Consider the following 57671-nt stretch of genomic DNA (forward strand, 5'->3'; position numbering starts at 1 on the left):
GTTGTCGTGGATTCTGGCCGGCCTCGCCGGAGTGCTGGGGGCAGCGGCGTTCACCCATTCCGCGGGATACTTCGTCACCTTCATGACCGGCAACACCGAGCGGGCATTTCTCGGGCTGTTCCAAGGCGAAGAATGGCTGGCGATCGGTGCGGCATTGCTGATAACTGCCTTTGTGGGCGGAGTGGTGATCGCTTCCTTGTGTCGCCGCCATCTGTGGGTCAACCATCCCCATGGCGCGACGGTGCTGACCACGCTTGCGCTGGTGGTGTCCACCGTGGTCGACCTCATCGAGCGCGGCTGGACGGCCCGCGATGTTCCTTACGTCCCAATCCTGTTCGTGGCCTTCGGTATCGGCGCCCTCAACACGTCGTTCGTCAAAAACGGCGAGGTGTCGATCCCGCTGAGCTACGTGACCGGGACGCTCGTCAAGATGGGGCAAGGTATCGAACGCCACATCAGCGGAGGCCAACTGAGCGATTGGCTCGGATATTTCCTGCTGTGGGCCGGGTTCGCCGGTGGCGCCATCGTCGGGGGCTTCATCAGCGTGGTGGTCAGCGGATCTCAGATGCTGTTGGTGGCCACCTTGGTCTGCGCGATCACCGCGGGCTACACGTACTTCTACTTTGATCGCCACGCGCTGTTGAAGTAGCGGGTACTTTCGCGACGTGTTCACGTTCGTAACGTGGTGGCGGAGAAACGCGCTCGCGACCGCCGCCGGGTTACGAACACGAGTCCCGCTAGAACCCATACGGTCAGATGTGCCGATGCGCCCAACGCACCGGGTGCCCTAGTGCGGCGCCCACCAACTCCAACTGCTCGTCGGTCATGTTGTACACAGGGTTTCGCACGCTGACCGACCAGGAAGCGAACCCTTGGGGCCAGTCGTATACCAAATCGTTGAGTGACGTCTCCGCGCCACAACACGGCGTCGTCACATCCAGTGGCCAAAACCCAGCGCTCTCGGTCCAAACGCGGTCAAGTTGCGCGACCCACCACTCCATGTTGCCCGGATTTTCGCCGATCAGGTCTCCGCACGCGGGGCAGTTGATCGTCTGAACCCCTGCGCCGGCATCTTCCAACACCACCCGCCCGGGCCGGTTCGCCTTGACCTCGTCGCTATCGCCCATGAGCACCTCGAACACGGCACGTGCCGCGTCCTCGCGTTCAGCATTGGGCGTCCATCGCGGGTCGGTCGGAAACACGACATACCATTCATCGCTCACGAAACGATCATCCAGCACACCAGAGGCGCCCCAGAGCACGAATTCTCACAACGCGAACAACAGGAACTGCGTCACCTGGGTAGGCGAGAAATTGTCGTCGCTGACGGCGATCACGGACTGCCGTCCATCAGGCAGCTTGGGGCCCAACGTGATTCCCTCGATATTGTCCAGCGGCACCAGACCGGGCGTGCTGGTCAGATCCGCGAGCAGGGTCTTGGTCATCTCGGTGGAGCCCTCGACGACGGAAGCCAGATAGATCCGCACTGCCACGTGGGTGCCGAAGCCACGCTCGACCACCAGAAAGCTGCTGTTGTCGAGGGCGACCAGATCTGACAACCCGTTGTCGCCGCCCGGCCCGGCACCGACCGGGTCCAGCGGGTAGGCGTACTGGCCGTCGACCGCCCCGGACTCCGCATCGATGCGGATCACGCGAGTCCATGCACCGTGCTGTTCATCGGGTGGCGGGCCGTCGTCGTATCCAGGTCCCTCCATGGCCGCCCACAGATACCGTCCATCCGGTGTCAGCGTGAGCCCCTCCAACGCGCTGTTGCGGCGCGGGCCGTGTTCGCCGGCAGACATCCGCAGGGCCTCGGGCAGCGCGAACTCGCCGAGGAAGCTGCCGTCGAGCCCGGCGGTTCGCACCCACGGGTCCAGCAGGACCGGAACGCCGGGTCCCTCGACCCGCCGCTCCCCCTCGCTGGTCCAGTACAACCGCTGTCGACGCGCATCGAAGGCGATCGCCTCGGGGTCCGGGGGGACCACCGGCGGGACCGCATCGATATCCAGCGGCCGGAACGCTTGCGCGTCACGGTTCAGCCACGGATGGGTGCCGACGAACTCGATGCCGCCGATACCGTTGTCCGACAACGTGATCCGCGCTGCGTAGAACCGCGCCGGACTCTTGGCGGAGCGGTCGTCGCTGACGATGTAGTACAGATCGGCGGCCGGGTCGTAACTGATCCCCGACAATCCGCCGATCACCGTGCCGTCCAGCAGCGCGGCAGAGGCAATCTGGCGTTGGCCGAGGAACTCGAAGCCCGACGCGGCACGCGCGGGGGTGCAACCGGCCAGAACCAGGAGCCCGGCCGCCAGGATTCGGTACAACATCAGGTGATGACGGCGCCGACCAGGATGCCGACGGCGTAGGTGGCCGCGATCGCGATGGCTCCGAACACCAACTGCCGCACTCCGGCGATGGCCACCGGCTTACGGGTGAACCTGGCCGCCACCGCACCGGCGATCAACAGGCCCAGCCCACCGCAGGCCAGCCCGGCCCACAACGACTCGAAGCCCAGCAGATACGGGATGAGCGGAACGATCGCACCGATCGCGAACAGCACAAAGGACGAAGCTCCGGCCACCCACGGTGACGGCTTCTCCCGGGGGTCCACCCCCAGCTCCTGCACGAGGTGAAAGTTGACGGCCCGATTCTCGTCGCGGTGGATCTCCCCGCTGGCTTTCGCCGCCGTCTCGGGCGTCATCCCCATCTCCTGGAGCATGGCCACGAGTTCGGCCTGCTCGGCCTGCGGGTTCTTGTGGAACGACCGACGCTCGACGCTGACCTCGGAATCGACCTGCTCGTTGGCGGTGGTCACCGAGGTGTATTCGCCGAGAGCCATCGAGAAGGCACCGGCCAGCAGTCCTGCCACGCCGCTGAGCACCACTGTCTGGGCCGAGGCGCTGGCCCCGACACCGGCGATCAACGCGGTGTTGCTGACCAGACCGTCCATCGCGCCGAAGGTCGCCGCACGAAGCCAGCCTCCGGTCACATCGGCATGCCGGTGATAGCTCACATGCGGCAAGCCGGTGGGAGACAGCGACTTACCGACCGACTCCGGCATGGCGCCAGTCTTGCGCGGCAGGGTCTCGCTTGTCCAGGAAGGTTTGCCTTCGTTGCAACGCACCCACCCCGACGGCCGAACGCGTTACCGTCGGGTATGACCTCCACTGCCGAGCATCTGCGAAACACGCTGGACGGTCGCTGGCGCGACGTCAAGAACGCCATGCGGACCACGCTGTCGGACGAGATCTTCCGGCCGCATTACACCCCCAACACCGCCATCGCCCGGGCCAAGGTGACCGAGCAACTCAAGATCATGGCGGCGGCCGGGGCCGCCGAAGACGGCTTCCGGAAGGAGCACGGCGGCAACGGCAATGTCGGCGCGGCCATCACCCAGATCGAGATGCTGGCCATGAGCGACCTGTCGCTGATGGTGAAGGCCGGGGTGCAATGGGGCCTGTTCGGCGGTGCCATCGAGAATCTCGGGACCGAGCGCCACCACAAGGCCTACGTGCGTCGGCTCATCGACCTGGACCTGCTCGGCTGTTTCGCGATGACAGAGACCGGTCATGGCAGCGATGTGCAATCGCTGGAGACCACCGCCACCTACGATGCGGCGACCCAGGAATTCGTCATTCACTCCCCCACCCCCAACGCGCGCAAGGACTACATCGGCGGCGCCGCTGAGACCGCCAGGGTTGCAGCGGTTTTCGCACAACTCATCACGCCCGACGGCGAAGGGCACGGGGTGCACTGCCTGGTGGTGCCGATCCGTGACGACATGGGGAACGACATGCCCGGGGTGACGACGTCGGACTGCCATTACAAGGGCGGCCTGCCCGGCGTCGACAACGGCCGCATCGTGTTCGACCACGTGCGCGTTCCGCGGGAGAACCTGCTCAACCGCTATGCCGACGTCGCCCCCGACGGCACCTACAGCTCACCGATCGAGAACCCGGGCCGGCGGTTCTTCACGATGCTGGGCACGCTGATCCGCGGCCGGGTCACCGTCGCCGGCAGCGCAGCAGCCGCGGCCCGGGTCGCCCTCGACATCGCCACCCGGTATGCGTTGGAACGCAGGCAGTTCGAGGCGCCCAAGAGCACCGAGGAAGTTCTGATCATGGACTACCTCGTGCATCAGCGCCGGCTGCTACCGCTGATCGCCAAGTCCTACGCCCTGCAGTTCGCCCAGAACGAACTGGTGGCCAAATGCCATGAGTTGCAGACCTCCGACGATCCCGATGCCGAGGAGCAACGGGAACTGGAGGCCCGCGCGGCAGGCCTGAAAGCCGCCAACACCTGGCATGCCAGCCACTCCATCCAGGAGGCTCGCGAAGCCTGTGGCGGCGCAGGCTATCTCGCCGAGAACCGGCTGATCGCCCTGCGCGCGGATACCGATGTGTTCACCACCTTCGAGGGCGACAACCATGTGCTGACCCAACTGGTGGCCAAGGAACTGCTCACCGCCTACGCCGACGACATCAAGGGCATGAGCCCCGTCGAATGGGTCCGGTTCGCGGCCAACTACGCCGGTGAGCGGGTCCTCAAACGCACTGCCGCGGAGACCATCATCCAGACCGTCCTGGACACCCGCCAGGACAACGAGGAGGAAGGCAGCCTGTTCAACCGCGGCACCCAGGTCAAGATGTTCGAGGACCGCGAGGAGTACATGCTGGCCTCGGTGGCGCGGCGGCTGCAGGGCAAGGCCAAGGAGATGTCGGCCTTCGACGCGTTCAACTCCGTACAGGACCACGTGCTGCATGCCGCCCAGGCACACATCGACCGGGTGATCCTGGAGGCGTTCGTCGCGGGTATCGACGCCTGCGAGGACGACACGGCCCGCGAGCTCCTCGACGACGTCTGCGATCTGTACGCGCTGTCGGTGATCGAGGGCGACAAGGCCTGGTTCATCGAGCACCGCTACCTGTCCACCGAACGTGCAAAGGCCGTGACACGTGGGATCAACGAGCGCTGTCGCGCACTGCGTCCGCACGTCGAGACCCTCGTCGACGGGTTCGGCATCCCCGAGCAGTTGCGCTACGCGGCGATGCTCGACCCCGCCGAGCTGATCAACGGCTGAGGCGCCTCAGGGCTTCGGAATCGGGTCGACGGCAACGAGTTTGCCGTCGTCCCCGATCCGGAACCGCACGGTGGCGATACCGGTTGGCGATGTGGGCGAGTCATGGCCCTGCTGCCACTGGTAGTTCACCACCACGGTGTCATCGGCGTTGGTCACCACGTTGATGTAGGGCCGGGGCTCCGGGGTGGCCGGGCCGAGCGGGGTCTGCCGGTCGAAGAAAAGCAGCTGCCCGGCGCTGTTCGGCTCGGGGTTGGTCTGGCCCACCTGCACCCAGTACAAGCGGCAGTTCGTGGTGTGTCCGGTGCCGATCTGAGTCCACTGCCGACCCGCTGCCGGGGCCGGCAGCTTGGCGATCTGATCGGCGACCGTGTCGGCGTTGGGGCCGTCGGTCGGTGCGCAGGTATCCGGCTTCGGAGGCGGCGCGGATGACGGTTTCCAGCCGCATCCAACCGCGAGTAGACCGACGAAGGCGACGATGGCGATCAGCCGTGGGTACACACCTCGAGGGTAGCGAATCAGACCGGCTTAGTGAGCGGGCTGACGACGGCGCGTCGATAGGCGACACTGTGTGCGATCCGACTCACGATCCGTCGGAGCGCACCGCTCGCACCACTTACCCCCAAGGAGACACTGATGGCTTGGTTCCTCGCGATGGAAGGCCCCGCCAACAAGGCCGTCCTGTACCAACTGCAGGAATCAGTCAACGTCCAACAGATCGCGGAGGAGATGGCCAGCGCGGCCACCCTCGATCGCGCGGTACCCGTCCCGGCCGTGCTGGCGAACAACAGGCAACAGGTGACGGTGTACGTGCGGCCGGCGGCCTGGGGTGTGTGGACGTTCTATCAACTGACCGACGAGGAACGAAATGCCCTCGCGTCGGCATCCAATCCACTGGTGGAGGCGCTTACCCAGGCGGCGCGTCAGGCGCAGGCCCGGCCCCAGTCCTGAGGCCGAGGTTCAAGAGAACTTGCTCCCCCGATTGGACTCGAACCAATAACCGCCCGATTAACAGTCGGGAGCTCTGCCAATTGAGCTACAGGGGACTACCTTCCGCGGAAGCTCCGCGGCCGAGCGTTGACTCTAGCGCACGGACCGCCGCTGCCGCCAATGCGCTCCCGGACGGGCGCGTCGGGGCGAAGGTGAGGCAGGATGGAGGGCACTCATCTGTGCCTGGGAGGCACGTAGTTTTGGGGGGCACGTAGTTTTGGGAGGCACGTCGCTTTGGGAGGAACACTGTGATCCGCTATGCCGCCGTGATCGCCGTCGGCTACGTGCTTGGCGCCAAGGCCGGGCGACGCCGCTATGAGCAGATCGCCAGTACCTACCGCGCGGTGACCGCCAACCCGGCCACCAAAGCGGTGATCGACGCTGGACGGCGCAAGATCGCCAAGCAGGTCTCGCCGGATCCGCAGTTCCTCACGTTGACCCCCATAGACGCAGAAACGTCGGTGCTCGCCACGAAGGAGAGCACCGACGGTTCGGCAAAACGTACCTGGTAGGGCCTAGCCGATACCCTGATTGATCGACGTTCCCGGCAGCAGCGGACCGGTGACGAATCCGCCATTGCCGCCCGCGCCCACCCACGGTGTTCCCACGTTGGCCGGCATGCCGTTGGAGTAGGACAGGCACTTGCCGTCCTCTTTGTTGCCGAACCAGGCCAAGCAGGCCGGCTGTGCCGTGACCTGCGGGCCGCCCGTGGACCCTGTGTTGGACGCTGCGACGAACGCCGGGGCAGCCGCTGCGACCCCCGTGGCCAGCGCAAATGCGCCCACTGCGATGAACCGCCGCGTCCGCGTGCTGAACAATGTCACCAGGTCTGCCTCTCTTGCCTGACGGTGCCCGACTGCGCCTCACCCTATCGCGATGTGGGTGATCACGCAGTCAGGTCGTCGCCGCTGGCCTGTTCGAGCAGGCTGCGCCGGTAGGACTCCATGGCCACCAGGTCACCGAACAGGGCGTGATATTCGTCTCCCTGCTCCACCGGTGACATGCGTTGCAGCTTGGACTTCACCTCGGCGATCTGGCGACCCACCCAGACTTCCTGCAGGCGGGCCAGCACGCTGCTGATGTAGCGCGGCAACCGGTCGTCGTCCTCGACGTTGATGGCCTCCACGCCCAACTCGTTGATCAGGCCCGCCGCCGCCGGCGACGACGAAGACTGCTCGCGTACCGCCTCGATCCACTGGGCACCGGATTTGCCCGACGTCATGCCACCGGCCGCCTCGATCGCCGAACGCACCGCGGCGTACCCCGGATGAGTGAAGCTCTCCACGGTCAGCGAGTCGAAGACGGGCCCGGCGATCGCCGGATACTGCAGACCGGCCTTGAGCGCTTCGCGCTGCGGCCAGAGCGTCGGATCGGTCGGATCGGGGCGGCCGATGGGTGCGGCTACCGGGGTCTGTCTGGGTCTCGCCTGCTGCCCCGCGGGCTGACGCCGCGCGCCCTTGCGGCCACCACCGGCTTCCTCCCGCACCCGGCCGATCACCTGGGCGACGTTGTCCCAGCCGACCCAGCCGGCCAGCTGCCTGGCGTACTCGTCGCGCAGCGTCTGATCCTTGATCCGGGCCGCCACCGGCACGCAGTGCCGCAGCGCGGCCACCCGCCCCTCGGCGCTGTCCAGATCATATTCCGCCAGTGCACTGCGAATCACGAACTCGAACAACGGGGTTCGCCGCGCCACCAGATCCCGCAGGGCACCGTCACCGGAGCGCAGCCGCAGATCGCAGGGGTCCATTCCGTCGGCCGCCACCGCCACGAACGACTGTCCCGACAGGTTCTGCTCGCCTTCGAACGCCTTGACCGCGGCGGCCCGACCCGCGGCGTCGCCGTCGAACACGTAGATCAGCTCGCCGCGGAAGAAGTTGTCGTCCATCATCAGCCGGCGCAACATCGACAGGTGCTGCTCACCGAACGCGGTGCCGCACGAGGCCACCGCGGTGGTCACCCCGGCCTGGTGCATGGCCATCACGTCGGTGTAGCCCTCGACGACGACGGCCTGATGTCCCTTGGCGATGTCCCTCTTGGCGCGGTCCAGTCCGAACAGCACCTGCGACTTCTTGTAGAGCACCGTCTCGGGGGTGTTGACGTACTTGGCCTGGTTCTGATCGTCGTCGAACAACCGACGCGCGCCGAAGCCGATGGTCTCTCCCGAGGACACCCGGATCGGCCACAGCAGCCGCCGATGGAACCGGTCCATCGGCCCGCGTTTGCCCTCCCGGCTCAGCCCGGCCGCTTCCAATTCCTTGAACTCGAAACCCGAACGCAGCAAGTGCTTTGTCAGCTTGTCCCACCCCGACGGCGCGAACCCGCACCCGAACTGGGCGGCCGCAGCGGCATCGAAGTTGCGCTCGGTCAGGTACTTGCGCGCCTCGGTGGCCTCCTCCGAGGCCAGCGCCTCGGCGTAGAACTCCTGGGCGGCGGCATTCGCGGCGAGCAACCGGCTGCGACTGCCCCGGTCCCGCTGCACATTGGTGGTCGACGAGCCCGTGTAGGTGACGGTGTAGCCGACCCGGTCGGCCAACAACTCGACGGCCTCGACGAAGCTGACGTGCTCGATCTTCTGGATGAAGGCGTAGACGTCCCCGCCCTCGCCGCAGCCGAAGCAGTGGAAGTGACCGTGATTCGGCCGCACATGGAACGACGGCGACTTCTCGTCGTGGAACGGGCAGAGCCCCTTCATCGAGTCGGCCCCGGCCCTCCGCAACTGGACGTAGTCACCGACGACATCCTCGATGCGGACCTTTTCACGGATGGCCGCGATATCGCGATCTGAAATCCGGCCGGCCACCGACATAGTCTATGCGTGCGCGGAGGTCGCGTTACGCGGGTTGCTTGAGGGGGGTATCGGTGAGCTTTGGTGGATATGGCGGACCGCCGTCGGACCCGTTCGGCGGCGCGCCCTTCGGCGCTCCCGCCGGGCCGCCACCGGTCATCTCAGCGTCCGCGCCGCCTCCGCCGCAAGCCGAAACCAACAAACTGGCCACACTCTCGATCGTCTTCGCCTTCCTGTTCGCCCCCGCCGGTGCGGTGTTGAGTCATCTGGCGCTTTCACAGATCAAGAAGCGTCCGCAGAATGGCCGAAGTCGGGCCATCGTCGGGCTCACGCTGTCGTACGTCGTCATCCTCGTCGCCGTGGTGGCACTCGTTGCGTGGCTGACCGTTTCCTCGTCGGGCTCGCCGTCACGGACCACGCTGCCCGCCGGACCGACCGACCAGCAGTCCGTTCAGCAGTACCTGCTGACCGAACCCGAGGTCGACCGGGCGATGCAATCGGACTATCAGCTGATGAGCGATCTGACTGACAGCAACGGCGGTCTACGCCGAGCGAAGGTCACCTCGGATGCGCCGAATTGCGTCGGCGTGCCCTTCGCCGCGCAGAAGTCCAGCTACGAATCCGCACAGGAGGAGGCCTTCGCCGGCACGGTATGGCGGTGGGGCCCTTCGCTCGGGCCCGCGATGTTCGTAATTCAGAACGTCATCGCCCTGCCCGATGTCGCGTCGGCTCAGACGCTGTTCGACGAGTTTTCCGAGATTTGGAAGAGCTGCGAAGGCAAGACGGTGGCGGAGACCGTATCCGACGCGAAGCTGAACTCGACCCGCACCATCAACGAGGTACGGGCCACACCGGAGACGCTCTTCGCGTTCATCGACAACAAAAACAATCTCGATCACAGCGTCGACAGCTACAAGCGGGTGACGCGTGCCATTGCGCTGCAGCGCAACTACATCGTCGACCTCGAAATCCGCGGCTGGCGCGACCGGGAAACCAAGCAGACGCTGGACGGCCGGACCAACGATGTGCTCAAGGCGATCGTCGAGAAGATCGGCTGAGAGCTCAACCCAACGGCCGGGGCGAACGTGCCTCGTGCACCCGTTCCAGCCGACTCTCGGTGTAGGACGCGATCTGGTCGACCACCACGCGCAACCGGGCGCCGTCGTCGGCGGCCAGGTCGAACTCGGGCGCGAACTGCGGGTCCAGGCTGCTCGGGGCCTGTGCCCACAGCGCCAGGGCGACTTCGTGGACGAGCGTGCGCTGATCAGCCTGGATCTGCAGGTGACGGTGGTCGGACATGATGAACTGCAATGCGAGCATCTTGAGCAGCACCACCTCGGCGCGCACCAGCGGCGGGACGGTCAGGTCGGCATCAAAACGACGTAGCGGTCTCGGCCCGGCAACTGCCCGGGTCTGCGTGATCGCCGCATTGGCAAACCGCCCGACGAGTTCACTGGTCAACGTCTTCAGTGCGACCGAGGACGCCAGAGTTCCGTCGTACTTTCCCACCGCGGCCACCACCGGCACGTGCGACAGCCGCTCGGCGGCCGCCAGCAGATCGTCGTGCGTGACGCTGGAAAAGTTCTTGGCACCCAGGTCCGCCAGCGAGGAAGCCGCATCGGGATCGCCGAGCACCCGCAGATCGATGCGCCCGGAGATGACCCCGTCCTCGACGTCGTGCACGGAATAGGCGACGTCGTCGGCCCAGTCCATCACCTGGGCCTCCAGGCACGGTCGCTCGGCGGGCGCGCCGGCGCGCACCCATTCGGCGGCCTCGGCGTCATCGTCGTAGAAGCCGTATTTTCTACGGGTGCCGAAGCTGGGCCACGGATACTTCGCCACCGCGTCCAGCGCGGCCCTCGTGAGGTTGAGCCCGGCCGAACGACCCTCGGCATCAAGCACTTTGGGCTCCAGCCGAGTGAGTATCCGAAAGTTCTGGGCGTTGCCCTCGAACCCGCCGAAAGGTTTCGCGATCTCGTCGAGCGCGCGCTCGCCGTTGTGTCCGTAGGGTGGGTGCCCGATGTCGTGGGCCAAGCCGGCCAGGTCCACCAGGTCGGGATCGCAGCCCAACCCGATCGCCATGCCGCGCCCGATCTGGGCCACCTCCAGCGAGTGGGTCAGCCGGGTGCGCGGGGTGTCGCCGTGCCGTGGTCCGACGACCTGCGTCTTGTCTGCCAGCCGCCGCAGCGCCGCACTGTGCAACACGCGGGCCCGATCACGGGCGAAGTCAGTGCGGTGCTCGGTGTCGGTGCCGGGCAGCGCAGCACCCTTGGCCGACTCGACCACCAGACGTTGCCGGTCGAAGTCGTCATACCAGGCCTGCGTATCCCCGTTCACCGACGCACAGTCTGCCAGGAACCGACGCGACGACCTCGCGGCGCACTAGATTGACGGTCATGCGTATCGCCCGTCTGCTGTCCATGCTGCTCGCGATCCTGATGACCGGACTGCTGGCGGCCCCCGGCGCCGCCGCCGAGCCGCCGTTGCGGTTGGCCACCCAACTCACCGACAACGCCGGGGCCTTGTCGGCATCTCAGCGCGCCAATGTGGAACGTGCCATCGACAGGCTCTACGACGACCGCCACATCAAGTTGTGGGTGGTCTTCACAGAGGATTTCTCGGGCCAGGGCCGGGACGACTGGGCCCGGAACACCATGCGGCTGAGCGATTTCGGTGACGACGACGCGCTGCTCGCGGTCGCGACGGTGGACCGGGCGTTCGCATTCCAGGTGCCCTCGACGGTAAGCGGCGCGGCACGCGCCGACGAAATCCGGACCGACAGCATCACCCCGGCCCTGCGTCGCGAGGACTGGGCCGGCGCGGCCATCGCCGCCGCGAACGGCTTGAACGCCAATCCTCCTGCCACATCGGCAGGAGACGGGATCTCGTGGCCGTCCATGCTGATCGCCCTGGGCGTGGTGCTGGTGCTGGCCGGGTTGCTGTGGTGGTGGTCTCGCCGGCGCCGGGCCAAGCGCCGCCACGCCGAGTTCGAGGCCGCCAAGCGGGTCGATCCCACCGACGCCAACGCGTTGGCGTCGGTGCCACTGGAGGCGCTCGATGAGCTGTCCCGCTCGATCGTGGTCGATGTCGACAATGCCGTCCGCACCAGTGACGCTGAGCTGGAACTGGCCATCGAGGAGTTCGGCGCCAAACGAACCGAACCGTTCAGCGCGGCCCTGGAGAATGCGAAGAAGGCGCTGGCCCAGGCCTTCACCGTGCGCCAGACGCTCGATGACGACGCCCCCGAGACACCGCTGCAACAGCGGGAACTGCTGACCAAGGTGGTGGTGTCGGCCGCCAGAGCCGACCGCGAACTGGACGCCCAGAGCCAGGCCTTCGAGCAGCTGCGCGATCTGGTGATCAACGCCCCAACCCGGCTCGACGGCATGACCCAGCAGATGGTCGACCTGACCGCCCGCATCGAACCGTCCAGCCAGACACTGGGCAACCTGCACTCCCAATTCGACTCCACCGCACTGAGTTCGGTGTCGACCAATGTGGATACCGCCAAGGAACGGCTGGCGTTCGCCGACCGCAGCATCACCACCGCGCGCAGCCTGGTATCCCGGCCGGCCACCGATCAGACCGCACTGGTGGATGCGGTGCGCTCGGCGGAGTCCGCCCTCGATCAGACCCGGACCCTCCTCGACGCGGTCGACAGCGCGGCGACCGACATCAACCGGGCCCTGGCCGGTCTGCCCGCGGCGATCACCGATATTCAGGCCGGTATCGACCAGGCGAATTCGCTTCTGGGGCAATCCGGTACACCGCAGGCCGACAATCTGAGTGCGGCGCGTGACGCGGCGACGAAGGCTGCCGACGAAGCTACGGCCAATGGCAAGGCCGACCCACTGGGAACCTTCACGCGACTGACCAAGGCCGACGCCGAACTCGACCAGCTGCTTGCCGGCGTCCACGAACAACAGGAAGCCGCCGAGCGGCTGGCCCGCGCCCTGGAGCAGGCGCTGTTCACCGCCCAGTCACGGATCAAGGCGGTGTCGGACTTCATCGAGACCCGGCGCGGCAGCATCGGACCGGAGGCCCGCACCCGGCTGGCCGAGGCACAGCGCCAACTTCAGGCCGCCGAGGCCAAGCGCGCCTCGAATCCGAATGAGTCCGTTGCACACGCGAATGGAGCGTCGACGCTGGCCGCGCAAGCGCAGGGCCTGGCCAACGATGACGTCCGCTCCGCGCAACGTTCCTACACCTCGCAGTACGGCGGCGGTGGCGGGTCCGACATGGGCGCGGTGCTCGGGGGCATCCTGATCGGCAACATCCTGCGCGGCGGGGGTGGCGGTTTCGGCGGTGGCTTCGGCGGAGGGTACGGGGGCGGCTTCGGCGGTGGCCGCGGCATGGGCCGCCCGACGTCGTACGGCGGGTCGTCACATTCGTCGGGCCGCAGCTACAGCGGCGGTGGCGGCCGGTTCTGATTGGTCACTTTCTCAGCGCGAGCAGACACAAAACTGCCCCATTTCAAGCGAAATGGGGCAGTTTTGTGTCTGCTCGGCGAGGGAAGTCAGGCGCCCTTGAGCCGCACCGCCAGGTAGTCGGACACCTTGTCCAGCGCGATGCGTTCCTGGGTCATGGCGTCGCGCTCGCGGATGGTCACCGCGTTGTCCTCCAGGGTGTCGAAATCGACTGTCACGCAATACGGCGTGCCGATCTCGTCCTGGCGACGGTAACGCCGGCCGATCGCACCGGCGTCGTCGAATTCGACGTTCCAGTTCTTGCGTAGTTCGGCGGCCAGGTCGCGGGCCTTGGGTGACAGATCGGCATTCCGCGACAGCGGCAACACCGCGGCCTTGACCGGGGCCAGACGCGGGTCGAGCTTGAGCACGGTGCGCTTGTCCACCCCGCCCTTGGCGTTGGGGGCCTCGTCCTCGGTGTAGGAATCGACCAGGAATGCCATCAGCGAGCGCGTCAGGCCGGCTGCCGGCTCGATCACATACGGCACGTAGCGGGTGTCGGCGCCCTGGTCGTAGAACGACAGGTCAACACCGGAATGCTTTGCGTGCGTGGACAAGTCGAAGTTGGTGCGGTTGGCGATACCTTCCAGCTCACCCCAGGGGTTGCCGGCGAAACCGAACTTGTACTCGATGTCGACCGTGCCGTCGGAGTAGTGCGACAGCTTCTCCTTCGGGTGGTCGTAAAGGCGCAGGTTGTCCCGGTTGATGCCGAGGTCGACGTACCACTGCAGCCGCGTCTCGATCCAGTACTTGTGCCATTCCGGCGCGGTCTCCGGCTCGACGAAGAACTCCATCTCCATCTGCTCGAACTCGCGGGTGCGGAAGATGAAGTTGCCCGGGGTGATCTCGTTGCGGAAGCTCTTGCCGATCTGGCCGATGCCGAACGGCGGCTTCTTGCGCGCCGTGGTGACGACGTTGGCGAAGTTCACGAAGATGCCCTGAGCGGTCTCCGGGCGCAGGTAGTGCAGACCCTCCTCCGACTCGATCGGTCCGAGGTAGGTCTTGAGCATCATGTTGAAGTCGCGCGGCTCGGTCCACTGGCCCTTGGTGCCACAGTCCGGGCAGACGATCTCGTCCATCGACACGGTGTCTGGATCTACGGCGGTGTCGCGCGTGCTCTTCTTCGCGGCGTAGGCCTCCTGCATGTGGTCCTGCCGATGCCGCTTGTGGCAGTTCAGGCACTCAACCAGCGGGTCGTTGAAGACCTCGACGTGGCCCGAGGCGACCCACACCTGCCGCGGCAGGATGATCGCGCTGTCCAGCCCGACGACGTCGTCGCGACCGGTGATCATGGACTTCCACCACTGGCGCTTGATGTTCTCCTTGAGCTCGACACCTAGCGGGCCGTAATCCCACGCGGACTTGGTGCCGCCGTAGATCTCTCCGGACTGGAAGACCAGGCCACGGCGTTTCGCCAGGTTCGCAACGGTGTCGATGATGGATGCCACGGTGCATCAGAGTAGCGACCAGCTTGCCGCCGGCGATAATCCGGCGCGACCGCCGGCGCGGTTGACATGCAATACCGCGCATGTATTCTGACCCGTAATGGAAACGATTTCCAATTTCACGACGAATCAACACGACGACGCACGCGAGCACGTGGCCGTCCCGGCGCCCGAGCTGCCGCCGCGCGAGGTCCTCGACACCGCTGGCGAGCTGCTGCGTGCGCTGGCCGCTCCCCTGCGGATTGCGATCGTGCTGCAACTGCAGCAGTCGGGGCGCTGTGTGCACGAGTTGGTCGACGCCCTCGCCGTGCCGCAGCCGCTGGTGAGCCAGCATCTCCGGATTCTCAAGCAGGCCGGAGTCGTGGCCAGCGAGCGGGCCGGCCGCGAGGTGCTCTACCGCCTGGTCGATCACCACCTGGCCCACATCGTCGCCGACGCCGTCGCCCACGCCAGTGAGGAGCACGAGTGACGGGCGCGGTCCGGTCCACCCGGCAGCGTGCGGCGATCGCCGACCTGCTCAATGAGACCGACGGCTTCCGCTCGGCCCAGGAACTGCACGACGAGCTGCGCCGCCGCGGCCAGGGCATCGGCCTGACCACGGTGTACCGCACCCTCCAGACCATGGCCACCACCGGAAGCGTCGACACGCTGCGCACCGACACCGGCGAGTCGGTCTACCGACGCTGCTCCGAAGACCATCACCACCATCTGGTGTGCCGGGCCTGCGGCGCCACCGTCGAGATCTCAGGCGGCCACGTCGAGGCCTGGGCCGCCGACGTGGCCCGCGAGCACGGTTTCTCCGACGTCAGCCACACGATCGAGATCTTCGGGACGTGCGGCGAGTGCACCGATAGGGTGAATTAGACCGCTAGACCCGATCGCGCGCCAGTACGAGCACAGGGTCGCGAGTCAACGGCGCGAGCTCGATGTCACCGGGTGCACGCAGGTCGATCCAGGTCATCTCGGCGATCTCTGCCTGCGGCCGCGGCTCACCGTCGAGGCTGACCAGGTAGAGCCACGCATCGACGGTGTGGCCGGGTTCATTGGCGGCGGGTGCGGTGAAGTGGCCGAGTTCTTCGGCCCCCGAAACGTCAAAACCGACCCCGAGTTCCTCACGCACCTCGCGGGCCAGTGCCTCGATCGGCTGCTCCCCCGGCTCGATCTTGCCGCCCGGTTGCATGAACGCCGTCGTGCCGCGCTTGCGGACCAGGAGTAACCGGTCGTCCTCGCCGAGCACCACTGCCGCAACGATGCGAATGACCGTCACGACATCAGGTCCCGGCGCACATCGGCACCGGTGGCGAGCACCATGAGGATCAGCGTTCGCAGCGCGTCGTCGGTGAGTCCGGCGGCCGGGAAGTTGTAGCGCAGCATCACGTCGGCAACCTTCTTGGCCGGGCGCTTGCGGACCGCACCTTTAGTGCCGTTCGTGGCCGTCGCCGGGCCTTCACCAACCTTCTCAACCAAGACCACCGTGCCCAGCATGGTCTTGCTGGCATGGTCGGATACCCGTTCACGAATCTTGTTGTTCAGGGGCAGATCCCATGCCAACGGCTGGGTCAGCGACACCATCTCCAGGTCGTCGGCGATGGCCACCACCCGCACCGACGCCACCGAACCGTCGACCGTCACGGTCAGCGCGTCGTCGTCTTCGTCGACGACGGACATCACCTCGCCGAGTACCGAGGACAACCGCTGCAACAGACTGGGCATATCAGGCCTCCCCTCAGGCTCTCCCGAAGCGACGATTGCGGTTCACATACTCCTCGCACGCCGCCCACAGGTCGCGCCGATCGTAGTCGGGCCAGAGCTTGTCCTGGAACACGAACTCGGCATAGGCCGACTGCCACAGCAGGAAGTTGCTGGCCCGCTGCTCCCCCGATGTCCGGATGAAGAGGTCCACGTCGGGGATGTCGGGGCGGTGCAGATGCTTGGCGAACGACGCCTCGCTGATCCGGCTCGGGTTGATCTTGCCCTCGACGGCCTCGGCGGCCAGTGCCTGCGCAGCCTCGACGAGTTCGGTGCGGCCGCCGTAGTTCACGCAGTAGTTGACCGTGATGACGTCATTGCCGACGGTCATCTGCTCGGCGATGTCGAACTCCTTGATGACACTGCGCCACATCTTGGGCCGCGATCCGACCCAGCGCATGTTCACACCCATGGCGTTCAGGTTCTCCCGGCGGCGACGCACCACCTCCCGGTTGAACCCCATCAGGAACCGAACCTCCTCGGTGCTGCGCTTCCAGTTCTCGGTGGAGAAGGCGTAGACGCTGAGATGTTTGATGCCCAATTCGATGGCACCGCAGGTGATATCGATCAGCACCGCCTCGCCCATCTTGTGGCCTTCGGTGCGGCCCAGGCCGCGCTGGGTGGCCCACCGACCGTTGCCGTCCATCACCACGGCGACGTGATTGGGCACCTGCTCGGCAGGAATCCGGGGCGCGACGGCCTTGGACGTGTGTTGGGGCGGGCGGGCGAAGCTGCCGTTGGTGCCGGCCGGGATCTCGGGGAAGACGACGGGCCAGGTCGAGGTATCCGGGAAGACCGGATAGTCCTCAGGCGCCGGGGGCAGCTGTGGGTAGGTTGATTTGCCCCGCCTGTCCCGCTTCAAAGCCATGGGTCATATCCTGCCTGACCAGCGTCGCGCGCTGCTCGGCGACTGTCCGATCGATCCGGTACACCCGCTCGACCAGAGGTAATGTCCGCAGCTGACGCTCCAGGTGCCATTGCAGATGTGCCGCGATCAGTCCGCTGGCCTGGCTGCGATGCCCCGATGAGGATGCCTCGGCGTACTCCCAGTCACCTTCGTGCAGCGCCGACATCAGTTCCAGCACGGGCTGGGGTGGAGTGCTGGATCCGCTGGGCCGACAGTGCACGCACACACTGCCGCCGGCGGCGACGTGAAATGCCCGGTGCGGACCCGGAGCGGCGCAGCGGGCACATTCGGTCAGCGCCGGTGCCCACCCGGCGATCGTCATCGCCCGCAACAGGTAGGAATCCAGCACCAACTCGCGGGCCCGGCGGCCGTCGGCCACCGCACGCAACGCGGCCACTGTGAGCCGGTGCAGGTCGGGCATCGGTGCATGTTCCTCGCCGGCCAGCCGCTCGGCGGTCTCCAACATCGCGCACGCACTCGTGTACCGGCCGTAGTCGCTGACGATGTCGGCGGCGAACGCGTCGATGGCCTGCACCTGGGTGACAATGTCGAGGTTGCGCCCCGGATGCAGCTGCACATCGATATGGGCAAACGGCTCCAGCCGTGCACCGAACTTGCTGCGGGTACGCCGGACCCCCTTGGCCACCGCGCGTACCAAACCATGGTCGCGGGTGAGCAGGGTGACAATCCGGTCGGCTTCGCCGAGCTTGTGCTGGCGCAGCACCACCGCCCGGTCCCGGTACAGCCGCATCGTGACAGTGTCGCACCATGGCCGGACAGGTTCCGTTACGCACCGCCGATATTCTCGAAAGTGATGGCCAAATCTGCGACTTCCGACCCTGGTTCTGTCATACCGCCGATTCCCTTTCCGACCCTGACCAATCAGCTCTATCAACTTGCCAGCGGCGCAGTCACTTCTGAGGAACTGGTACAGCAGTCGCTGCATGCCATCACAGCGAGCCAGTCCACCCTCAACGCATTCCGCGTCGTATTGACCGAGCAGGCGCTGGCCGACGCCGCCAAGGCCGATACCGCTCGCGCAGCCGGCAAACAACTCCCGTTGCTGGGAATCCCCATCGCGGTCAAGGACGACGTCGACGTCGCCGGAGTGCCCACCCGGTTCGGCACCGACGGCTCCACCCGCGTCGCCACCGATGACGCCGAGGTGGTGCGCCGCCTGAAGGCCGCCGGCGCGGTGATCGTCGGGAAGACCAATACCTGCGAGCTCGGACAGTGGCCGTTCACCGGCGGGCCGGGGTTCGGCCACACCCGTAACCCGTGGTCACGCAAGCACAGCCCGGGTGGATCCTCGGGCGGCAGCGCCGCAGCCGTTGCCGCCGGTCTGGTGACCGCGGCCATCGGATCCGACGGTGCCGGCAGCGTCCGCATCCCCGCGGCATGGACGCACCTGGTCGGCATCAAGCCGCAGCGCGGTCGCATCTCCACGTGGCCGCTGCCCGAGGCGTTCAACGGCATCACGGTCAACGGGGTGCTGGCGCGCACCGTCACCGACGCGGCCCTGGTGCTCGACGCCGCATCCGGTAACGCCGACGGCGACCTGCACAAGCCCGCGCCGATACAGGCCGCCGAGCACGTCGGCCGCGCCCCCGGGCCGCTGCGGGTCGCCATGTCGACGAAGTTCCCGTTCACCGGTTTCCGGGCCACGCTGCACCCCGAGATCCGCGCCGCGCTGCAGAGCATCGCCGACCAACTCGGGCACCTGGGACACACCGTGGTGGAAAAGGACCCCAACTACAGCTTGCGGATGTCATGGGACTTTTTGGCCCGTTCCACCGCCGGCCTGCTGGATTGGACCGACCGCCTCGGCGATGTGGCCTACGACGAGCGCACGGTGGCCAACATGAGGATCGGCCGGTTGCTGTCACAGGACGTGCTGCGCAAGGCCCGGGCACACGAGGCCGCCGCGCAGCGCCGCATCTCCTGGATCTTCAACCTCGTCGACGTCATCATTGCGCCGACCACCGCCCAACCACCGCCGCTCACACACGAATTCGACCGCCGCGGGTGGTCTGCCACCGAACGCACCTCGATCGCCGCCTGCCCGGTGACCTGGCCGTGGAACCTATTGGGCTGGCCCTCGATCAATGTGCCCGCCGGCTTCACCTCCGATGGACTGCCGATCGGCATCCAGTTGATGGGGCCGGCCGACAGTGAGCCGCTGCTGATCTCGCTGGCCGCCGAGTTGGAGGCGATCACCGGCTGGGCCGCCAAGCAGCCCGACGTCTGGTGGACTGCCCCGTCACAGACGGACGCGTCACAGGCGGCCGCCGCGATCAATGCGCTTGACGGGTAGGCCGGAGGGACCGAGTCACACCTGGCAGACGGCTGTCGAATTGCTGTGAGAATTAGCGTAATTGGTGCCTCGCACCCGCTGCTACGCTCGAATCCACGGCGTGGGAGCGGTTCATCGTCTTACGGCCTTGGCAAAACTTCACGGGATCGCGTCAAGACAGCACTCATCATTTTTGGCACAACGTTTTTGGCGATCGCGATGGCGATCGCGATAGTCGTGATGACGAGCAAGTAGCCGCGATAGCTGAGCGGCTCAGAACCCCAGCCGCCCAAGCTGCTTCGGATCGCGCTGCCAGTTCTTGGCGATCTTGACCCGCAGGTCGAGATAAACCTTTGTGCCGAGCAGCTTTTCGATCTGGGTGCGGGCGGCTGTGCCGACCTCACGCAGGCGGGCGCCGCCCTTCCCGATCACGATGCCCTTCTGGCTGTCTCGCTCGACGTAGAGGATGGCGCGCACGTCGATGAGGTCGTCTCGGTCGGCTCTTTCCTCGACCTCCTCGATGACGACCGCCAGCGAGTGTGGCAGTTCATCGCGCACGCCTTCCAACGCTGCCTCACGAATGAGTTCGGCCATCAAGACTTCTTCGGGCTCGTCGGTCAGCTCGCCGTCGGGGTAATAGGCAGGCCCCGGCGGCAGTTTCGAGACGAGGACATCGGTGAGCACATCGAGTTGTTCACCCGCGGTGGCCGAGACCGGCACGATGTCGGCATCCGGTCCCAGAAGTTCACTGACGGCCATCAGCTGTTCGGCGACGCGATCCTTGGGCACCTTGTCGATCTTGGTGACGATGGCGATCAGCGTTGTCCTGGGTGCCACCGCCCGGATCTGCTGATAGATCCAGCGGTCACCGGGACCGATGCGCTCATCGGCCGGAAAGCACATACCGATCACGTCCACCTCGGAGTAGGTGTTCTTGACCAGCTCATTGAGCCGTTGTCCGAGCAGGGTGCGCGGGCGGTGCAGGCCGGGGGTGTCGACCAGGATGATCTGGAAGTCCTCGCGGTGCACGATGCCGCGGATCGTATGCCGGGTCGTCTGCGGCCGGTTCGAGGTGATCGCGACCTTCTGGCCCACCAGGGCGTTGGTCAGGGTCGACTTGCCTGTGTTGGGCCTGCCGACGAAACAGACGAAGCCGGAACGGAATTCACTCATCACAGCACCCCGATCGTGCACTCAGATCGCGAAATCCGCTGAATGGACGATCTCAGCGCACACTCGCCGCTCATACCGGGCTTCCCGCCCGGTCGGTGACGATCACCGCGGCATCAGCGGACAGTTCCCGCACCGCGGCGACGCCTGGGTCATCGGCGGAGCCCCCCACCAGCACCGCGGCCTCGAGTCCGGTGGCGCCGCTGGACACCGCTGCGGCCACCGCCGCCTGCAACGCGGTCAACTTCAGCGCCGCCAGGGCCACCGGGGCACCCGCGTAGGTGCGGCCGTCCTGGTCGCGCACCGCCGCGCCCGTGCCCGCCTCGGCGCGGCCCATCGCGCCGCGGGCCAACACCACGAGTTTGGTGTCCTCGGTATCGAGTTCAGTCATCGGTTACTTGTCCTCCTCAGGCTTTACCGGGCTGACCAGCACCGTGCCGATCCGCACCCGACCACGGTGGTCCGAACCGCCTTCGGCGCGCAGCCGCAGGCCATCCCAGATCACTTCGGCGCCGGGAAGCGGTACCCGTCCCAGTTCGAATGCGACCAGGCCACCGACGGTGTCCGGTTCCAGATCCTCGTCGGGCTCCAGTTCGTAAAGTTCGCAGAGGTCCTCGATCGGCAGCCGGGTGGAGACCCGGAACTGCCGCTCGCCCAGTTCCTCCACCGGGACGACCTCCCCGGCGTCGTACTCGTCGACGATCTCTCCCACGATCTCTTCGAGCACGTCCTCGATGGTGACCAGCCCGGCGATGGCGCCGTATTCATCGACGAGCAGCGCCATGTGGTTGCGGTCGAGCTGCATCTCTTTGAGCAGCTCGTCCAGCGGCTTGGAGTCCGGGACGAACACCGCCGGACGCATCACCTGTGCCACATTGGTGTCTCGGCCCCCGTTGGTCGAGTAATAGGTCTGCTGGACAAGGTCTTTCAGGTAGACCACGCCGACGATGTCGTCGACGTTCTCACCGATCACCGGGATGCGGGAATGCCCGCTGCGCACCGCCAATGACGTCGCTTGGCCCGCTGACTTATCACTTTCGATCCACACCATCTCGGTGCGCGGCACCATGACCTCACGGGCCGGGGTGTCGCCGAGCTCGAACACCGACTGAATCATCCGGCGTTCCTCATCGGCCACCACGCCGCGCTGCTGGGCCAGGTCGACGACCTCACGCAACTCGATTTCGGATGCGAACGGACCGTTGCGGAAACCGCGGCCGGGAGTCAGCGCGTTACCGATCAGCACCAGCAGGCGGCTGATCGGCGTGAGCAGCACCGAGATCGCCTGCAGCGGCAAGGCCGAGATCAGCGCGATGGAATAGGCGTTCTGCCTACCGACCGTGCGCGGGCCGACGCCGATGGCCACGAAGCTGGTCACCACCATGATCGCGGCGGAAGCCACCAGGCCCCACCCGACGCCGAGATGCCCGTCGAGGAAGGACGCCAGCAGCACGGTGGCGGTGATCTCGCAGGTAATCCGGAGAAGCACAACGAGATTGATGTACCGGGGCCGTTCGGCGACTACCCGGCTGAGCCGGGCGGCACCCGGACGTTCATCGCGGACCAGTTCCTCGATCCGCGCGATCGAGACGGTGGACAGGGCGGCGTCAATCGCGGCAAAAAGCCCGCCGAACCCGACCAGCACCACAGCGCCGAGCAGCGGGAGCAAGCCGGTCACGGTTGATCGAAGTATCGGGACTTGTCCAGCAGCCGCTGGTCTTTCTCACTCTGCCGGTCGGCGTGATAGGACTCGACCTGATCAGCCACCCACTCCTCGAGGAGCTGGCGCTGAAGTGCGAACATCTCCTTCTCCTCGTCCGGCTCGGCGTGGTCGTAACCGAGCAGGTGCAGTACACCGTGCACCGTCAGCAACGCCAACTCCTGACCGAGCGAGTGCCCGGCCTTGGCAGCCTGCTGCTCGGCGAATTCCGGGCACAACACGATGTCCCCGAGCATGGCCGGACCCGGCTCGGGCGCATCCGGCCGGCCCCCGGGCTCGAGCTCGTCCATCGGGAAACTCATCACATCGGTCGGGCCGGGTAGGTCCATCCACCGCATGTGCAGGTCGGCCATGGCTGCACTGTCCAGCAGCACCATCGACAGCTCAGCCGCCGGGTTCACGTCCATCTTCGCGATGACGAAGCGCGCGACGCTGATCAGCTCATCCTCGGAGACATCGATGCCCGACTCGTTGGATACCTCGATGCTCATGCGGTCCCCTCGCAGGCTCGGGCCCCGCATGCCGTCTGCTGATTCGCTCCGCAAGCGTCGCTCATCGGCGGGGCCGCCCGTTCGACGAACGGCGTTGGGAACGGTTGAGCAATGCCGGCTCCTCGTGTCGCGCGTAGGCGTCGACGATCTCGGACACCAGGCGGTGGCGGACCACGTCGGCGCTGGTGAGCTCGGCGAAGTGGATGTCGTCGATATCGTCGAGAATGTTCATCGCCGCGCGTAGCCCGGAGGTGGCACCGCCGGGCAGGTCCACCTGCGTGATATCGCCGGTGACAACGACTTTGGATCCGAAACCGAGCCGGGTCAGAAACATTTTCATCTGTTCAGCGGTGGTGTTCTGCGCCTCGTCGAGAATGATGAACGCATCATTCAACGTTCTTCCACGCATGTACCCGAGTGGCGCGACCTCGATCACCCCGGCACTCATCAGCTTTGGGATGAGCTCGGGATCCATCATGTCGTGCAGCGCGTCGTACAGCGGGCGCAGGTACGGGTCGATCTTCTCGCTCAGCGTGCCCGGCAGGAAGCCGAGGCGCTCGCCGGCTTCGACCGCGGGGCGGGTCAGGATGATCCGGTTGACCTGTTTGGTCTGCAGGGCGCTGACGGCCTTGGCCATCGCCAGGTAGGTCTTGCCGGTACCGGCCGGACCGATGCCGAACACGATGGTGTGCGCATCGATGGCGTCGACGTAGCGCTTCTGGTTCAGCGTCTTGGGCCGGATCGTCTTGCCGCGGCGGCTCAGGATGTCGAGGGTGAGCACCTCGGCCGGGGACTCGTCCTCCGTACCGGTGAGGATCGCGACGCTGTGCCGCGCCGCCTCGGGAGTCACCGCCTGGCCGCTCGACGCGACGGCGATCAGCTCGGCGACGACACGTTCGGCCAGTGCCACATCGGCCGGCTCGCCGGTGAAGGTGATCTCGTTGCCGCGGACGTGGATGTCGGCAGTCAGAAGTCTTTCGAGTGCCCGCAAGTTCTCATCAGCCGAGCCGAGCAGGCCCACGATGATGTCGGGCGGAACAGTGATGCTGCTGCGGACCGATTCCGATGCGGTGGTCGACGAGTCAGCGGTCGTGTCGCGGGGCGTCACGTGGAGTTTGTGCCTGCTTTCCGTGTTCTCAAAACGGCCGGCTGCCGTTGTACTGTCCCCAGTTTACCGCTGGTCAACGACACGCCCCAATGGTTGAGCGCCCCGGCGGTGATTGGTGCGTCACGGTTGACGGGCCGGGCCCACTGACTGGGTAAACGCACAGGTCAGCGTAACGGGATGGCGGATCTTAGCCTGCGAACGCGTCCAACTTGGCCTGCACTGCGTCACCGTCCGGAGCGGCGTACATCTTCTTGGACCGGCGCTCGTAGGACGCGATGAACGGACACGAGTCGGCAGTACCCGACACCGTGCCCAGGTCCTGGACGACCTTGCCGGTCTTGGCTTCGCGGAGCTCGATCGTGTAGTCGGCGGAGTAGTAGTCGACGGTGATACGGCTCCCGTCGTCGTCAAAGACACACGGAATGGATTTCGCCTCGGTGCCCGTCTTTCGCTCCAGGCAGGCGACGACGTTGATCTTGGAGTACTCGTTGGACGTGGCCCATTTGTTGGAAGGGACCGACAACCAGGCTTCGCCCATGATTCCGAGCCCCTGGTAGAAGGCCGCGATGTTGTAGGGCTTGCCGTATTCCGGGGCGGTACTGATCCAATCCTTGTCGCAGACGTCGGAGAAACTGGATGCCGAGTAGGCAGTCCGGTCCTGTCCCTCACCGGAGACCTTGGCGACCCCGTACCCGATCACTGCGAGGACCGCGACGCTCACGACGACGACGACGCCGACGATCACCTTGCCGAGTCCTGATTTCTTCGGCTGAAGTGGCGGTCCAGCCGGAGACCAGTTCGGAGGCTGCCCGTACGGGGGCGGCCCGTATGCGCCATATGGGCCCGGAGCACCCGGCGCCCCGGGCCATTGCTGCGGTTGGGGTGGCGGCCAGTGCGGGGGCTGCTGCCCGTAGGGCGACGGCGAACCTTGGGGCGGCGGGCCCTGGGGCGGCAAACTCACGAATGGAGCGTAATGCCTGGACAGCATGCCCGTCGGCGCTAAATCTCCCAGCGTCCCGTCAGCGCACCGATCGCCCCCAGCGCCACGGCCGCGGCCGTCGACGTCCGCAGAACGGTCGGGCCAAGGCGGACGGCCTGCGCGCCGGCCCCGGTCAGGGCCGCGATCTCCTCATCGGCGATGCCACCTTCGGGTCCGACGATGAGCATCAGTGAATCCGCCTGAGCCAGAGGCAGTTCGGCCAGAGGAGCGGTGGCCGATTCGTGCAGTGCGAGCACCATCGCCCCGGCGGCCACAGTGTCGGCGACACGTTGGGTCAGTGCAGCCGTGGAGACCACGCCCTCGACCGCCGGAATGTAGGTACGGCGGGACTGCCGAGCCGCCGAGCGTGCCACCGCTTCCCAGCGCCGCAGACCCTTGTCCACTTTCGGACCCTCCCAACGGGCCACACACCTCGTCGCCTGCCACGCGACAAACCTGTCCGCACCCGCCTCGGTCGCCAGCTCGACGGCCAGTTCTGAGCGGTCGGACTTGGGCAACGCCTGCACCACGGTCACGGTCGGGCGCGGGGCGCTGATGGCGGCCCGCTCGGTCACCCGCGCCGACAACTGGCCCTTGGCGGTGGCCTCGACGACGCAGTGGGCCAGCGTCCCGGCGCCGTCGCTCAGATCGATCTGTTCGCCGACCCGGATGCGACGCACGTTGGAGGCGTGGAAGCCCTCGTCGCCGTCGACGACGGTGAGCTCCCCCGCGCCCGGCAGTGCGTCGACATAGAAAAGCGCTGAACTCACTGTGCCGCCCGCAGTGTCAGCGGCCGGAGAACGTCTCGCGCAACCGGCTGAACAGACCACCGGAGCCCGCTGAGGCCTGCGTCGAACGCACCTCCGCCGCGTCGCGGGCCCGATTCTCCTTCAGCTTCCGCAGCAGGTCGATATCGGCGCTGTCCAGCCTCGATGGCACCACCACGTCGATGTGGGCGTGCAGATCACCGCGCACCCCGGAACGCAGGTGCGGCATGCCGTGGCCGCGCAATGTGGTCACCGCACCGGGCTGCGTGCCCGCGGGGATGGTCAGTTCGGTGGGCCCGTCGAGGATCGCGTCGACACTGACCGTGGTGCCCAGCGCAGCGTCGACCATCGGCACCGAGATCGTGCAGTGCAGGTCGTCGCCGTCGCGGACGAAGATCTCGTGCTGCTTCTCATGGACCTCGACGTACAGATCGCCTGCCGGTCCGCCGCCCGGTCCGACCTCACCTTGCGCGGCCAGGCGCACCCGCATGCCATCGCCCACACCAGCCGGGATCTTGACGCTGATCTCACGGCGGGCGCGCACCCGACCGTCACCACCGCAACGGTTGCACGGATCGGGGATCACCTCACCGATTCCCCCGCACACGGGGCACGGACGGGTCGTCATCACCTGTCCCAGCAGCGAGCGCTGCACGGTCTGGATCTCGCCGCGACCATCGCACGTGTCACAGGCGACCGGGGTGGAATTGCCGTTCGTGCCCTTGCCCTGACACAGATCGCACAACACCGCAGTGTCCACAGCCACCTGCTTGGTCACGCCGGTGGCGCACTCCGCAAGGTCCAACCGCATTCGCAGGAGTGAATCCGCGCCGGGCCGCACCCGGCCGATCGGCCCCCGCGAGGAGGTTCCGCCACCGAAGAATGCCTCGAACACATCGCCGAGGCCACCGAATCCGCTGAACCCGCCGGGCGCTCCACCGACCGACTCCATCGGGTCGCCACCCATGTCGACGATGCGGCGCTTCTCCGGGTCCGACAGCACCTCGTAGGCGACCTGGATCTCGGTGAACCTGCTCTGGGCTTCCTGGTCGGGATTGACGTCGGGGTGCAGCTCACGCGCCAGCCGCCGATAGGCGCGTTTGATCTCTGAATCGCTCGCGCCTTTGCTCACTCCGAGCAAGCCGTAATAATCGCGTGCCACGCTGACCTTGCCTGACCTTTCTATGCCGGATCGACCGGCTGGATTAACGAGTACCTAGGACTTCGCCGATATAAAGAGCAACCGCCGCAACATTGGCGATCGTTCCCGGGTAGTCCATTCGGGTGGGACCTACCACACCCATTCCGCCGTACACCTTGCCCGAGCTGCCGTACGTGGTGCTCACCACCGACGTTCCCAGCATCTGCTCGGCCTCGGTCTCGTGACCGATCCGCACGGTTACCTTGCCCGCTTCCTGCTGGGCCGCCAACAGCCGCAGTACCACCACCTGCTCCTCGAGTGCCTCCAGCACCGACCGCAGCGATCCGCCGAAATCGGCGGTGTTGCGGGTCAGGTTGGCGGTGCCGCCCAGCAGCAGTCGTTCTTCGGTGTGCTCGACGAGGGTCTCTACCAGGACCGTCGCCGATCGGCCGACGGCATCGGCCAGTGCGCCGTGGCCGTTGAGATGCGTGGCCAGATCGCTCACCGCGATCGCCGCCGCCGTCAGCGGCTTGCCTTCCAACGCCTGCCCCAGCATCTCGCGGAGTTTGGACAGCTCATGCTCGTCGATCGCATCGCCGAGCTCCACGATGCGCTGATCCACCCGGCCCGAATCGGTGATGACCACCAGCAGCAACCGGGCGGGAGTCAGCGCAACCACCTCGAGGTGGCGGACGGACGACGTGGAGAGCGTCGGGTACTGCACGATCGCGACCTGCCTGGTCAGCTGCGCCAGCAGCCTCACCGCGCGCCGTAGCACGTCGTCGAGGTCGACCCCGGACTCCAGGAAGGACAGGATTGCGCGGCGCTCCGATGAGGACAGCGGCTTGACGTTGTCGATGCGGTCGACGAACTCGCGGTAGCCCTTCTCGGTGGGCACCCGCCCCGAGCTCGTGTGGGGCTGGGTGATGTAGCCCTCGGCCTCCAGCACCGCCATGTCATTGCGGACCGTGGCGCTCGACACGCCGAGGTTGTGACGGTCCACCAGAGTCTTGGAGCCGATCGGCTCCTTGGTGGCCACGAAGTCGGCGACGATGGCGCGCAGCACCTCGAAACGACGCTCGTCGGCACTCCCCACCAGTTCACCTACCCTTCGCAGCAGCGATGTGTGCGTTCAGCTCGGTTCATTTTACCGACCAGCAGCAGGTTTACCGATTCTGCGGTGACAGCTCCGGGTCATCGTGCCGAGCGACACCGGCGCGGGCAATCACCCACGAGGGTATTAACCTAGGCGACTATGCCGATGGCAACACCGCGCACTACTGCGACGGAGGCGGGCCGGCGATGATCTTCAAGGGCGTCCAAGAGGGCAAACCGTACCCGGAGCACGGGCTCTCCCACCGGGACTGGTCCCGCATCCCGCCTCGCCAGCTGCGCCTCGACGAGCTGGTCACGACCACCACAGTGCTCGCGCTGGACCGGCTGCTGTCCGAGGACTCGACGTTCTACGGCGACCTGTTCCCCCACGCGGTGAAATGGCGCGGGGACATCTATCTGGAGGACGGGCTGCACCGTGCGGTGCGTTCAGCCCTCCGGAATCGCACCATCCTGCACGCCCGGCTGTTCGACATGGACGCGCTCGCCCCGAACCTGGCCTAGCGGTTGGCGGATCAGTCCCCCGCTACTGTGCCATTGCCTCACGCAGACTCCGGGGCCGCAGGTCCGACCAGGCCTGCTCGACATGGCTCAGGCACTCGGCCCGGCCGGCCGCACCGAAGATCACCCGCCAGCCCTCGGGCACATCGGCGAATGCCGGCCACAGGCTGTGCTGGTCCTCATCGTTGACCAGCACGTAGAACGTGCCGTTCTCGTCATCGAACGGATTGGAACTCATCGACTCTCCTCATCGAGGGGTTGGCCAGGTTCGCACCCAGCACCCGGTCGGACAACAGGCCGAGGCAGCTCAGGTTCGGGAAGCCCGGCCCCTGGGTGAGCCCGGCCAGCCCCGGCAGGAACAGTTTGGGGAACACGTCGTTCAGGGCCAGATCGTGCCCGATGTGCTCTTGAAGGGTGTCACCGGTCAGTGGACCGCCGAGCCCCAGCTCGAGTAGGTCCAGCGCGTCCTGGCTGAACAACGGCGCGAACCACAGCGCGTCGGCACCGGACCCGTCGATCACCAGGTCGAAGCCGTGCACCGTCTCGACCGCTTCGCCCCCGGTGTTGGTCGACAACGTCAACCGGATCCGCTCGTCGCGGGCCACCGCGTGGGCGACCCGGCCACGCAGATGACGGATCCGATCGTCGGCCAACAACGCGTCCTGCACCCGGGCCGAGAACACCCCACGATCGGTGCGGGCCAGGGCATCCCGGCGCTCGGCCATGGTCAGCCCGGTCCATCCGGTCGGGTCGGAGAACAGGGTGTTCTCGAAGAACCCCTCGCCGCGGGTGAACAGGGTGACCGTGGGCGAGATCACCGTGATCGTCGAAACCCGGTGGCGGAAAAGCTCGTTGAGCATCGACGCGGCGGTCTCGCCGCCCCCGATCACCGCCACCCGTTCGGCGTTGATCATTTCGTGCTTACCGGCCTGATGCCAGAACTGCGCGATCGACATCACCCGGGGATTGCCGGGCAGCACCGAACGTTCGGCCTGACCGGGCCCGGTCACCATCAGCCCGTCGGCGTACACGGTGTCCTCGGCGGTGTTCAGCACCCACCGGTGAGCGTCGGCAGAATTGCCGGCACCGCCGGCGTCAGCAGAATTGCCGGCACCGCCGGCGTCGGCAGAATTGCCGGCACCGCCGGCGTCGGCGCCAACCGAGATACGTTCCACCTCACCGGAAACCACATTCATCCCGACGTCCTCGGCCACCCAGCCCAGATACTGACTCCAGCGTTTGTGGGTCGGTGCGGGCCGGCCCCGGTCGACCCATTCGGCGAATCCGCCGGTGGCGATCAGGTAGGCCTGCCAACTGTGCCGGGTCATCCGCTCGTCGAGTTCGGCGTTGCGCCGCGACACCAGAGACGACCGGTAGGGGAAGCCGACGTCCTTCTCCGGACCGGTGCCGAGGCGATGGTTACCGTCGGTCCAACCGCCGACGGCCTGCCAGTTGGCGGCCACCCCGGCGCGTTCGATGACGACAACGTCGGGGGCGGGCACGCCCATCGCCCGCAGCTCGGCCGCCTTGGCCGCCACCGCGATGGCCTTGGGCCCGGCACCGATGACGGCCAGGGTGGGAGCCGATGGGGCACTCATGTGATCACCTCTCGCAATGCGTCCAGCCACATCGCCTGCAGGGTGGCGATGTCCTCGGCGGACAGAATGTCGGGCAGAGTCCGCCATTGGGTGCCGAGCACGGCCGACCCGTCGCGGTCTATTACCGCGGCCATGACCGTCAGTTCATGGCGCACAGCGACATTCGGTTCGGGAACCGGAGTCACCCCGGTCTGCAACGAACGGTCCTGCAGTAGGGCATGGTCGGCCGCATCCAGTTCGATACGGCCCAGATAGTTGAGCAGTACTTGCGGATCCCGATGTGCGCCCAGCCGTTCGGCAGTGTCCTCGCGCAAGTACCGCAGCAACCCGTAGTCGATCGCGTCGCCCGGGATCGCGGCCACCTGCGCGGCGACCCCACGGGCGTCGTCGGCGCTCAACCGCAAGGGGTAGATCATGCTGAGCAACCCTGCGGTGTCGCCGGTATCGACCTCGTCATGATCTGACACCACCGCGTCGGACCGGCCGTGGGTTTCCAGCGCCAACACGGGCGCAGGGGTCGGCTGGCCGCGGTGGCGACGCCAGGTGCTCAGGGCACGGGCGGTCGCCGCGGCCAGCACCTCGGTCACCGGCACCGCACCGGTGAGCAGTCGGGCCGTCACGTCGGGCTCGGCGAAGGCCATCTTGATCGTCACATCGGCCATCCGGTCGGCGGACGGATCGATCCGCCGCGCGCCGATTTCCGGATCGTCGCCCTCGAACTGCTGCTCCCAGAAGCCGCAGGTGTCGAGCGTGGCCGCCCGCTCGGACAGCAGCCGGGACCACTGTCGCAGCGAAGTGTGCTCCCGCACCGGGAGTGGGGTGCGACCGGACGATATTGCATGCCAGGCATTTTCGAGCTCACCGACCAGGATCCGCCACGACGCCGGGTCCAGCGCCAGCACGTGGGCGGTGAGGATCAACAGGCCGTCTTCGGTCTGCGGGTGATGCAGCCACACCGCATCGAGCATCGACCCGTTCTGCGGATCCAGGCGTTGCACCGAGAGGTCAGCCTGCTCGGCCACCGCGGCATTGATCTCACCCGACCCGGTCGCCTCCGAGAACACCTCACCTGGCGTATGCGGAACCAAGGTCAGGGTCGCGCGGTCCAATCGGGTGCGCAGCACCTCATGCCCGTCGATCACGTTGCGCAGCAGTGCTTCCAGCTGATCTCGGGTGATCCCGGCGGGCAGGCGGAACACCTCTGTCTGTGCGAGCCGGCGCGGGTCGCCGTACTGGTAGAGCCAACGCCCGTTGGGCAGCAACGGGATCGGGCCGGTATCCGGTGGGGCTTCGTCGGCCGCGCCTTGCTCCCGCGCCACGGCGGCCGCATCGGCGTCGATCGCGGCCGCGAGTTCACGGACAGTCGCACAGTCCAACATCAGACGGGCGCGCAGCGCCACACCACGGCGCCGCACAGCCTGCACGACCGACAAGGCCACGATGCTGTCCAGCCCGAGATCGAGGAAGTCCGCGGTGACGTCCACGCCCGCACCGTCAGTGGTCCCCAGCACTTCGGCCAGCACCTGGGCCAGCAGCCGCTCCGTCTCGGTGGCGGGGTGCTCAGCCCCTTCGGAGCGTCCGCCGGTACCCAGCGCCGCGAGTGCGGCGTCGTCGACCTTGCCGTTGGTGGTCAGGGGGATCTCGTCGACGGCCACGATGTGGTGAGGCACCAGATGTCTTGGCAGGGTGTCGGTCAGCATCCCGCGCAACTCGGTGACCGGAGTATCGGTCACCACGTACGCAATCAGGCGCGGCCCGCTCCGGTGCTGCCGAACCGCCACATGGGCATGCCGCACCCCGGGGTGGGTATGCAGCGTCGCGGCCACCTCTCCGGGCTCCACCCGGAAGCCACGGATCTTGACCTGGTCGTCGCTGCGGCCGAGAAACTCGAGAGCATTCGAGTCCGGATTCCGGCGCACCACGTCGCCGGTGCGGTACATGCGGGCACCTGCGGTGAACGGATCGGCGACGAACCGTCCGGCTGTCTCTCCCGGCCGGCCGAGATACCCGCGGGTCAACTGGCCACCGGCCAAATACAATTCGCCGCACACACCGTCAGGAACCGGCCGCAGCCAGCCGTCGAGCACATAGGCCTCGGTCGACTCCGTGGGACGCCCGATGCAGGGCTGCGCGTACTCGCCGATCGTCGCGACGACGGCTTCCACGGTGGTCTCGGTCGGACCGTAGCAGTTGTGCGCAGACATCCACGTGCGCTCACATTCGGCCTGGATACCCCGCCACGTGGCGGTGTCGATGGCCTCGCCGCCGAGCGCGAGCACCGCCAGCGGCACCTGGGTAAGCAGGCCCGCGGCCCGCAGGGAGGCGAACATCGACGGCGTGGTGTCGATCATGTCGATCGCGAAGCGCCCGATGGTCTCCACCAGCGCCTCGGCGTCACGCTGCACCTCGTCGGCGACGATGTGCACGGTATGCCCGTCGAGCAGAGCCGCCAACGGTTGCCAAGCCGCATCGAACGTGAACGACCACGCGTGGGCCACCCGCAACGGACGGCCGAGTCGGGTGGCCGCCGGCTGCAGCAGCTGGTGGGCATGATCGGCGCAGTAGGCCAACAGGGCCTGATGGGTTCCGATGACGCCCTTGGGTTTTCCGGTGGTCCCCGAGGTGAACACGATGTAGGCACCCTGCCCGGGGTACACCGGTGCGGGCCGGTAATCGACGTCCGGCTCGGTACCGACGGACGCCAGCAGGGCCTCGTCGACGACGAGTGAGTGCCGGCCCGCGCCGATCTGACGCAGGATCTCGGCCACCCGTTCATCGGGCATGGCGGGATCCAGCGGCACGATCATCGCGCCCGCCTTGAGCACTGCGAGCATCGCGACCACGTAGTCGGGCCCACGGCGCAACCGGATCGGCACAGGAGTTTCGTCGTCCACGCCGCGCCGGATCAGCTCGGCGGCCAGGCGATCCGCAGCATCGTCGAGTTCGCGATAGCTGAGTTCTCCCCCGTCCCAGCTCAAGGCGACCGAACCGAGCCGCTCGGCAACCGTCTCACTGAACGCGGAATGAAAGCCAGCGGGTAATCCGTCGTACATCTGAGCAATCTGCGGCGCACCGACGGCTTGCGACTCACCATCGAGGGTGACCGCGACCTCGCGCAGCGGACGCTCCCAGCAGTCCAACAGCCGCTGCACGACGCTCAGCACCCGCAGGCCCAGTGCCTGCGGATCGAGCATTCCCAGTGCCCCGTCGAGGGTTTCGACCAGCACGGTGAGCCGGCCGTGGGTGGGATGCGCGGCGATGGTGACGGGGAAATGCGACAGGCTCTCCAATGCCGAGGGCCGTAGCACCGCCTCACCGAGAGCGAATTCGTCACTGCCGACCAGCCCGCCGGGCGGGAAGTTCTCGTAGACCAGCAGTGTGTCGTACAGCTCGCCGATCCCGCCGAGCGAACGCAACTCGGTGTGGCTGAGGTAGCTGTGCTCGCGCAGCTCGGCGGCTTCGCGCTGCAGCGCCAGGCACTGATTCCCAACGAGCACCTTGGGGTCGACCCTGACCCGCAGCGGCACGGTGTTGATGAAAAGGCCGACCATCGATTCCACTCCGGCCAGCTCGTCGGGGCGACCCGACACGGTGACGCCGTACACCACATCGGTGCGGTCGGTGAAAACCGAAAGGATTGTTGCCCAAGCCATCTGGAACAGCGTGTTGACCGTGACGCCGCGTCGCCGGGCGGCCTCGAGGATTTCGGCGGACTGCTGTTCGTCGAGGGTCACCTCGGTGCGTGCGGGCAGACCAGGCTCGGCCGTCAGTCCGGACAACACCGGCGACAACAACGTGGGGGCGTCCATGCCGTAGAGATGTGCCTGCCAACGCGCCCGGCTGGCCTCCTGATCGCGCCCGGCCAGCCAGCCGATGTAGTCGCGATATGGCCGGACCCCCGACGGCAGCGCTGCCACGTCGCCCTTGGCGCCGTAGAGGGCGATCAGCTCACCGACGAAGACCGGTAGCGACCAGCCGTCGATTGCGATGTGATGGGCAACAATCACCAGTCGCCAACGTTGCCCGGGCTTCTCGATGAGCACGAACCGGATCAGCGGCCCTCGACCCAGGTCGAAGCGCCGGGCGCGTTCCTCAGCTTCCAGGGTGAGCGCCTGCTCGTCATCGGCATGCACATGCCGCCACGGCAATTCGACGGCCGACGGGACCACCGCCACCGGGCGGCTCAGGTTCCCCTGGAAAAAGCTGGCCCGCAGGTTGGGATGGCGCACCAGCATCGCCTCGGCACAGGCCCGCAGCAGCTCGGCGTCCAGCGCCCCGTCGATGTCGGCGGCCATCGCGATGACGTAGGGGTCAGCGCCGGCGTCACCTTCGGTCAGGCCGGCCAGCGAATACAACCCCTGTTGCAGCGGGCTCAGCGCCAGGACGTCCTCGACGCCGGGCGGCGTTCCGGTGGTCGTCACGTCGCGATCCCCTGGTCCTGGCCCCATCCCGCGGTCAGCGCGGCCAGTTCGTCGGGCGACAGGCCCGATGCGGACATCGGCTCATGGTGGACGTCGGCGACTGTTTCTTTCGTGGCCGACGCATCGATCGCGGCGGCCAGGTCGGCCAGGCCGGGATGTTCGAACACCATGCGCGCCGTCATCGCCACCCCGGCATCCCTGGCCCGTGCCGCGAGCTGCACGGCCAGGATGCTGTCGCCGCCAAGGGTGAAGAAGTCGTCGTACCGTCCCACTTCGGTCACGCCGAGGAGGGTTACCAGCATCGCCGCCAGGGTCTCCTCGGTCGGGGTGGCCGGCGGCTCGGCGGGTGCCGTCGTGGTGATGCGCGGACGGGTCAGCGTGGCGGCTTCGACGGTATCGGCCACCGTCAGCAGCGCACCGGTGAACTCCTCGGGCAGCCCGGCGCGCGCTGTCTCCAGGAAGGCTTCGGCGTCAGCCACTTCCGGCTCGAGCACCACGTACCCGGCCAGTGTCGTGGCCCCGCGGACCTCCCAGTATCGGGTCGCCGCAGCGGCGACCCCGTCGAGGTCTTCCAGGGCGGCCTGCAGCCGTGGTTCACCCGCGGTGATGGGCTCGAGCCGCCCGTCGGTGGTCCAGCGGGCCCGGTCCCCGGTGCGGTACAACTGCCCGTCCCCGAACGGATTGGGCGCGAATCGATCTGCGCCGACGCCGGTGGCCGCGCCGGATGCCTCGTCCACCGCACCGCCGGCGTAGTGGACGTCGCCCACGACACCGATGGCCACCGGCTGCCGCCATTCGTCAAGCAGGTAGACGCGGTCGGCGCCTTCGGTCTGCGGCAGCCCGGCCGGCGGTGCCGCCTTGCGACTCCAGTCGTCGACCAGCAGGTCGCGCTCGGCCGGATCGAGAACCGAGATGTCGCGCACGGTCTGGTCGGCGTCGCCGGCGAATGCCGCGACGATGCGCTGCAGCCAGCCGACGAGGCGTTGTGCGGTGGCCGCCTCGTAGAGCTCGGTGCGGTAGATGACGGTGCCCCGATATCCGCCCTGCTGCCCGCCGCCGGCCTCGGCGAAGAAATTCAGCGACAGGTCCGCATGCGCCACGTCAAAGGTGGGTTCCAGTGCGGTGAAATGGGTTTCACCGTCGGCTCCGGTATCGATGACCTGACGTGCCGGCAGATCCTCACGCACGTGCACCACCACACCGAAAAGCGGGTTGCGCGACAGCGAGCGCACCGGGCTCACCGCGTCGACCACCCGGTCGAACGGCAGGTCCTGATTCTGGTAGGCGGCCAGTGCCATGTCGCGGGAACGCCCCAGCACCTCGCGCAGTGTCGGGTTGCCGGACAGGTCGTTCCGCAGCACCACGATGTTGATGAAGAACCCGATCAGCGCATCGAGTTCGGGGGCGGTACGCCCGGCTACCGGTGTGCCCAGCGCAATGTCGGTGCCCTGCCCGGCTTTGTGCAGGGCGATCGCAACGGCGGCCTGCAGCACCATGAACTCGGTGACGCCGAGCTCACGGGCGAGTTCGACGAGCTTGCCGCGGACGGCTGCGTCGATGGTGAAGTCGAGCGCCTTGCCCTCACCAGTGGGCACCGGCGGGCGCGGGAAGTCCGGTTGAAGGCCGTTCTCGATATTGTGGTCAGCCGACAGACCAGCCAGTTGCTTTGTCCAGTAGTCGCGTTGCTCACCGATTCGCTCGCCCGCGCTCGACAGCATTTCGGCCTGCCAGTCCGCGAAGTCGGCGTACTGGACGGGCAGCGGGGCCCACTCGGGCGCGGATTTGGCCCGGCGGGCGTGGTAGGCGGTCATCAGATCGGTGAACAGCACAGCGCCCGACCAATGATCGGCGGCGATGTGGTGAACCATCAACGACAGCACATGCGCACCTGGGGTGGACAGCACCGCCGCCCGAATCGGCCACTCGTTCTCCAGGTCGAAGCAGTACCGCCGCTCGGCATCGAGTTCGCCCTGCAACCAGTCTTCACCGGTGCCCTCGGCTCGGCGCACCGTCACCGGGCCCGCGGGATGAATGACCTGGTAAGGGACACCGTCGATTTCGCGGTAGGTGGTGCGCAAGATCTCGTGCCGGGAAACCACATCGCCGACCGCCCCGGCCAGGGCCTCCACATCGCAGGGTCCGGTCAGTCGTGCTGCGAAGGGCACATTGTTGACCGGGTTCGGTCCGTCGATGCGGAACTGGAACCACTGCCGGTGCTGGGCCGCCGACATCTGCGACGGTCCGTCGTGCCGGACGGCCACGATCGGGGGCAGGCCCGTGCCGCTGCCCGATGCCAGTAATTCGTCGACCCGAGCGGCCAGGCCCGCCACCGTGGCATTCTCGAACACGTCGGCGACCCCGAGATCCACCCCGAAGCGAGCCCGCACCGCGGCAACCAATTTGGTGGCCAGCAGCGAGTGACCGCCGAGATCGAAGAACGAGTCGTCGGCGCCGACACCGTCGCGCTCGAGCAATTCGCCGAACAGCGCGACGATCGCATGTTCGGTTTCGGTGTCCGGAGCACGGAATACTGTGGCCGAGCGGATCTCCGGCTCGGGTAGTGCCCGGCGATCGATCTTGCCGTGCGCCGTGATCGGGATCTCGGGCAGCTCGACGAACGCTGCCGGGATCATGTACTCGGGCAGCGCGGCCGTCACCCTGGCCCGGATACGGTCGACCTCCACCAGTTCGGCATCGGCGGCCGGTGTGATGTAGGCGACCAGGCTCTTGCCGAGCGACGGCAGGTCGCTGACCACCACCACGGCCTGACCCACCGACGGGTCGACGGAGATGGCCGCGGAGACCTCGCCGAGTTCGATTCGGAAGCCACGGATCTTGACCTGTTCATCGGCGCGGCCGACAAATTCGATGTCACCGTCGGCGTTGCGCCGAGCCAGGTCGCCCGACCGGTACATCCGTCCGCCGGGGTTGAACGGATCGGCGACGAACCGCTCTGCCGTGAGGCGGGGGCGGTCGTGGTAGCCGTGCGCGACATGTGTTCCGCCGATGTAGATCTCACCGATCACCCCGACCGGTACCGGCTGCAACGCATCGTCTAGCAGATGGATCGTGGTGTTGATCTTCGGTGTACCGATCGGCACTATCCGGGCGCCCTGCTTGCCCTCCACCTTGTAACGCGTGCAGTTGAGCACCGTTTCGGTGGGACCGTAGAAGTTGTGCAGCAGCGAGTCGAACGTGGCGAGGAACTTGTCGGCGATCTCCCCCGGCAGCGCCTCGCCACCGATCGGCACGCGCTGCAGCGTGCGCCACTCGTTGACGCCGGGCAGCGACAGGAACAGCCCGAGCAGCGACGGGACGAAGTGCATCGAGGTGATGCCCTCGTCGCGCAACAGGTCGGTGAGATATCCGATGTCGCCCAGACCCCCCGGCTTCGGGATCACCAGGCGCGCACCAGCGGCCAGCATGCCGAAGATCTCGCCGATCGACACGTCGAAGCTCTGCGATGCCACCTGCAGCAGGCGTTCGTCTTCGGTGACCTGGTAATCGCGCCCGAACCAGACGAAGTACTCCGCGATCGGCCGGTGCGGCACCGGCACGCCCTTGGGTAGGCCCGTGGATCCCGACGTGTAGATCAGATACGCCGTGTTGTCCGGGCGCAGCGGCCGGATCCGTTCGACGTCGGTGGGATCGGTGACCGGATAACTCTCCAGGCCGTCGACCGGCTCGCGAAGAATGGTCTTCGGGTCGGAGTCGGCGAGGATGTAGGTGAGTCGATCCTCGGGATAGGTCGGGTCGACAGGGAGGTACACGGCTCCGGCCTTGACGATGCCCAGCGCGGTGATGACCAGCTCCGGCGATTTTTCCAGCAGCACGGCGACGCGGTCCTCGGTGCCGATGCCCTGGCCGATCAGCCAGTGCGCCAACCGGTTCGCCGATTCGTTGATCTCGCGGTAGCTGTATTGCCTGCCCTCATAGACCACGGCGATGGCATCGGGGGTACGGGCGGCCTGTTCGGTGACCAGCGCGGCCAACGTGGTTCCCGGCGTGTCGAATTGCTCACCGGTGGACACTGCCCGCATCCACTCGGCATCCTCGGCGGTGAACAGGTCCAGCGCAGACAGCGGCCGATCAGGCTCGGCGAGCGCACTGTCGAGCAGCACGGCGAAGTGCCGCAGCATCTGCGCGGCCAGCTCGGCATCCATCACCTCGGTGAGATGTTCGGCCTCCACGACCGCACCCTCGGCGTCGAGCTCGACCATGAAACCCAGTGGCAGCTGGGTGTGTTGGCCGCGCAGGTCGGCACGTCCACACGTCACGCCGTCCGGGCGGAACCCGCCGCCGTCAGACTCGCGGAACCCGAAGCTCACCCGCGTCATCCGTTCGGCGCCGTGGCGCCGGTCCGGGTTGAGTTCGGCCACCACCCGGTCGAGGTTGACGCGCTGATGCGCGAACGCACCGATGGCGGTGTCCCGGGTTTCCGCGACCAGTTCGCGGAACCCGAGGGTGCCCTGTGGCCGAAGCCGCATTGCCACCGTGTTGCCGTAATAGCCGATGGTTTCGTCGGTGTCGCGGTTCAGCACCGGGGTGGCGACCAGGAAATCGTCGGTATGGGTGTAGCGGTAGACGAGCGCACCGAACGCCGCGAGCAGCACCATGTACGGGGTGGCGCCGGTGTCGCGCGCCAGGGCCGACACCTGCTGGACGGTCCCGACGGACAACCGGACCGTGCTGCGCTGGGACCGGAAACCGCTGGGCACCACCGAACCCGCGGGCCCGGGCAACTCCAGCGGCTCCGGCGGATCGGCCAGGGCCTCGCGCCAGTAGGCCAGATCCGCATCGCCGTCTGGCGCCTCGGATACCGTCACGCGCGGTGTCTCGGCGAGCTGCGCCCCACCGTAGGCCCGGGTGAGGTCGGTGAAGAACACCCGCCATGAACCGTCGTCCCAGGCGATGTGATGGGCCACGAGCAACATCACGTGCTCACTCGGACCGGTCTTGATCAGCGTGATCCGCAACGGGGAGTCGCTGTTCAGTTCGAAGGCTGTGCCGAACTCGCGCTGGGCCAGCACCTCAAGGCGTAGCTTGCGTGCCCGCTCGGACTTGTCCGACAGGTCATGGAACATCCACCCCGGGGCCAGGTCATCGTGCACCGTCGCCGTCGGCTCGCCGTTCTCGTCGGCCTGGTAGGTGGTGCGCAGGATCGGGTGTCGTTGTGCCACCGCGTTGACGGCGTCGTGCAACCGCTCGGCATCGATCACCCCGTCGAGCCGGTAGGACAGACAGATGTTGAGCAGTACCCCGCTCGGATCGAACCCCTGCACGAACCACATCCGGCGCTGCCCATCCGACAGCACCGTGGGATCGATCGGCGCACCTTCCATGCCGGTGGCCGATTGCCCGGAATCTCCCGATGCTGACGCGAGGCCCCGCTCGGCGAGCTTGCGCCGCATCAGCTCCAGACGCGCATCGGAGGTGCGGGGGGCTGCCGGATCGGCACTAACCATGTCAGTCACGCGAAAATGCTTCCTTTTCAGGTCTTTCCAACTGCTCGATCAATTCGGCGGCGGTGGCGCCACCGAGGATGGTGGCCAGCGGCACTGCACGGCCGGTGGCCTTCTTGAGCTTCTTGCGCAGGTCGATCGCCAACAGGGAGTCGACGCCGAGATCCAGCAGCGACGTGTCGAGATCCAGTGCGGTGGTGTCGTCGAGCTTCAGCACGGCCCCCAAAGCGATCTGCATCGCGCCGGTGGCATCGGCGGTCTCGGCGACGTCGTCTTGCGGAGCCTCGGCGGTGTCGCCGAGGCGACCGGATTGAGCCGCCGCGCCGAGGAAGGTCTGCAGCCGCTCGGCGTCGGCTGCGAACACCAGCGGATCCGCCGGGTAGTCACGCAGGCCGGCCTCCACCGCAAGGTCGGACGCCATGGCCCGCAGGCCGGACCGCTCAACCCGGCTGATCTCACCGGAATCGATGATGCCGTCTCCCGGCCACAGTCCCCACCGCACCGAGGTGCAGTACCTGCCCTGTTCGCGCAGCTGCCTGCCGAGGGCATCGAGCAGTCGGTTGGCCGCCGAGTAGGCGGCGTGACCGTATCCACCCCACAGGCCGGAAACCGAGGAGCACAACACGATTCGGGCATCGGGGCGCATCGGCCAGGCCGCCGTCAGATTGGCCAGCCCGCTCACCTTGGCCGCGAAGGTATCTCGCACCGTCGCACCGGTCAGCTCGTTTCCCGGGGCAATGATGGCGGACGCGGCTGCGTGGATCACCAGCGACGCCGGGCCGACCGCCAGTTCGGCGACGGTTGCAGCAATCTGTGCCGGGTCGGTGAGATCGCAGCGGGGAGCGACGATCTCGGTGCCGTGGGTGGCCAGCGAGGCGACCTGCGCGTCATCGAGGCCGCTGCGGCTGAGCAGCACGATGCGCCGGGCCCCCTGCTCGGCCAGGTGACGGGCATAGTGCAGGCCCACCGCCCCGGCTCCGCCGGTGATGACCACCTCTTCGAACATCCCCGATTCGGCGGTCCAGGACCGGGCGTCGGAAGTGTCATCGCGCATCCCTCGGTGCCACACCGTGGTTCCGGAACCGTTGTCCCGCAGCGCGATGTGATCGGCATCGGTCAGCATGGCGGTGATCGCTGTCACGGCGGCGGCGAGGTCGGGGGCCGGCTCGGCCAGGTCCAGGTGACGGAAGGTCTGGTCCGGGTGTTCGTAGCTCATGCTGCGGTGCACCGCGGCCAGCGCAGCCGCCTCGGGCCGTGGACCCTGCGTTTCGCCGCCGGTTTGTTCGCCACCGACAGTGACCAGCCACACGTCGCGGGTATCCGGCGTGATCGCCCGGGCGTAGCCGAGCAGACCCTCGTCCACGCGGCGGCTCAAGGTTTCTGCCGCGGCCACTGCATCGGCCTGCTCCGACACCGGTGCGACCACGATCAGCAGGTCGGCATCGTCGGGAGCAACCGCGGTGGTCCCGACAACCTCTTCGAGCGCACGTTCCAACGCCGCGGCGGGCCCTTGGCCGGCCGCCAGATCGAGCACGGCGACCCGACGCTGTCCGGGCGGTGCGTCGCTACGGGTCCGCTCCTCCCAATGCTCGACGGCCACGGTCAGCCCCGCGACCGGAGGCAGTGGTTGCGGTGTCGCCCAGAGGTGCTCGGCCCGCATCGGAGCGAAGGGGAAGTCGCGCAACAGGGCCGGCGTGTGGTTGGGGAGGTCATCCCAGCGGTAGCCGGAGTCCGCCATCGCGACGGAGATGATGTTGGTGCTGAGCCGCTCGGTGATCGGTTCGTCGCGCCGGCCCGATCCCACTATTACCGCCGGACCGCCGGTGAGTTCGGCAGCGTCGTCGAGCAGGTCGCCCATGGCGAACAGTAGTGCCGGATGCGCGGAAAGTTCGACGAAGATCCGGGCACCGCGCCGCGCCGCCGTTTCGATGGCCCGGTCGAAGCGCACGGTGCTGCGCAGGTTGGTGTACCAGTAGTCGGCGAATCCGGCGCCGGCCTCGACGACGTCTGCGGTGGCCGAGCCGACGAATTGCACTGGCGATTCACTGAATTGTGCCACGGGAAGAAGCGATTCGAGCTCGCCGCGCGACCCGTCCAGCGCAGTGGTGTGCGCCGGGAACCACATCTCGATCTCCTTGGCGAACGATCCGCGGCCGGTGACGGTGGCCACCGCCGCGGCCACCGCATCCGTATCCCCCGACACCGCGACCGATGACCGCGAGTTCACCACCGACAGTTCCAGCCAGCCCGGTGTCTCGGCAACCACTTTCGACGCGTCGTCGGGGGTGATCCCGAGCACCGCGACCCGGTAGGGACCGGTCAACCGGTCCAGTACGGTCGCACGGGCGATCACCACGGCCACCGCGTCGGACAGCGTGATGGTGCCGGCCACATACGCGGCCCCGATCTCGCCGAGACTGTGACCGACGGTGATATCGGGCAGCACACCACAGGACCGCCAGACCCGGGCCAATGCCACGCCGTGGACGAACTGAGCGCCCTGGATCTGCACCTGGGAGAAATCATTGGTGACCGCGCCCGAATCCGGCTCGGCCAGTAGGTAATCCAGCGGGGACCTGGCACCGGCGGCCTGGAACTCCGCGGCGCACTGGTCGACCTCGGCCCGGTAGGCCGGCAGCAGCTCGTAGGCCTGCACGCCCATCGACGGCCACTGGCTGCCCTGCCCGGGAAACACGAAGGCGATGCGGGCACCGGAACCCGGTGCCTGCGCCCCGCCCTGCGCGCGGGTGACCAACGGATGGTCGGCGCCCTCGGCCAACGCACGCAGGCCCGCGGCGAGTTCTTCGCGGTCGTCGGCCCGGACCACGGCGCGATGGCGGCGCAGGCGCCGGGTGGTCCGCAGGGTGGCGGCGACGTCGGCTGCGCTCACCTCGGGACGCGAGTCCAGATAGCGCAGGATGGCCGCGGCGTCGGTGGCGATCAGATCCTCGGCGTGCGCGCTGAGCAGGACCGGCGTCCGAGCGTCGGGCAGGACGCCGGCTTCACCCTCAGGCAGCACGATTCGCTCGCAAGCTTCGCTCATGCGGCGGCTCCGGGAACATCGGGCACCGCAACGATCGCGTGTGCGTTGGTGCCGCTCATCCCGAAGGCCGACACCGCTCCGATGCGTTGCCCGTTGACCGCCGGCCACTGGATCTGCTTGGTGGCCAGCCGCAAACCCTGACTGTCCCAGTCGATCTCCCGGCTCACCTCGTCGACGTGCAGGGTGGCCGGGATGGAGGCATGCTCGGCAGCGAGGATGACTTTGGCCAGTCCCAGCCCGCCCGCGGCGGCCTGGGAGTGCCCGACGTTGGATTTCACCGACCCCAACAAGGCGCCGGCCCCTGGCGCGGTGGCTCCGTAAGTCTGTGCCAGGGAACGCAGTTCGGTGCGATCTCCGAGCCGGGTTCCGGTGCCGTGCCCCTCGATCAAGCCGACATCCTCTGGGCGCACGGCCGCCTGCTCGATCGCCTTGGCGAACAACCGCTGCTGGGCGGCGCCGCTGGGCGCCGTCAGACCGGTGGTCCGGCCGTCCTGGTTCACCGCAGTCGCGCGAACCTCGGCCAGGATGCGCCGACCGTCCCGTGCGGCCGCCGATTTACGTTGCAGCACAAACATCGCCGCCCCTTCGGCCCACACCGTGCCACTGGCGTGCGCGCTGTAGGGCCGGCAGTGCCCGTCATCGGACAGCGCGTGCTGTTTGGAGAACTCGACGAAGTACCCCGGTGTGCCCATCACGCACACACCGCCGGTCAACGCCATGTCGCAGTCCCCGGCCCGCACCGCCGCCACGGCGGTGTGGAACGCCGTCAACGCCGACGAGCACGAGGTGTCGATGGTCAGTGCCGGGCCACACAGATCCAGCGTGTAGGCGATCCGCCCGGAGATGACGCCCAACGAGGTGCCGGTGATCAGATGTCCGCTGTGGTGGGAGAACTCGGAGAGGGCCGGCCCGTACTCCAGGCCCGATGCACCGACATAACATCCCACGTCGTGCCCGGCAAGGTCGTCGGGGTTGATGCCGCTGTTCTCCAGTGCACGCCACGCGATACGCAGTCCGATGCGCTGCTGCGGATCCATCGCCACCGCTTCTCGCGGTGAGATCCCGAAAAAGGCAGGATCGAATGTCGCTGCGCTGGAGAGGAATCCGCCCAAGTCGTGGATACGTTTGAACCCGTCGCGGCGCGAACCGTCGAACAGGTCGCGCACCGACCAACCGCGGTCGGCGGGAAATCGGCCGAGCGCTTCACGTTGCTCGGTCAGCAGCGACCAGTAGTCGTCGGCGGTGTCGATTCCGCCGGGTGCCTCCAGCGCCATCCCCACGATCACCACCGGATCGGCGCTGTCAGGCCCGGGAAGCCGGCGGCTAGAGCTCATTCACGAGCTCCGCCACATCCTCAAGCTGGGAGTTGAGGTAGAAATGCCCGCCGTCGAACATCGAGCACGTGAAGGCGCCGGTCGTATGAGATTCCCAGCGCCGCAACATGTCCTCACTGATTCGGTGGTCACGGTCGCCGCCCAGGGCGTAGATGTCGGCGGCGATCGTCACGTCGGCCGCGCACGAGTACCGGTTGAATGCCGCGTAGTCGGCCCGCACCGCCGTCAGCAGCAGTTCGACGAAATCGTCGTCGGCCAGCAGTGCCTCATCGGTGCCGCCGAGATCGACCATCTCGGCGAGGATCTCGGACTCCGCCATGGGCAGTGCGGGCGCAGCCGCCACCGCCGACGGCGCCTCGCTGGCCGACACCCACAGGGCATCGATCGCCACGCCGTTGCGTTCCGCGATCCGCGCGAATTCGAAGGCCACCACCGCCCCCATGCAATGTCCGAACAGCCGTATCGATTCGACGCCCGCCCAGTCAGCCGCGTTGAACAGATCTTCGGCGAGATCGCCCACCGTGGGCGCGGCCGGATGCGACAACCGGTCGCCACGCTGCGGGTATTGCATGACATAGGCGTCGGACCCGGCCGCGGCCAGCGCCATCCCGAATCCGCGGTAGGCCAGCGCCGCTCCGCCGGCGTGCGGGAATACCAGTGTGGCTGTTGCGCTTTCGGCCCCTGGGTAGCGCTTCACCCAGGGTTTGGCGGTGATCTGGGTATCCGCCCCGGTCACGATGGCACGGCGGTGTCGAGAGCAGCCACCGCACCCCGATGCCGCACAGCGAGGGCGAAGCCGTTCATGCCCCGCTCGAGGTTGCGCCGCGGCGCATCATCGGCAACCACGACGGCTGCGCCCGCGGTCAGTGCCACCAGCATCATGAGGATCGGAGCCGCAGCGCCCGCCGCAGAGAACGCGCCGATGCGGTCATCGCCGGTCACGCCGAGCCGGGCGCCGAGTTCCACCACGGCATCGTGGGCCGCGGCGTGAGTCACCACTGCATATCCGGCCTCGTCGAGCGATGCCAGGAAGGCGGGTTCACGCGGCTCGGAGCAGACCGGCGCGACGCCGCAGGTGCGCTCTCCGATCCGCAACGCCTCGGAGACGGTGAGCGCAGGCAGCCAGTTGGGCGGCCCGTCGCCGGTGAACAGCGCCATCCGCACACCCGCGTGGTCCAGGACCGGCTCGACCGGATCGGCAGAGTCGACCGGCACACAGACACCGCCTGCCGCCAGGATCCCCAGCGTGGCGATCACCGTGTCCAGGCCGGTCGGGCCGACGACGGCGACCCGGTCACCGACGCGCACACCGGCCACGGCGAGCGCACCGGACACCGACACCGCCTGCTCACGCAGTTGCCGGTAGGTCCAGCGGGTGGTCGGACCGACCACCGCGATGTCGTCGGGTGCGGCCTGCGCGTGCGCGAAGAACCCCTGGTGCAGCGGTTCGGTCGCCACTGCGTGCCCGGTCTGCGTAGTCGTGCGACTCACGGCGTCCACAACGACCTCCTGACGATAAGCAAAGCCTGCCCTAACTGAAGTTACTCTAACCTTAGTTGCCCAACGCCGGTTCTGGGGACGTGCGTGCCAACTCGGTGGCCACATCGGCGCTGTCCATACCTGTGACCTCCAGATACAGCTCGGACACCATCTGCAGGCGGTCCGAGCCCGCCTCCCGGCCCGCCAGCAACGCGGCCATCTTCGCGACCGTTCGCGCCGCGAAGACATCGGCGACCATCACGGTCGAGGTGTCCAGCCAGTCCCGGATCCGGGCCACCAGCTGCGTACCCAGCACCGAGTCACCGCCGAGGGCGAAGAAATCGTCGTCGACCCCGACGCCGGACCGCTTGAGAACGTCCCCGACGATCGCGCACAGGGCCGTTTCCAGCGGGCCCGACGGCGCCTGATAGCCCCTGGTCTCGGGGGCGCCGACCGCCGAGAGCAGCCGGACTGCCGCCGCGCGGTCGGTCTTGCCCCTGGCGTAGGGAATTTCGTCGGCGACCAGCAGCACCTGCGGGATCATGTGCGCCGGCACCAGCTCGGCCAGCGCCGCTCCCACCGACTCAGGAGTCAGGTGGTTCTGGTTCAGATCCGCACGGACCACCGCTCCGAGCAGATCGTGGCCGCCGTCGACCGGTACCAGCACCGCAACGGCCGCGTCCACGCCGGGGACGCGGCGCAAGGCGCCCTCGACCTCGCCCAACTCGATACGGAAGCCGCTCACCTTGATCCGGTCGTCAGCCCGCCCGACGAATTCCAGCGTGCCGTCGGGCCACGACCGAACCAGGTCCCCGGTGCGGTACCAGCGGCGGCCGTCGTGCTCGACGAACCGGTCGGCGGTCAGATCAGGGCGCCCGCGATACCCGCGGGCGACGCCGCGCCCGCCGACCCACAGCTCACCCGGCACCCAGTCGGGGCAGTCCTCGCCCCGTGTGTCGACCACGCGACAGCAGTTGTTGGAGAGCGGGACACCGAACGGCACCGACGTCCAGTGCGAGGGCAGGGCGTCGTCACCGAATCCGACTTCGAAGATGGTGTTGTGGGTCGCGGTCTCGGTTGCCCCGCCGAGGCCCGCGAAGCGGACCCGCGGCGCCGCGGCGCGCAGCGCCCGCACCAGGTCCGGACGCACCCAGTCGCCGCCGGTGGGAACCACCCGCAGGGAGGAAAGCGAACCGCCATAGGTGGCCGTGCCAGATGCGCCGGCTCCGCCGGCTGTGCCAGATGCGCCGGCTCCGCCGGCTGTGCCAGATGCGCCGGCTCCGCCGGCGGCGACGAGCATCTCCAGCCATCCGGTCAGGAAGTGCAGGACCGTGACCTGATGCTCATCGATGAGCTTGACCCAGACATCCGGAACGCGGCGGTGCTCCTCGTCGACGACGACCAGCGAGCCACCTGAGCGCAGCGTCCCGTAGACGTCGATGACCGACAGGTCGCATTCCAGGTGCGACAACGCCAGGCACCGATCGGCCGGTCCGATCTCGAAATGGTCGTTGATGAATTCGATGGTGTTCATCGCCGCGTCGTGGGTGACCTCGACACCCTTGGGCTCGCCGGTGGAGCCCGACGTGAACAACACGTACGCCAGATCGTCCGGGGTGAGGCCCACGGGCTCGAAATGCGCCGGATCACCGATGATCTCGGCATCGGCAACGGTGAGGTGCGGCAATTCGGGATGCTCGGACCCCGATCCACAGATCAGGACGAAGTCGACGCCGCCGGTGTGCAGGATGCGCGCGGCCCGATCGGCGGGCTGGTCGACACCGACCGGCAGATACGCGGCGCCGACCATCGAGATGGCCAGCAACGCGATGACCTGTTCGACGCTCTTGGGGCCCAGCACCGCGACCACCTCGCCCCGGCACACTCCCCGGGATTGCAAGGCGGCGGCCACGGTCAGCACCTTGTCGCGGAGCTCGCCATAGGTGAGATCGCCTGCGCTGCAGTACACCGCGGGTGCGTGGGGGGTGGCGTCGGCATTCGCGAGGAAACCGGTGTGCAGGAGATCACCGCTGGGTGTCGATGCCGAAGCGTTCAACTCGGCCCGCACCTGGCGCTGTTGGGCGGAGGCGGCCGGCGGGTCCGCGGCATCCCAGGCCGCGTCATCGGCGGCCAGTCGGCGTAGTTCGTCCAGATGGTAGGCGAACATGGCCTCGGCCACTCCAGGCCGGAACGCCTCGATGCGGACGTCCCAATTGATCATCAGGCCGTCGGCGAGCGGCGTCGCCTGAGCATCGATGAGCACCTGCGGCCCCTGCGAAATGGTCCACACCGGCGCGCCGAAGTGGTCGGTGACATCACCGGCGAACAGATCACCCAGGCCCAGCGCACTGGTGTAGACGATGGTGGCCAGCGTCTGGCTGCCGCGGTGGCGGCTCACGTCGCGCAGCACATCGAGGCCGGACACCGAGGAATGCGCGGCCGTGGCGTGCAGCGTCTCCTGGACCACCCGGGCCCGCTTCACGGCCGTGTCGGCTCCGGTCAGGTCGATGTCGAGCAACAGCGAGGACGTGAAGTCACCGACCAGCTTGTCCACATCGGGGTGATAAGGCTCCCTGCCGAACATCGGCAGGTTGAGCAGGAACCTGGACTGCGTCGACCAGTGCGCCAGCGCATTGGCGTACGACGCTCCGACCGCCATGGCCGGAGTGATGCCGCGCCGATGTGCCGCCGCGAACAATGCGTCGCGGGTCGGCACGTCGAGGGTTTCCCAGAGCCGGATGCTGCGGTGCGGGTTGCGCTGATCGGGCAGCGGAACCAGTGGCAGCGCAGGCGGGTCCGGCAGATCGGGCACCCGCTCGGCCCACCACTTCACGTCCTCCTGCGACGGCGGCGGCGCCGAGGCGGTCAGCTGGGCCCGGTATTCGCGGTAGGTGTAGCTGAGATCGGGCAGGTCGGCGCCGCGGTAGAACACGGCCAGATCAGCCATGAAATTGCGGTAACTCACCGCGTCCCCGCACTGCATGTCCATATCGACATGGAGACGCGTGCGCTCTCCGGGCAGCAGCGACAGGCTGAGCTGGAGCACCTCGTCGTGCAGCATCTGATGGGACTTGGATTCCCTGATCATCTCCAACTGCGCTTGTGCCGCAGCCTCATCCAGGTCTCGTAGGTCGTAGACGGTAACTGGCAGCGGCCGATTGCCGATCCGCTGGGTGCCGTCGGGCAGGATCTCGACCCGCAGCATGGGGTGGCGTGCAGCCAGCTTCGCCGCTGCGGACTGCAGCCGTTGCGGGTCGACGCCGGCGCCGTCGAATTCGACGTAGAGATGAGCACCGACACCGCCGAGCTGCTGATCGTGGTTTCGTCCCACCCAGAAAGCGTGCTGGATGGGCGCCAACGCGAAGGTCTCGCCTTCCTCGCCGGGGGTGTCCGGCACGGACGCTTCGGCGGGCGCATCAGGAGCGTGCTCGGCGACCAGCTCGATCCAGGCGGCGACGGTGGGATTGGCTGCCAGGGCGGCGAATCCGACGTTGATGCCCTGCTTACGCCAGCGGCCGGACAGCGACATCATCCGGATCGAATCGAGCCCGGAGGCAATCAGGTCCGCGTCGGGATCGACGGCGTCGGGGCTGACCCCCAGGAGTTCGGCGACCTCGTCGCGGACCGTCTGGGAACTCGTCGCCAGCACGCTCACCATCCTCCTAACAATTAGTAAAGGCTGCCCTAACTTAGTGGAGGTTACCCTATATTCGATCTGCCGACACACTCACCCGACGGGAGCCAGAACACCCATGACCACCGGTTTTGACCGTGAACAGGACGAACTGGCAAACGGATTCACGGGGTTCCCCGAGGACCGTGCCGAGGTGTACCGCCGGGCCGGCTACTGGCAGGGCAAACCACTGGACAGCATCCTGCGCGAGGCCGCGCAGCGCTGGCCAGACAAGCCGGCCGTCATCGACGCCACCGGCGGCCACACCTTCGCCGAACTCGACGCCCTCGCCGACCGGATCGGTGCGGCACTGGCCCACCGCGGCATCTCCCCCGGCGACCGTGTCCTGGTACAGCTTCCCAACACTCGTGAATTCGCCGTCGCCACTTTCGGTTTGCTTCGCGCGGGGGTGGTCCCGGTGCTGTGCCTGCCCGGTCACCGGTCTGCCGAACTCGGCCATTTCGCCGAGGTCAGCGGCGCAGTCGGACTCGTGATCCCCGACATCATCGCCGGATTCGACCACCGCGACCTGGCTGCCCAACTCGCCGCCGAGCATCCCCGGTTGCGCCACATCCTCGTCGACGGCGATCCCGGATCCTTCCAATCCTGGTCCGCCCTCAAGGATTTCGACGACCCGAAACCACCGAACATCACCATCGACACCAGCGGTCCTGCCGTACTGCTGGTATCCGGCGGGACCACCGGCCTGCCGAAGCTCATCCCACGCACCCATGACGACTACGCCTACAACGCCGCGGCCTGCGCCCAGGCCTGCGAAATGGTGCACGACGACGTCTATCTGGCGGTCTTGCCCGCCGGCCACAATTTCCCGCTCGCCTGCCCCGGCCTGCTCGGCTCCATGACGGTCGGGGCGACGACGGTCTACACCGACGACCCCAGTCCCGAATCGGCGTTCGCCCTGATCAACACCCACGGCGTCACCGTGACCGGCCTCGTCAACGCCCTGGCCAAGCTGTGGGCCCAGGCCTGCGACTGGGAACCGGTCCTGCCGACGTCGCTGCGGGTGGTCCAGGTGGGCGGATCACGGATGTCCCCGGAAGAGGCCCGTTTCGTGCACCAGGGCCTGAGCTCGGGCCTGCAGCAGATCTTCGGAATGGCCGAAGGGATGCTGAATTTCACCCGGCCGGGCGATCCGGTGGACGTGGTGGAGCACACCCAGGGCCGGCCGATGTCGCCACATGACGAGATGCGCGTGGTCGACGAGGACGGCCACGAGGTCGCCCCCGGGCAAGAGGGTGAGCTGCTGGTGCGCGGACCGTACACCCTCAACGGCTACTACCGCGCCGAGGAGGCCAATGCCCGGTCCTTCAGCCCCGACGGCTTCTTCCGCACCGGCGACCGGGTCCGGATCTTCCACGACGGGCCGCGGGCCGGCTACGTCGAGGTGACCGGCCGGATCAAGGACGTCATCCACCGCGGCGGGGAGACGGTGTCAGCCACCGACCTCGAGGATCACCTGCTGACCCACCCCGCGGTCTACGCGGCCGCGGCAGTAGCGCTGCCCGACGACTACCTGGGTGAGAAGATCTGTGCCGCAGTTGTTTTCAAGGGCGCTCCGGTCACTCTCGTTCAGCTCAACGAGTTTCTCGATCAGCGCGGCACATCGGCCCATGCCCGGCCGGATGTGCTGCTTCCGATGCCGGCGCTGCCCACCACCGCGGTGGGCAAGGTGGACAAGAAGAAACTCATCGCCGCGATCACCGAACTTCGCACTCCACCGCCGGGGCCATCAGCTCGATGATCCTGGCCGTGACGGCCGCGGCGGTGGGATGCTCCCAGAGCAGGGTCGGCGGCAGCGACAGCCCGGTCTGCTTCTCCAGTTGGCGCCGCAGCCGCACCGTCATGATCGAGTCGACACCCAATTCCACCAACGGCAGGTCGACGTTCACGTCCGCCTCTGCCAGGCCCAATTGGCTTGCCACCGCGGTCAATACGTGGGCGGCCAGCTGGTCGGGGTCGTACTCCCCCGCGGTCGATGACGACAGATCATCGTCGGGTTCCTCTTCGGGCGCCACGTCCACCAGAATCGGCACCGCGGCGGCGGCCGGTAGGACCGGCAGCACCACGACGTTGGCCATGTCTTCGCGCATCGCCAGATCGAGCGCGCGGAGCGCGTCGTCGGCGCCGACCATCCCCATGCCGAGCGCATCGAGCTGTGCCGCGACGAATTCCGATGCCGAGCCCATCCCCATTCCGCGCCACGCGGTCCAGGCAACGGCTGTGGTGCGGTCCCCCAGTCCGCGCCGGTGCCGGGCCATCACATCGAGGAACGAGTTGGCGCAGCCATAGGCACCCTGGCCGGGGAAACCAGCCAGATAGCCACACGAGGAGAACAGCACCATCCAGTCGAGTTGTTCTGGTGGGAACACCTCGTGCAGGACCAGGGTGCCGTGCACCTTGGGATGCATGGCCGCGGCGAACTCATCGGACGTCGTATTCATCAGCAGCGCACCGGCTTCCACGCCGGCGGCATGGATCACTCCGCGCACCTGCGGCAACGGACGCAGCAGATCCCGCAGGGCATCGGCCGATCCGGCGGCCCCTATGTCGACTGCGGCGACGGTCACCGACACGCCGCGCTCCTCCAGTGCGGTGACCGCGCGGACCGCAGCCGACTGCTGGTTGTCCACCCACGACGAGCGGTCCCCCAGACCCGACCGCGACAGCAGCACGAGCCGGCGGGCGCCGAGATCGGCAAGGCGCTGGGCCATCTTCAAACCCAGCACGCCGGTGCCACCGGTGATCAGGTAGGTGCCGCCGGGCGTGCATCGCATCGGGTTGACCTGCGTGGCGGGAGCCGAGCCCGACGCCGCGAGACGAGCAGCCAGGGCCACTCCGTCTCGGACCACCAAAACGCCGTGTCCGGCCAACGATCCCAGTGCTGTCAACGGCAGGCGCCCGTCAGCCACATCCAGGACACCGCCCCACAGCTGCGGATGCTCGGCGGCGGCGACCCGGCCCAGCCCCCACAGTGGTGCATGGGTCAGGTTTGCTCCCTCGTGGACGCCGACGGTGAGTGCCCACAGTCGCGCGGACACGCCCAGTTGCTGCTGCACCGTCAGCGTCCTGGTCACCAGCTCGACGGCGCCCTCGGGTGAGTCATCATCGCGGGGCAACACGAGCAGCACCGCGGAATCGCCGAGTTCTGCTGGTAACACGCCGCTTTCGACGATCGACTCCAGCTCGGCGGGATCTTCGACCGCTCGGTAGGGCACCCCGGCGGCACTCAGGTCATCGACGGCGGCTTCCAGCCGGTCGACGTCACCGCCGACCAACACCACCCCGCTGGGCACTCGCTCATCGCGGGCCGACACCGGATGCCATGCCATCCGGTGCACGATCCGGTGGGTGTCGGCGGCTGACCTTTCGCGCCCAGGGTTCTCGAGTTCCTCAAAGGTCATCCCGCCGATCGACAGCAGCACCGATCCGGATTCATCGGCGATCACCACATCGGTGGTGGTGGTCCCGGGCCGACGCCGGACCGACAGCATCGCGGTGGCCGGCGGTGCGGCGTGCACCTGCACCCGTTCGATGCGGGCAGGCATGCGCAGCCGCGGCGGGCCGTCGAAGCTCGTCGAGGCCGCCGAGGTCGCCGCGTCCACCAGCGATGCCCACGTTCGGGGCTGCCCACCATCGGACTCGGAACTTACCCGGGCCAGCAGTTCACCGTCGCCGCGGCGCAGATCCTTGATGTCCCAATCGAATCCCATGGCAGCGACGCCCAACTCGGCAAGGGTGTCGATCACGTGCCGCGGCGCCAGGTTCTCGGGGCAACGCGTCACCGCCGCGGCCAGGTCGATGGGCGGGTCGACGTTCTCGTCTACTTCAGCACGGGTGACCACCGCACTGCTGTGTGTCAGCCATCCGCCGTCCTGATCCCCGGCAGCATCCGCCAACCGGGAGGCCAGGGTCAACTCGCGGTCCTGCAGCACCACCTGAAGGTCACGCGCGCGGGCCGGGGCCACCGGCGTGCGCAGCCGCACCTCTGTCAATACGGCGCCCGCGCCAGAAGTCAATACGGCGCCCGCGCCAGAAGTCAATACGGCGCCCGCGCCGGCTGCCGTCAGGAAAGTGTTGAGCAGCACGGCGGCAGGAACGATCTCGGTGCCTTGCACCGGATGGTCTCCCGGGTAGGGCCGGGTGTCGAAGTCCAGCCGGGTCTGCCACATCCGGGTGGAGACGGTTCCGGCCACGTCGGTGCGTCCGCCCAGCAACGTGTGACTGGTGGTGTCGTGGACCGCACTCCCGCCGGACGCCGCGGTGGGCACCCGCCAGAACCGGCGGTGCTGCCATTGGGTGACCGGCAAGTCGGCGTCCCACGGGTCAGCCTGGGCGACACCATGTTCGACATCGGCACCGTGGCAGTACAGGGTGGCGATGGCCGTGGTGACGGCGGGCGACTCGGGGGCGTTACGCCGCAGCAGCGGGATGACGGCATGCTCGTCCATACCCAGGTGCAGCAGGGTTTCGACGATGGAGTGCGACACCACCGGATGTGCGGACACTTCGAGGAACAGTCGGTGTCCGTCCTCGGCGGCGGCCGTGACGGCCTCGGCGAACCGGACCTGCCCGCGCAGGTTCTGCACCCAGTAGTCGGCGTCGCGCGGCGCCGTGGAACGCGGATCGGTCAACGCCGTGGTGTAGAGCGGGATTGCCGCATCGCACGGCGGATGAAGGCCGGCGACGCTCTCTGCCAGGGCACCGGTCAGGTCATCCATCGCGGGGCTGTGGAACGCCACGTCGGTGTTCACCCGGCGTACTACGACGCCATCCTCCGCCCACGCTTCACACACCTCCTCGACCGCCTCGGTGAGACCCGAGATGACGCAGGATTCTGTCGATGCACTGATGGCCGCCACCACGTCGGCGCGGCCGGCCAGCCGCTCCTGAGCCTGGTCGAACGGCAGCCGCACCAAAGCCATGGCACCGCAACCCATCACGGCCCGGAAGCCGCGGGCCCGGTAGCACGCCACCGCTGCGCCCTGGCGCAGGTCGAACACTCCGGAGACAACGCATGCCGCGACCTCACCGACCGAGTGCCCGATCACCGCGGCGGGCCGGACCCCCCGCTCCCGCAACACCGCGGCCAGTCCGACCTGCATCGCGAAGGTCAACGCCTGGATCCGGTCGGTGCCACCGAGATCTTCGCTGCCCAGCGCAGAACGGGCAGAGAACCCGAGTTCGGGCCCGAACACCTCGTCGACCTCGTCGATGACGCGGGCGAAAGTTGGTTCGGCGCTGAGCAACTCGCGACCCATACCGGCCCAGTGTGAACCGTGTCCGGAGAACACCCATACCGCGTCCCGCGCCTGCCCGCCCGGCACTGCGCCGGTGACCAGACCCCCGCCGGATTCGCCCCGGGCCAACGTGTCGAGGCCGGCGATCAACTCATGCCGGTGCTCGGCGACCACCGCGGCCCGCACCGGTTCGTGAGTACGCCGGGCCCACAGGGTGGCAGCCACCGGCGCCACGTCCTGGTGACCGGCCCGCAGGTGATCTGCCAGCACTTCGGCCTGGCGGGCCAACCGTTGTCCGGAACGCGCGGAGAGCGGAACGATCAGCGGACCGGAGGGCCTGCGCTCCAACGGATCCAGAGATACCGGGGCTTCTTCGAGCAGGATGTGCGCGATCGTGCCGCCATAGCCGTAACTGCACACCGCGGCCTGACGTGGAGTGTCCGTACGGGCCCACGACTCGGCCTCGGTGGGCACCCGCAGCCCGGTGTTGGCCCAGTCCACCGCACCGGTGAGTTGGCGCAGCCCTGCCGTGGGCGGGATCGTCTCGTGGTGCAGCGCCAGGACTGTCTTGATCAGGCCCATCACCCCGGCACCACCCTCGAGGTGGCCGATGTTCGGTTTGACCGACCCGATGCGGCACCGGTCCACCTCGGTACGCCCGGCGCCGTACACCTCGGCCAGGGCACCGACCTCAGTGGGATCGCCTGTGGGAGTTCCGGTTCCGTGCGCCTCGATATACCCGATGCCGGCGGGGTCAACCCCCGACATTCGGCAGGCGAGCCGGAACATGTCGGCCTGGGCGGCGCCGTTGGGAGACATGATGCCCACGGTGCGGCCATCCTGCGCAGTGGCACCGCCGCGCACCACGGCCAGAATGCGGTCACCGTCGCGCTGGGCATCAGCAAGCCGCTTGAGGACGACGACACCGGCGCCTTCACCGCGCCCGTAACCGTCCGCTGCGGCATCGAAGGTCTTGCAGCGGCCGTCGGGGGCGGTGGCCCCGGCCTCGTCCAGCACTCGGGTGAGGCCCGGACCGATCAACGCGCTGACGCCACCGGCCAGCGCCAGCGACGTCTCGCCGGCCCGCAGCATCTGGCAGGCCTGGTGTACCGCGACCAGCGAGGCCGCACACGCTGCGTCGAGCGCCACGCTCGGGCCCCGCAGATCGAGCAGATGCGAGACCCGGTTGGCGATGCCACACAGCGAGGTTCCGATACCTGTCCAGGCATCGATCCCGGGCAGGTCTTCCATGATCAATTTGCCGTAGTCGTCGGAGTTGACGCCCATCAGCACGGCGGTGTCGCTGCCGGCCAGCATTCGGGGCGACACCCCGGCGTGTTCGAGCGCCTCCCAGCTGACTTCGAGCGCCATCCGCTGCTGGGGGTCCATCACCTCGGCTTCACGCGGCGAAACACCGAAGAACTCGGCGTCGAAGCCGGCCAGATCGTCGAGGAAGGTCCCGAGCCGGGTGACCTCACGCAGCACCGCGGCATTGCGCGGGTCACGCCGCAGATAGGGCTCCCACCGCTCGGCGGGGACCTCGCTGACGTTGCTGCGCCCTTCGAGCAGGAAGCTCCAGAAATCCGCGGGCGTGGTGACGCTGCCGGCTACCCGGCAGCCCAGTCCGATGACGGCGACAGGTTCCGGAGTCGAGGCCTCAGGTGCCATGTCAGCGGCATCCCAACCGGGCCGAGGTCTGGATAGCCTTGCCTAAATAGGGTGCCGACATGCGGACAATAGTGGCACATTGCGCGACAGATCAGGTGTTCTACCCCGAACCGATGCTGTGAAACTGCTGGGAAGCTCCCCAGCGGCGATGACGTGCACTTTCACGGTTAGACGTGGCCGTACTGGTTACCTTTTTCGAGATCGGCCACGGCCGCGGTGCGGTGTTAGCTCACTCACATGTCGGCAGGCCTTCCTCTGCCGCGATCAGATAGGGCGACAACGTGCCCAGCTTCTCGCAGGTCTCCTCGAACTCCCGCTCGGGCGTGGATTCGGCGATGATTCCGGCTCCGGCCCGCAGCCAGGTGTGCCCATCAGCTTCGTAGGCCGCCCGTAGTGCGAGTGCTGCGTCGAGGGACCCGTCTGCCGAGAAGATCGCCACCGCGCCGGAGTACAGGCCCCGGGGCAGTTCGTCGAGCCGCAGGATCGCGTCGACCCCCTCGGCTTTGGGGATCCCCGACGCGGTCACCGCGGGGAACAGCGCCTCGAGCGCGTCCATGCGGTCCATCGACGGGTCGAGGCGAGCTCCCACTGTGGACCCCAGGTGCTGCACGCTCCCGCGCTCACGAATCGTCATGAAGTCGGTCACGGTCGCCGTGCCCGGCTCGGCGACCTCGGCGATCTCCTTGAGCGAACTGCGCACCGATATCGCGTGCTCGACGATTTCCTTGGAGTTGGATTCGAGATCGTCGCGGGCCGCCTGATCATCGGCGGCGCCGCGGCCGAATGCCCGGGTACCGGCCAACGGTTCGGTCACCACCAAGCCGTTCCCATGGACGGCGGCAACGAGTTCGGGGCTGTAGCCGAGCGCACGAAGTGAACCGAGCCGCAACAGGAATGACCGGGCCGGGTTGTTGTGCCGGCGGCCCAGCCGGTAGGTCGACGGGAAGTCGAGCCGGAACGGCACATCGAAACGGCGCGACAAGATGACCTTCTGATACCGGCCCCCGGCGATCTCGTCGATCGCGGATGC

At 67.5% G+C, this 57671-nt stretch carries 43 protein-coding genes and 1 tRNA gene (2 of these 44 only partly in view); 11 read left to right on the forward strand and 33 right to left on the reverse strand.

Annotated elements, in window-relative coordinates; all coding sequences use genetic code 11:
* Nucleotides 1–649 carry the 3' portion of a YoaK family protein gene (locus ACZYZF_RS14405; protein WP_463836059.1) on the forward strand. The gene continues 29 nt to the left of window position 1, outside the view, so the window shows 649 of its 678 coding nt (coding positions 30–678); the start codon falls outside the window, past its left edge; the stop codon is at nucleotides 647–649.
* Between the two features lie 103 nt (nucleotides 650–752).
* On the opposite strand, the gene ACZYZF_RS14410 is transcribed toward ACZYZF_RS14405, so the two are convergent.
* Genes ACZYZF_RS14410 through ACZYZF_RS14420 form a run of 3 tightly spaced genes read right to left on the reverse strand, consistent with a single transcriptional unit; the run spans nucleotide 753 to nucleotide 3064 of the window.
* Nucleotides 753–1262, reverse strand: a complete 510-nt coding sequence (locus ACZYZF_RS14410; protein ID WP_463836061.1) for a hypothetical protein — start codon at nucleotides 1260–1262, stop codon at nucleotides 753–755.
* A gap of 6 nt (nucleotides 1263–1268) precedes the next feature.
* Nucleotides 1269–2330 carry an esterase-like activity of phytase family protein gene (locus ACZYZF_RS14415; protein ID WP_463836063.1) on the reverse strand — a complete coding sequence of 354 codons (1062 nt, stop codon included), beginning with the start codon at nucleotides 2328–2330 and terminating at the stop codon, nucleotides 1269–1271.
* On the reverse strand, nucleotides 2330–3064 hold the full coding sequence (locus tag ACZYZF_RS14420; protein WP_463747676.1) for a VIT1/CCC1 transporter family protein: 735 nt from the start codon (nucleotides 3062–3064) through the stop codon (nucleotides 2330–2332). The genes ACZYZF_RS14415 and ACZYZF_RS14420 overlap by 1 nt, the downstream gene beginning before the upstream one ends.
* Nucleotides 3065–3160: 96 nt before the next feature.
* On the opposite strand from ACZYZF_RS14420, the gene ACZYZF_RS14425 reads away from it, so the two are divergent.
* Nucleotides 3161–5083, forward strand: coding sequence for an acyl-CoA dehydrogenase family protein (locus ACZYZF_RS14425; protein ID WP_463747675.1), 1923 nt, complete (start codon nucleotides 3161–3163; stop codon nucleotides 5081–5083).
* 6 nt (nucleotides 5084–5089) lie between these two features.
* Here the strand turns inward: ACZYZF_RS14425 and ACZYZF_RS14430 are convergent, their stop codons facing one another.
* The gene (locus tag ACZYZF_RS14430) at nucleotides 5090–5581 is read right to left on the reverse strand and encodes an LppP/LprE family lipoprotein (RefSeq protein ID WP_463747674.1); all 492 of its coding nucleotides are present in this window, start codon (nucleotides 5579–5581) and stop codon (nucleotides 5090–5092) included.
* Nucleotides 5582–5716: 135 nt separating this feature from the next.
* Between ACZYZF_RS14430 and ACZYZF_RS14435 the strand changes: the two genes are divergently transcribed.
* Nucleotides 5717–6031, forward strand: a complete 315-nt coding sequence (locus ACZYZF_RS14435; RefSeq protein WP_209914806.1) for a hypothetical protein — start codon at nucleotides 5717–5719, stop codon at nucleotides 6029–6031.
* A 22-nt stretch (nucleotides 6032–6053) separates the two neighbouring features.
* Here ACZYZF_RS14435 and ACZYZF_RS14440 read toward each other — a convergent pair.
* Nucleotides 6054–6126, reverse strand: a tRNA-Asn gene (locus ACZYZF_RS14440).
* A gap of 192 nt (nucleotides 6127–6318) precedes the next feature.
* On the opposite strand from ACZYZF_RS14440, the gene ACZYZF_RS14445 reads away from it, so the two are divergent.
* A complete protein-coding gene (locus ACZYZF_RS14445; protein WP_039321988.1) occupies nucleotides 6319–6582 on the forward strand; it encodes a hypothetical protein in 264 nt (87 codons plus the stop codon).
* Between the two features lie 3 nt (nucleotides 6583–6585).
* Here the strand turns inward: ACZYZF_RS14445 and ACZYZF_RS14450 are convergent, their stop codons facing one another.
* Nucleotides 6586–6894 (reverse strand): DUF7155 family protein, encoded by a 309-nt coding sequence (locus ACZYZF_RS14450; protein ID WP_463747673.1) that lies wholly within the window; start codon nucleotides 6892–6894, stop codon nucleotides 6586–6588.
* A gap of 62 nt (nucleotides 6895–6956) precedes the next feature.
* Nucleotides 6957–8870: a DNA primase gene (dnaG, locus tag ACZYZF_RS14455; protein ID WP_463747672.1), complete on the reverse strand. Its 1914-nt coding sequence runs from the start codon at nucleotides 8868–8870 to the stop codon at nucleotides 6957–6959.
* 59 nt (nucleotides 8871–8929) lie between these two features.
* Between dnaG and ACZYZF_RS14460 the strand changes: the two genes are divergently transcribed.
* Complete coding sequence (locus tag ACZYZF_RS14460; protein ID WP_463747671.1) at nucleotides 8930–9913, forward strand: sensor domain-containing protein; 984 nt, start codon at nucleotides 8930–8932, stop codon at nucleotides 9911–9913.
* Nucleotides 9914–9917: 4 nt separating this feature from the next.
* Here the strand turns inward: ACZYZF_RS14460 and ACZYZF_RS14465 are convergent, their stop codons facing one another.
* Entirely contained in the window at nucleotides 9918–11192 is a 1275-nt protein-coding gene (locus ACZYZF_RS14465) for a deoxyguanosinetriphosphate triphosphohydrolase (protein WP_463836064.1), read from the reverse strand.
* Nucleotides 11193–11251: 59 nt separating this feature from the next.
* Here ACZYZF_RS14465 and ACZYZF_RS14470 point away from each other — a divergent pair, with 59 nt between their 5' ends.
* Nucleotides 11252–13285, forward strand: coding sequence for a TPM domain-containing protein (locus tag ACZYZF_RS14470; protein ID WP_463836066.1), 2034 nt, complete (start codon nucleotides 11252–11254; stop codon nucleotides 13283–13285).
* Between the two features lie 86 nt (nucleotides 13286–13371).
* Here the strand turns inward: ACZYZF_RS14470 and ACZYZF_RS14475 are convergent, their stop codons facing one another.
* Nucleotides 13372–14769, reverse strand: a complete 1398-nt coding sequence (locus tag ACZYZF_RS14475; RefSeq protein ID WP_463747668.1) for a glycine--tRNA ligase — start codon at nucleotides 14767–14769, stop codon at nucleotides 13372–13374.
* 97 nt (nucleotides 14770–14866) lie between these two features.
* Here ACZYZF_RS14475 and ACZYZF_RS14480 point away from each other — a divergent pair, with 97 nt between their 5' ends.
* Together ACZYZF_RS14480 and ACZYZF_RS14485 are read left to right on the forward strand one after the other, a co-directional pair.
* Nucleotides 14867–15235: an ArsR/SmtB family transcription factor gene (locus ACZYZF_RS14480; RefSeq protein ID WP_463747667.1), complete on the forward strand. Its 369-nt coding sequence runs from the start codon at nucleotides 14867–14869 to the stop codon at nucleotides 15233–15235.
* Nucleotides 15232–15630 (forward strand): Fur family transcriptional regulator, encoded by a 399-nt coding sequence (locus tag ACZYZF_RS14485; protein ID WP_463747666.1) that lies wholly within the window; start codon nucleotides 15232–15234, stop codon nucleotides 15628–15630. The genes ACZYZF_RS14480 and ACZYZF_RS14485 overlap by 4 nt, the downstream gene beginning before the upstream one ends.
* A gap of 4 nt (nucleotides 15631–15634) precedes the next feature.
* Here the strand turns inward: ACZYZF_RS14485 and ACZYZF_RS14490 are convergent, their stop codons facing one another.
* From ACZYZF_RS14490 to recO, 4 genes are read right to left on the reverse strand one after another with little or no spacing between them, the layout of a single operon-like run.
* A complete protein-coding gene (locus tag ACZYZF_RS14490; RefSeq protein WP_463747665.1) occupies nucleotides 15635–16033 on the reverse strand; it encodes an NUDIX hydrolase in 399 nt (132 codons plus the stop codon).
* Nucleotides 16030–16479 (reverse strand): hypothetical protein, encoded by a 450-nt coding sequence (locus ACZYZF_RS14495; protein WP_463747664.1) that lies wholly within the window; start codon nucleotides 16477–16479, stop codon nucleotides 16030–16032. Before ACZYZF_RS14495 ends, ACZYZF_RS14490 begins: the two co-directional genes overlap by 4 nt.
* Before the next feature lie 13 nt (nucleotides 16480–16492).
* The gene (locus ACZYZF_RS14500) at nucleotides 16493–17383 is read right to left on the reverse strand and encodes a decaprenyl diphosphate synthase (RefSeq protein ID WP_463747663.1); all 891 of its coding nucleotides are present in this window, start codon (nucleotides 17381–17383) and stop codon (nucleotides 16493–16495) included.
* The gene (gene recO, locus ACZYZF_RS14505; RefSeq protein ID WP_463747662.1) at nucleotides 17322–18173 is read right to left on the reverse strand and encodes a DNA repair protein RecO; all 852 of its coding nucleotides are present in this window, start codon (nucleotides 18171–18173) and stop codon (nucleotides 17322–17324) included. Before recO ends, ACZYZF_RS14500 begins: the two co-directional genes overlap by 62 nt.
* 63 nt (nucleotides 18174–18236) lie before the next feature.
* Between recO and ACZYZF_RS14510 the strand changes: the two genes are divergently transcribed.
* Nucleotides 18237–19736, forward strand: coding sequence for an amidase (locus ACZYZF_RS14510; protein ID WP_463836067.1), 1500 nt, complete (start codon nucleotides 18237–18239; stop codon nucleotides 19734–19736).
* Nucleotides 19737–19988: 252 nt separating this feature from the next.
* On the opposite strand, the gene era is transcribed toward ACZYZF_RS14510, so the two are convergent.
* The 9 genes from era to hrcA form a co-directional block, all read right to left on the reverse strand.
* Entirely contained in the window at nucleotides 19989–20888 is a 900-nt protein-coding gene (gene era, locus ACZYZF_RS14515; protein ID WP_163660170.1) for a GTPase Era, read from the reverse strand.
* Between the two features lie 70 nt (nucleotides 20889–20958).
* Entirely contained in the window at nucleotides 20959–21276 is a 318-nt protein-coding gene (locus ACZYZF_RS14520; protein ID WP_463747656.1) for a cytidine deaminase, read from the reverse strand.
* Nucleotides 21277–21279: 3 nt separating this feature from the next.
* Nucleotides 21280–22563 carry a hemolysin family protein gene (locus ACZYZF_RS14525; protein WP_463747655.1) on the reverse strand — a complete coding sequence of 428 codons (1284 nt, stop codon included), beginning with the start codon at nucleotides 22561–22563 and terminating at the stop codon, nucleotides 21280–21282.
* Nucleotides 22560–23096, reverse strand: coding sequence for an rRNA maturation RNase YbeY (ybeY, locus tag ACZYZF_RS14530; RefSeq protein ID WP_463747654.1), 537 nt, complete (start codon nucleotides 23094–23096; stop codon nucleotides 22560–22562). The genes ACZYZF_RS14525 and ybeY overlap by 4 nt, the downstream gene beginning before the upstream one ends.
* 61 nt (nucleotides 23097–23157) lie before the next feature.
* The gene (locus tag ACZYZF_RS14535; protein WP_463747653.1) at nucleotides 23158–24204 is read right to left on the reverse strand and encodes a PhoH family protein; all 1047 of its coding nucleotides are present in this window, start codon (nucleotides 24202–24204) and stop codon (nucleotides 23158–23160) included.
* A gap of 187 nt (nucleotides 24205–24391) precedes the next feature.
* A complete protein-coding gene (locus ACZYZF_RS14540) occupies nucleotides 24392–25165 on the reverse strand; it encodes a hypothetical protein (protein ID WP_463836069.1) in 774 nt (257 codons plus the stop codon).
* A gap of 38 nt (nucleotides 25166–25203) precedes the next feature.
* Nucleotides 25204–25953, reverse strand: coding sequence for a 16S rRNA (uracil(1498)-N(3))-methyltransferase (locus tag ACZYZF_RS14545; protein WP_463836070.1), 750 nt, complete (start codon nucleotides 25951–25953; stop codon nucleotides 25204–25206).
* 16 nt (nucleotides 25954–25969) lie between these two features.
* Nucleotides 25970–27112, reverse strand: a complete 1143-nt coding sequence (gene dnaJ, locus ACZYZF_RS14550) for a molecular chaperone DnaJ (RefSeq protein ID WP_463747650.1) — start codon at nucleotides 27110–27112, stop codon at nucleotides 25970–25972.
* A gap of 43 nt (nucleotides 27113–27155) precedes the next feature.
* The gene (hrcA, locus tag ACZYZF_RS14555; RefSeq protein WP_463747649.1) at nucleotides 27156–28187 is read right to left on the reverse strand and encodes a heat-inducible transcriptional repressor HrcA; all 1032 of its coding nucleotides are present in this window, start codon (nucleotides 28185–28187) and stop codon (nucleotides 27156–27158) included.
* A 206-nt stretch (nucleotides 28188–28393) separates the two neighbouring features.
* On the opposite strand from hrcA, the gene ACZYZF_RS14560 reads away from it, so the two are divergent.
* Nucleotides 28394–28708 carry a type II toxin-antitoxin system VapB family antitoxin gene (locus ACZYZF_RS14560; protein WP_463836071.1) on the forward strand — a complete coding sequence of 105 codons (315 nt, stop codon included), beginning with the start codon at nucleotides 28394–28396 and terminating at the stop codon, nucleotides 28706–28708.
* A gap of 22 nt (nucleotides 28709–28730) precedes the next feature.
* On the opposite strand, the gene ACZYZF_RS14565 is transcribed toward ACZYZF_RS14560, so the two are convergent.
* The 9 genes from ACZYZF_RS14565 to ACZYZF_RS14605 form a co-directional block, all read right to left on the reverse strand.
* The gene (locus tag ACZYZF_RS14565; protein WP_463747647.1) at nucleotides 28731–28943 is read right to left on the reverse strand and encodes an MbtH family protein; all 213 of its coding nucleotides are present in this window, start codon (nucleotides 28941–28943) and stop codon (nucleotides 28731–28733) included.
* A complete protein-coding gene (gene mbtG / locus ACZYZF_RS14570; RefSeq protein ID WP_463836072.1) occupies nucleotides 28921–30303 on the reverse strand; it encodes an NADPH-dependent L-lysine N(6)-monooxygenase MbtG in 1383 nt (460 codons plus the stop codon). The genes ACZYZF_RS14565 and mbtG overlap by 23 nt, the downstream gene beginning before the upstream one ends.
* Nucleotides 30300–34724: an amino acid adenylation domain-containing protein gene (locus ACZYZF_RS14575; RefSeq protein ID WP_463836073.1), complete on the reverse strand. Its 4425-nt coding sequence runs from the start codon at nucleotides 34722–34724 to the stop codon at nucleotides 30300–30302. The genes mbtG and ACZYZF_RS14575 overlap by 4 nt, the downstream gene beginning before the upstream one ends.
* Nucleotides 34721–40189, reverse strand: coding sequence for an amino acid adenylation domain-containing protein (locus tag ACZYZF_RS14580; protein WP_463836174.1), 5469 nt, complete (start codon nucleotides 40187–40189; stop codon nucleotides 34721–34723). Before ACZYZF_RS14580 ends, ACZYZF_RS14575 begins: the two co-directional genes overlap by 4 nt.
* A 1-nt stretch (nucleotide 40190) precedes the next feature.
* On the reverse strand, nucleotides 40191–43229 hold the full coding sequence (gene mbtD / locus ACZYZF_RS14585) for a mycobactin polyketide synthase MbtD (RefSeq protein ID WP_463836074.1): 3039 nt from the start codon (nucleotides 43227–43229) through the stop codon (nucleotides 40191–40193).
* Nucleotides 43226–44563, reverse strand: coding sequence for a beta-ketoacyl [acyl carrier protein] synthase domain-containing protein (locus ACZYZF_RS14590; RefSeq protein ID WP_463836076.1), 1338 nt, complete (start codon nucleotides 44561–44563; stop codon nucleotides 43226–43228). Before ACZYZF_RS14590 ends, mbtD begins: the two co-directional genes overlap by 4 nt.
* A complete protein-coding gene (locus ACZYZF_RS14595; RefSeq protein ID WP_463747642.1) occupies nucleotides 44553–45299 on the reverse strand; it encodes a thioesterase II family protein in 747 nt (248 codons plus the stop codon). Before ACZYZF_RS14595 ends, ACZYZF_RS14590 begins: the two co-directional genes overlap by 11 nt.
* Nucleotides 45296–46054, reverse strand: a complete 759-nt coding sequence (locus ACZYZF_RS14600; protein WP_463747641.1) for an AMP-binding protein — start codon at nucleotides 46052–46054, stop codon at nucleotides 45296–45298. Before ACZYZF_RS14600 ends, ACZYZF_RS14595 begins: the two co-directional genes overlap by 4 nt.
* A 61-nt stretch (nucleotides 46055–46115) precedes the next feature.
* Nucleotides 46116–49700 carry a non-ribosomal peptide synthetase gene (locus ACZYZF_RS14605; RefSeq protein ID WP_463836078.1) on the reverse strand — a complete coding sequence of 1195 codons (3585 nt, stop codon included), beginning with the start codon at nucleotides 49698–49700 and terminating at the stop codon, nucleotides 46116–46118.
* A 94-nt stretch (nucleotides 49701–49794) separates the two neighbouring features.
* Between ACZYZF_RS14605 and ACZYZF_RS14610 the strand changes: the two genes are divergently transcribed.
* Complete coding sequence (locus tag ACZYZF_RS14610; protein WP_463836080.1) at nucleotides 49795–51477, forward strand: (2,3-dihydroxybenzoyl)adenylate synthase; 1683 nt, start codon at nucleotides 49795–49797, stop codon at nucleotides 51475–51477.
* On the opposite strand, the gene ACZYZF_RS14615 is transcribed toward ACZYZF_RS14610, so the two are convergent.
* Together ACZYZF_RS14615 and ACZYZF_RS14620 are read right to left on the reverse strand one after the other, a co-directional pair.
* A complete protein-coding gene (locus ACZYZF_RS14615; RefSeq protein ID WP_463836082.1) occupies nucleotides 51434–56641 on the reverse strand; it encodes a type I polyketide synthase in 5208 nt (1735 codons plus the stop codon). The genes ACZYZF_RS14610 and ACZYZF_RS14615 overlap by 44 nt on opposite strands.
* A gap of 229 nt (nucleotides 56642–56870) precedes the next feature.
* A protein-coding gene (locus ACZYZF_RS14620) for a salicylate synthase (protein ID WP_463836083.1) crosses the window boundary here: on the reverse strand, nucleotides 56871–57671 show its 3' portion. Its footprint extends 597 nt past the window's final position; only the last 801 of its 1398 coding nucleotides appear in the window; its start codon lies beyond the right edge, outside the window; the stop codon is at nucleotides 56871–56873.

The organism is Mycobacterium sp. IDUB_24 (assembly GCF_055419385.1).

What these genes read in the sequence shown, in the direction of transcription:
- ACZYZF_RS14415 (WP_463836063.1), bottom strand. Translation starts at nt 2,330, where the DNA reads ATGTTGTACCGAATCCTGGCGGCCGGGCTCCTGGTTCTGGCCGGTTGC.
- ACZYZF_RS14420 (WP_463747676.1), bottom strand. Translation starts at nt 3,064, where the DNA reads ATGCCGGAGTCGGTCGGTAAGTCGCTGTCTCCCACCGGCTTGCCGCAT.
- ACZYZF_RS14425 (WP_463747675.1), top strand. Translation starts at nt 3,161, where the DNA reads ATGACCTCCACTGCCGAGCATCTGCGAAACACGCTGGACGGTCGCTGG.
- ACZYZF_RS14435 (WP_209914806.1), top strand. Translation starts at nt 5,717, where the DNA reads ATGGCTTGGTTCCTCGCGATGGAAGGCCCCGCCAACAAGGCCGTCCTG.
- ACZYZF_RS14470 (WP_463836066.1), top strand. Translation starts at nt 11,252, where the DNA reads ATGCGTATCGCCCGTCTGCTGTCCATGCTGCTCGCGATCCTGATGACC.
- ACZYZF_RS14480 (WP_463747667.1), top strand. Translation starts at nt 14,867, where the DNA reads ATGGAAACGATTTCCAATTTCACGACGAATCAACACGACGACGCACGC.
- ACZYZF_RS14495 (WP_463747664.1), bottom strand. Translation starts at nt 16,479, where the DNA reads ATGCCCAGTCTGTTGCAGCGGTTGTCCTCGGTACTCGGCGAGGTGATG.
- ACZYZF_RS14500 (WP_463747663.1), bottom strand. Translation starts at nt 17,383, where the DNA reads ATGGCTTTGAAGCGGGACAGGCGGGGCAAATCAACCTACCCACAGCTG.
- recO (WP_463747662.1), bottom strand. Translation starts at nt 18,173, where the DNA reads ATGCGGCTGTACCGGGACCGGGCGGTGGTGCTGCGCCAGCACAAGCTC.
- ACZYZF_RS14510 (WP_463836067.1), top strand. Translation starts at nt 18,237, where the DNA reads ATGGCCAAATCTGCGACTTCCGACCCTGGTTCTGTCATACCGCCGATT.
- era (WP_163660170.1), bottom strand. Translation starts at nt 20,888, where the DNA reads ATGAGTGAATTCCGTTCCGGCTTCGTCTGTTTCGTCGGCAGGCCCAAC.
- ACZYZF_RS14520 (WP_463747656.1), bottom strand. Translation starts at nt 21,276, where the DNA reads ATGACTGAACTCGATACCGAGGACACCAAACTCGTGGTGTTGGCCCGC.
- ybeY (WP_463747654.1), bottom strand. Translation starts at nt 23,096, where the DNA reads ATGAGCATCGAGGTATCCAACGAGTCGGGCATCGATGTCTCCGAGGAT.
- ACZYZF_RS14560 (WP_463836071.1), top strand. Translation starts at nt 28,394, where the DNA reads ATGATCTTCAAGGGCGTCCAAGAGGGCAAACCGTACCCGGAGCACGGG.
- ACZYZF_RS14565 (WP_463747647.1), bottom strand. Translation starts at nt 28,943, where the DNA reads ATGAGTTCCAATCCGTTCGATGACGAGAACGGCACGTTCTACGTGCTG.
- mbtG (WP_463836072.1), bottom strand. Translation starts at nt 30,303, where the DNA reads ATGAGTGCCCCATCGGCTCCCACCCTGGCCGTCATCGGTGCCGGGCCC.
- ACZYZF_RS14580 (WP_463836174.1), bottom strand. Translation starts at nt 40,189, where the DNA reads ATGGTTAGTGCCGATCCGGCAGCCCCCCGCACCTCCGATGCGCGTCTG.
- mbtD (WP_463836074.1), bottom strand. Translation starts at nt 43,229, where the DNA reads ATGAGCGAAGCTTGCGAGCGAATCGTGCTGCCTGAGGGTGAAGCCGGC.
- ACZYZF_RS14590 (WP_463836076.1), bottom strand. Translation starts at nt 44,563, where the DNA reads ATGAGCTCTAGCCGCCGGCTTCCCGGGCCTGACAGCGCCGATCCGGTG.
- ACZYZF_RS14605 (WP_463836078.1), bottom strand. Translation starts at nt 49,700, where the DNA reads ATGGTGAGCGTGCTGGCGACGAGTTCCCAGACGGTCCGCGACGAGGTC.
- ACZYZF_RS14610 (WP_463836080.1), top strand. Translation starts at nt 49,795, where the DNA reads ATGACCACCGGTTTTGACCGTGAACAGGACGAACTGGCAAACGGATTC.
- ACZYZF_RS14615 (WP_463836082.1), bottom strand. Translation starts at nt 56,641, where the DNA reads ATGGCACCTGAGGCCTCGACTCCGGAACCTGTCGCCGTCATCGGACTG.